Annotated in this window: 49 protein-coding genes and 1 riboswitch (2 of these 50 running past the window's edge); of the genes, 20 read left to right on the top strand and 29 right to left on the bottom strand. The window is 70.3% G+C overall.

Going from position 1 to position 57315, the window contains the following annotated elements; genetic code table 11:
- A protein-coding gene (locus IE278_RS31685) for a 2-oxoacid:ferredoxin oxidoreductase subunit beta (RefSeq protein WP_189777052.1) crosses the window boundary here: on the top strand, positions 1-924 show its 3' portion. Its footprint begins 171 nt before the window's first position; only the last 924 of its 1095 coding nucleotides appear in the window; its start codon lies off the left edge, out of view; its stop codon occupies positions 922-924.
- Between the two features lie 117 nt (positions 925-1041).
- On the opposite strand, the gene IE278_RS31680 is transcribed toward IE278_RS31685, so the two are convergent.
- Positions 1042-1437 (bottom strand): winged helix-turn-helix transcriptional regulator, encoded by a 396-nt coding sequence (locus IE278_RS31680; RefSeq protein ID WP_189777050.1) that lies wholly within the window; start codon positions 1435-1437, stop codon positions 1042-1044.
- 93 nt (positions 1438-1530) lie between these two features.
- Here IE278_RS31680 and IE278_RS31675 point away from each other — a divergent pair, with 93 nt between their 5' ends.
- Both IE278_RS31675 and rarD read left to right on the top strand, forming a co-directional pair.
- Positions 1531-2385, top strand: a complete 855-nt coding sequence (locus IE278_RS31675) for an SDR family oxidoreductase (protein WP_189777048.1) — start codon at positions 1531-1533, stop codon at positions 2383-2385.
- A 268-nt stretch (positions 2386-2653) separates the two neighbouring features.
- On the top strand, positions 2654-3658 hold the full coding sequence (gene rarD / locus IE278_RS31670) for an EamA family transporter RarD (protein ID WP_189777096.1): 1005 nt from the start codon (positions 2654-2656) through the stop codon (positions 3656-3658).
- Between the two features lie 6 nt (positions 3659-3664).
- On the opposite strand, the gene IE278_RS31665 is transcribed toward rarD, so the two are convergent.
- Entirely contained in the window at positions 3665-4912 is a 1248-nt protein-coding gene (locus IE278_RS31665; protein ID WP_189777046.1) for a 4-hydroxybenzoate 3-monooxygenase, read from the bottom strand.
- A 34-nt stretch (positions 4913-4946) separates the two neighbouring features.
- A complete protein-coding gene (locus tag IE278_RS42520) occupies positions 4947-6602 on the bottom strand; it encodes an MFS transporter (RefSeq protein ID WP_246570941.1) in 1656 nt (551 codons plus the stop codon).
- A 164-nt stretch (positions 6603-6766) separates the two neighbouring features.
- Here IE278_RS42520 and IE278_RS31650 point away from each other — a divergent pair, with 164 nt between their 5' ends.
- Entirely contained in the window at positions 6767-7243 is a 477-nt protein-coding gene (locus IE278_RS31650; protein WP_189777044.1) for a winged helix-turn-helix transcriptional regulator, read from the top strand.
- A gap of 201 nt (positions 7244-7444) precedes the next feature.
- Here the strand turns inward: IE278_RS31650 and IE278_RS31645 are convergent, their stop codons facing one another.
- Entirely contained in the window at positions 7445-8041 is a 597-nt protein-coding gene (locus IE278_RS31645) for a CGNR zinc finger domain-containing protein (RefSeq protein WP_189777094.1), read from the bottom strand.
- A gap of 37 nt (positions 8042-8078) precedes the next feature.
- Between IE278_RS31645 and IE278_RS31640 the strand changes: the two genes are divergently transcribed.
- The 3 genes from IE278_RS31640 to IE278_RS31630 all read left to right on the top strand — a co-directional run bounded on the left by IE278_RS31640 (position 8079) and on the right by IE278_RS31630 (position 10356).
- Positions 8079-8573 carry a VOC family protein gene (locus IE278_RS31640; RefSeq protein WP_189777042.1) on the top strand — a complete coding sequence of 165 codons (495 nt, stop codon included), beginning with the start codon at positions 8079-8081 and terminating at the stop codon, positions 8571-8573.
- A 121-nt stretch (positions 8574-8694) separates the two neighbouring features.
- Positions 8695-9636, top strand: a complete 942-nt coding sequence (locus tag IE278_RS31635) for a M28 family metallopeptidase (protein WP_189777040.1) — start codon at positions 8695-8697, stop codon at positions 9634-9636.
- A 114-nt stretch (positions 9637-9750) separates the two neighbouring features.
- Positions 9751-10356 carry a flavodoxin family protein gene (locus tag IE278_RS31630; RefSeq protein ID WP_189777038.1) on the top strand — a complete coding sequence of 202 codons (606 nt, stop codon included), beginning with the start codon at positions 9751-9753 and terminating at the stop codon, positions 10354-10356.
- 26 nt (positions 10357-10382) lie between these two features.
- Here the strand turns inward: IE278_RS31630 and IE278_RS31625 are convergent, their stop codons facing one another.
- The 5 genes from IE278_RS31625 to IE278_RS31605 form a co-directional block, all read right to left on the bottom strand.
- The gene (locus IE278_RS31625; RefSeq protein WP_189777036.1) at positions 10383-11297 is read right to left on the bottom strand and encodes an ABC transporter permease; all 915 of its coding nucleotides are present in this window, start codon (positions 11295-11297) and stop codon (positions 10383-10385) included.
- On the bottom strand, positions 11284-12306 hold the full coding sequence (locus IE278_RS31620) for an ABC transporter ATP-binding protein (protein WP_189777034.1): 1023 nt from the start codon (positions 12304-12306) through the stop codon (positions 11284-11286). The genes IE278_RS31625 and IE278_RS31620 overlap by 14 nt, the downstream gene beginning before the upstream one ends.
- A gap of 70 nt (positions 12307-12376) precedes the next feature.
- Entirely contained in the window at positions 12377-13654 is a 1278-nt protein-coding gene (locus IE278_RS31615) for a LolA family protein (protein WP_189777032.1), read from the bottom strand.
- Between the two features lie 321 nt (positions 13655-13975).
- On the bottom strand, positions 13976-15016 hold the full coding sequence (locus IE278_RS31610) for a CHRD domain-containing protein (protein ID WP_189777030.1): 1041 nt from the start codon (positions 15014-15016) through the stop codon (positions 13976-13978).
- A 173-nt stretch (positions 15017-15189) separates the two neighbouring features.
- On the bottom strand, positions 15190-16200 hold the full coding sequence (locus IE278_RS31605; RefSeq protein ID WP_189777027.1) for a polyprenyl synthetase family protein: 1011 nt from the start codon (positions 16198-16200) through the stop codon (positions 15190-15192).
- Between the two features lie 333 nt (positions 16201-16533).
- On the opposite strand from IE278_RS31605, the gene IE278_RS31600 reads away from it, so the two are divergent.
- From IE278_RS31600 to IE278_RS31590, 3 genes are all read left to right on the top strand, one after another.
- Positions 16534-18057, top strand: coding sequence for a peptide MFS transporter (locus IE278_RS31600; protein WP_373312130.1), 1524 nt, complete (start codon positions 16534-16536; stop codon positions 18055-18057).
- Between the two features lie 10 nt (positions 18058-18067).
- The gene (locus IE278_RS31595) at positions 18068-20182 is read left to right on the top strand and encodes a CocE/NonD family hydrolase (protein ID WP_189777025.1); all 2115 of its coding nucleotides are present in this window, start codon (positions 18068-18070) and stop codon (positions 20180-20182) included.
- Positions 20183-20507: 325 nt separating this feature from the next.
- Positions 20508-20672, top strand: a riboswitch (cyclic di-AMP (ydaO/yuaA leader).
- A gap of 2 nt (positions 20673-20674) precedes the next feature.
- Complete coding sequence (locus tag IE278_RS31590) at positions 20675-21397, top strand: transglycosylase SLT domain-containing protein (RefSeq protein ID WP_189777023.1); 723 nt, start codon at positions 20675-20677, stop codon at positions 21395-21397.
- On the opposite strand, the gene IE278_RS31585 is transcribed toward IE278_RS31590, so the two are convergent.
- The 3 genes from IE278_RS31585 to IE278_RS31575 all read right to left on the bottom strand — a co-directional run bounded on the left by IE278_RS31585 (position 21391) and on the right by IE278_RS31575 (position 25126).
- Entirely contained in the window at positions 21391-22281 is an 891-nt protein-coding gene (locus IE278_RS31585; protein WP_189777021.1) for an HAD family hydrolase, read from the bottom strand. The two genes, IE278_RS31590 and IE278_RS31585, sit on opposite strands and share 7 nt — an antisense overlap.
- Before the next feature lie 218 nt (positions 22282-22499).
- Positions 22500-23777, bottom strand: coding sequence for an FAD-dependent oxidoreductase (locus tag IE278_RS31580; RefSeq protein WP_189777019.1), 1278 nt, complete (start codon positions 23775-23777; stop codon positions 22500-22502).
- 77 nt (positions 23778-23854) lie between these two features.
- On the bottom strand, positions 23855-25126 hold the full coding sequence (locus tag IE278_RS31575) for a carboxylate--amine ligase (RefSeq protein WP_189777017.1): 1272 nt from the start codon (positions 25124-25126) through the stop codon (positions 23855-23857).
- 194 nt (positions 25127-25320) lie between these two features.
- On the opposite strand from IE278_RS31575, the gene fahA reads away from it, so the two are divergent.
- The 7 genes from fahA to IE278_RS31540 all read left to right on the top strand — a co-directional run bounded on the left by fahA (position 25321) and on the right by IE278_RS31540 (position 33854).
- Positions 25321-26583, top strand: a complete 1263-nt coding sequence (fahA, locus tag IE278_RS31570; RefSeq protein ID WP_189777016.1) for a fumarylacetoacetase — start codon at positions 25321-25323, stop codon at positions 26581-26583.
- 222 nt (positions 26584-26805) lie between these two features.
- Entirely contained in the window at positions 26806-27585 is a 780-nt protein-coding gene (locus IE278_RS31565) for a GntR family transcriptional regulator (protein WP_189777014.1), read from the top strand.
- Positions 27586-27633: 48 nt separating this feature from the next.
- Positions 27634-27861, top strand: a complete 228-nt coding sequence (locus IE278_RS31560; protein ID WP_010986276.1) for a 4Fe-4S dicluster domain-containing protein — start codon at positions 27634-27636, stop codon at positions 27859-27861.
- Positions 27862-27876: 15 nt separating this feature from the next.
- Complete coding sequence (locus tag IE278_RS31555; RefSeq protein WP_246570933.1) at positions 27877-29295, top strand: ABC transporter substrate-binding protein; 1419 nt, start codon at positions 27877-27879, stop codon at positions 29293-29295.
- Positions 29292-30179: an ABC transporter permease gene (locus IE278_RS31550; RefSeq protein WP_189777012.1), complete on the top strand. Its 888-nt coding sequence runs from the start codon at positions 29292-29294 to the stop codon at positions 30177-30179. The genes IE278_RS31555 and IE278_RS31550 overlap by 4 nt, the downstream gene beginning before the upstream one ends.
- A complete protein-coding gene (locus tag IE278_RS31545; protein WP_189777009.1) occupies positions 30163-30987 on the top strand; it encodes an ABC transporter ATP-binding protein in 825 nt (274 codons plus the stop codon). The genes IE278_RS31550 and IE278_RS31545 overlap by 17 nt, the downstream gene beginning before the upstream one ends.
- A gap of 77 nt (positions 30988-31064) precedes the next feature.
- Positions 31065-33854, top strand: a complete 2790-nt coding sequence (locus IE278_RS31540) for a fumarate reductase/succinate dehydrogenase flavoprotein subunit (protein ID WP_189777083.1) — start codon at positions 31065-31067, stop codon at positions 33852-33854.
- Between the two features lie 140 nt (positions 33855-33994).
- Here the strand turns inward: IE278_RS31540 and recQ are convergent, their stop codons facing one another.
- The 15 genes from recQ to IE278_RS31465 form a co-directional block, all read right to left on the bottom strand.
- Positions 33995-36028, bottom strand: coding sequence for a DNA helicase RecQ (recQ, locus tag IE278_RS31535; RefSeq protein WP_189777081.1), 2034 nt, complete (start codon positions 36026-36028; stop codon positions 33995-33997).
- 181 nt (positions 36029-36209) lie between these two features.
- Complete coding sequence (nuoN, locus tag IE278_RS31530) at positions 36210-37859, bottom strand: NADH-quinone oxidoreductase subunit NuoN (protein WP_189777007.1); 1650 nt, start codon at positions 37857-37859, stop codon at positions 36210-36212.
- Positions 37856-39427, bottom strand: a complete 1572-nt coding sequence (locus IE278_RS31525; RefSeq protein WP_189777005.1) for an NADH-quinone oxidoreductase subunit M — start codon at positions 39425-39427, stop codon at positions 37856-37858. The genes nuoN and IE278_RS31525 overlap by 4 nt, the downstream gene beginning before the upstream one ends.
- 5 nt (positions 39428-39432) lie before the next feature.
- Positions 39433-41328 carry an NADH-quinone oxidoreductase subunit L gene (nuoL, locus tag IE278_RS31520; protein WP_189777003.1) on the bottom strand — a complete coding sequence of 632 codons (1896 nt, stop codon included), beginning with the start codon at positions 41326-41328 and terminating at the stop codon, positions 39433-39435.
- A gap of 14 nt (positions 41329-41342) precedes the next feature.
- Entirely contained in the window at positions 41343-41642 is a 300-nt protein-coding gene (nuoK, locus tag IE278_RS31515) for an NADH-quinone oxidoreductase subunit NuoK (protein WP_069171239.1), read from the bottom strand.
- Positions 41639-42523 carry an NADH-quinone oxidoreductase subunit J gene (locus IE278_RS31510; protein ID WP_189777001.1) on the bottom strand — a complete coding sequence of 295 codons (885 nt, stop codon included), beginning with the start codon at positions 42521-42523 and terminating at the stop codon, positions 41639-41641. The genes nuoK and IE278_RS31510 overlap by 4 nt, the downstream gene beginning before the upstream one ends.
- Positions 42520-43161, bottom strand: a complete 642-nt coding sequence (gene nuoI / locus IE278_RS31505) for an NADH-quinone oxidoreductase subunit NuoI (protein WP_189777000.1) — start codon at positions 43159-43161, stop codon at positions 42520-42522. The genes IE278_RS31510 and nuoI overlap by 4 nt, the downstream gene beginning before the upstream one ends.
- Complete coding sequence (nuoH, locus tag IE278_RS31500; protein WP_189776997.1) at positions 43154-44551, bottom strand: NADH-quinone oxidoreductase subunit NuoH; 1398 nt, start codon at positions 44549-44551, stop codon at positions 43154-43156. The genes nuoI and nuoH overlap by 8 nt, the downstream gene beginning before the upstream one ends.
- Positions 44548-47052, bottom strand: a complete 2505-nt coding sequence (locus tag IE278_RS31495; RefSeq protein WP_189776995.1) for an NADH-quinone oxidoreductase subunit G — start codon at positions 47050-47052, stop codon at positions 44548-44550. Before IE278_RS31495 ends, nuoH begins: the two co-directional genes overlap by 4 nt.
- Positions 47049-48425, bottom strand: coding sequence for an NADH-quinone oxidoreductase subunit NuoF (nuoF, locus tag IE278_RS31490; protein ID WP_189776993.1), 1377 nt, complete (start codon positions 48423-48425; stop codon positions 47049-47051). Before nuoF ends, IE278_RS31495 begins: the two co-directional genes overlap by 4 nt.
- The gene (gene nuoE, locus IE278_RS31485) at positions 48425-49336 is read right to left on the bottom strand and encodes an NADH-quinone oxidoreductase subunit NuoE (protein ID WP_189777079.1); all 912 of its coding nucleotides are present in this window, start codon (positions 49334-49336) and stop codon (positions 48425-48427) included. The genes nuoF and nuoE overlap by 1 nt, the downstream gene beginning before the upstream one ends.
- A 29-nt stretch (positions 49337-49365) precedes the next feature.
- The gene (locus IE278_RS31480) at positions 49366-50718 is read right to left on the bottom strand and encodes an NADH-quinone oxidoreductase subunit D (protein WP_189776991.1); all 1353 of its coding nucleotides are present in this window, start codon (positions 50716-50718) and stop codon (positions 49366-49368) included.
- On the bottom strand, positions 50715-51536 hold the full coding sequence (locus IE278_RS31475) for an NADH-quinone oxidoreductase subunit C (protein WP_246570930.1): 822 nt from the start codon (positions 51534-51536) through the stop codon (positions 50715-50717). Before IE278_RS31475 ends, IE278_RS31480 begins: the two co-directional genes overlap by 4 nt.
- On the bottom strand, positions 51533-52087 hold the full coding sequence (locus IE278_RS31470; RefSeq protein ID WP_018528252.1) for a NuoB/complex I 20 kDa subunit family protein: 555 nt from the start codon (positions 52085-52087) through the stop codon (positions 51533-51535). Before IE278_RS31470 ends, IE278_RS31475 begins: the two co-directional genes overlap by 4 nt.
- 93 nt (positions 52088-52180) lie before the next feature.
- Positions 52181-52540, bottom strand: a complete 360-nt coding sequence (locus IE278_RS31465) for an NADH-quinone oxidoreductase subunit A (RefSeq protein ID WP_189776989.1) — start codon at positions 52538-52540, stop codon at positions 52181-52183.
- Positions 52541-53328: 788 nt separating this feature from the next.
- On the opposite strand from IE278_RS31465, the gene IE278_RS31460 reads away from it, so the two are divergent.
- A complete protein-coding gene (locus IE278_RS31460) occupies positions 53329-54165 on the top strand; it encodes a C40 family peptidase (RefSeq protein WP_189776987.1) in 837 nt (278 codons plus the stop codon).
- A 149-nt stretch (positions 54166-54314) separates the two neighbouring features.
- Here the strand turns inward: IE278_RS31460 and IE278_RS31455 are convergent, their stop codons facing one another.
- Entirely contained in the window at positions 54315-55646 is a 1332-nt protein-coding gene (locus tag IE278_RS31455) for a geranylgeranyl reductase family protein (protein ID WP_189776985.1), read from the bottom strand.
- Positions 55647-55776: 130 nt separating this feature from the next.
- Here IE278_RS31455 and IE278_RS31450 point away from each other — a divergent pair, with 130 nt between their 5' ends.
- Both IE278_RS31450 and IE278_RS31445 read left to right on the top strand, forming a co-directional pair.
- Complete coding sequence (locus tag IE278_RS31450) at positions 55777-56283, top strand: GNAT family N-acetyltransferase (protein WP_189776983.1); 507 nt, start codon at positions 55777-55779, stop codon at positions 56281-56283.
- A gap of 82 nt (positions 56284-56365) precedes the next feature.
- Complete coding sequence (locus IE278_RS31445; RefSeq protein WP_373312129.1) at positions 56366-56713, top strand: PASTA domain-containing protein; 348 nt, start codon at positions 56366-56368, stop codon at positions 56711-56713.
- Positions 56714-56749: 36 nt separating this feature from the next.
- Here the strand turns inward: IE278_RS31445 and IE278_RS31440 are convergent, their stop codons facing one another.
- Positions 56750-57315 carry the 3' portion of a demethylmenaquinone methyltransferase gene (locus IE278_RS31440; RefSeq protein ID WP_189776981.1) on the bottom strand. 130 nt of this gene lie beyond the right edge of the window, so only the last 566 of its 696 coding nucleotides appear in the window; its start codon lies beyond the right edge, outside the window; the stop codon is at positions 56750-56752.

The raw sequence follows: 57315 nt of genomic DNA, 5'->3' as shown, positions 1-57315 counted from the left end.
CTCGGCCTGGCGAAGGAGAACATCGTCTTCGTCTCGGGCATCGGGTGCTCCTCCCGCTTCCCGTACTACATGAACACGTACGGGATGCACTCCATCCACGGGCGCGCGCCCGCCATCGCGACCGGACTCGCCTCGTCCCGGCAGGATCTGTCGGTGTGGGTCGTCACCGGTGACGGCGACGCGCTGTCCATCGGCGGCAACCATCTGATCCACGCGCTGCGGCGGAACGTGAACCTGAAGATCCTGCTGTTCAACAACCGGATCTACGGGCTCACCAAGGGCCAGTACTCCCCGACCTCCGAGGTCGGGAAGATCACGAAGTCCACGCCGATGGGTTCGCTCGACGCGCCGTTCAACCCGGTGTCGCTCGCGATCGGCGCGGAGGCGTCCTTCGTGGCGCGGACCGTGGACTCCGACCGCAAGCACCTCACCGAGGTCCTGCGGCAGGCCGCCGCCCACCCGGGCACGGCCCTCGTCGAGATCTACCAGAACTGCAACATCTTCAACGACGGCGCCTTCGAGGTCCTCAAGGACAGGCAGCAGGCCGAGGAGGCGGTGATCCGCCTGGAGCACGGGCGGCCGATCCGCTTCGGCGCCCCGCTGGAGGACGGTCTCGGTTCGAAGGGCGTCGTGCGCGACGCGGTGACCGGCGATCTGAGGGTCGTCACCGTCACCCCGGAGAACGAGCCGCTGATCCTGGTCCACGACGCGCACTCCACGTCGCCGACCACGGCGTTCGCGCTGTCCCGGCTCGCCGATCCGGACACGCTGCACCACACGCCGATCGGTGTGCTGCGGGCCGTCGACCGGGCGGTCTACGACACGCAGATGGCCGACCAGCTGGACTCCGCCATCGAGCAGAACGGCAAGGGCGACTTGTCCGCGCTGCTCACGGGTGGGGACGCCTGGACCGTCGTCGGCTGACCGTCTGCGGGGTTGCGGGGCGCTCCGCTGCGGCGTGGCGTCTCGGCTGCGGGCGGGCTGTGGTTGGGTGCGCGGTTCCCCGCGCCCCTCTGGGCACAGCGAGGCTCGGTCGCGTAATTACGACCGGGCCTCGTCGTATGCCCGCCTCGCCTTCTCCACCGCGTCCATCCGCTGCTCGGTCCACAGCGCCAGGGCCAGGACCTGTTCGGCCGCCTCCCGGCCCAGGTCGGTGAGCGAGTAGTCGACGCGCGGCGGGATGACCGGTTTGGCGTCGCGGTGTACGAGGCCGTCGCGTTCCAGGGTCTGCAGGGTCTGGGTGAGCATCTTCTCGCTGACCCTGCCGATCGCCCGCCGCAGCTCGCTGAAGCGGTACGGGCGCTCCCTCAGCTCGATCAGGACGAGGACGCCCCATCGGCTGGTGACGTGCTCCAGGACGAGGCGGTACGGGCACATGCCCTCGCCGACGGAGTACTTGTCCACGACCGGATTCACTGCCGAGCCACTTACTGCCATGGAGGTACCTTACTTCAAAGTGGGTACTTTCCAGAAGTTAGTGCAGCTCTTATGGTGAGTGACGTACCCACCCCACAAGGAGTTGTTTCCACCATGAGCATCGTCGTCACCGGAGCCACCGGACACCTCGGCCGTCACGTCATCGAGGGTCTGCTGGAGAAGGTCCCGGCCGACCAGGTCGTCGCCGTCGTCCGCAGCGAGGAGAAGGCGGCGGACCTCGCCGCCCGCGGCGTGCGGATCGCGGTCGCCGACTACAACGCTCCCGAGACGTTCGACAGCGTCTTCTCCGCCGGCGACCGGGTGCTGCTCGTCTCCGGCAATGAGTTCGACAAGGGCCGGGTCGGCCAGCACAAGGTCGTCCTCGACGCAGCCAAGGCCGCCGGAGTCGCGCTCTTCGCGTACACCAGCGCCCCCGGCACCCTGACCGCCGCGCTGGCCGACGACCACCGGGGCACCGAGGCGGCGATCCTGGAGTCCGGTGTGACGTACACCCTGCTGCGCAACGGCTGGTACAACGAGAACTACACCGAGAACCTGGCCCCCGTCCTCGAACACGGCGCCGTCGTCCAGGCAGCCGGCGAGGGCCGTATCTCCACCGCCTCGCGCGCCGACTACGCGGCCGCCGCCGTGGCCGTGCTGACCGGCGAGGGGCACGAGAACACGACGTACGAGCTGGGCGGCGACACCGCTTTCGGCTTCGCCGAGTACGCCGCCGTCGTGGCGGAGGCGTCCGGCAAGGAGATCACGTACAACGCCGTCCCCGTCGAGACGTACAAGGGCATCCTGACCGGCGCCGGCCTGCCCGCGCCGTTCGCCGAGATCCTGGCCGGTGTGGACGAGTCCATCGAGAAGGGCGAGCTGATCGTCGGCACGGGTGACCTCTCCCGGCTGACCGGCCGTCCGACCACGCCGATCGCCGAGTCGGTCGCGGTGGCGCTCAAGGGCTGAGCCCCACCCCGGACCCGTACGGGACCCGCACCCCCGCCTGTCATGACCGTATGGCGATACGGGCATGACGTACGGGGGTGCTTGGCGCTACCTTCTTTGAGTTTGGAGCTACAGGGAAAGAAGGGCCGTGCCGGTGGAGTCCGAGGGCAGACAGCAGATAGGGCCGGGCGCCGGGCCGGACATCCGGCCGGGCATCGGGCCGGACGCGGGTCCGGAGTCCAAGGGCGAACAGCGGATCGGTCTGCTGAACGGTTTCGCCGCGTACGGCATGTGGGGGCTCGTCCCCCTCTTCTGGCCGTTCCTCGAACCCGCGAGCGCCGGAGAGATCCTCGCCCACCGCATGGTCTGGTCCCTCGGCGTCGTACTGATCGCCCTCCTGGTGATGCGCCGCTGGTCCTGGGCGCTCCCGCTGCTGCGCCAGCCGCGCAAGCTGGGCCTGATCACCGTCGCGGCGGCCGTGATCACCGTCAACTGGGGCGTCTACATCTGGGCCGTGAACAGCGGCCATGTGGTGGAGGCGTCACTCGGCTACTTCATCAATCCCCTCGTCACCATCGCGATCGGCGTCCTGCTCCTGAAGGAACGGCTGCGGCCGGCCCAGTGGGCGGCGGTCGGCACCGGCTTCGCCGCGGTACTCGTCCTGACCATCGGCTACGGCCAGCCGCCGTGGATCTCCCTCTGCCTCGCCTTCTCCTTCGCCACGTACGGGCTGGTGAAGAAGAAGCTCAACCTCGGCGGCCTGGAGTCGCTGGCCGCGGAGACCGCCGTCCAGTTCCTGCCCGCGCTCGGCTACCTGGTGTGGCTGTCGGCCCAGGGCGACGCGACCTTCGGCGGTGAGGGCGCCGGACACGCGGCGCTGCTGGCCGCGACCGGTGTGGTCACCGCCCTGCCGCTCGTGTGCTTCGGCGCGGCGGCGATCCGGGTGCCGCTGTCCACGCTGGGGCTGCTGCAGTACCTGGCACCGGTGCTGCAGTTCCTGCTCGGCGTCCTGTACTTCCACGAGGAGATGCCGCCGGAGCGGTGGGCCGGGTTCGCGCTGGTGTGGGCCGCGCTGTCGCTGCTGACCTGGGACGCTCTGCGCACGGCCCGCCGGTCGCGGACGGTCCTGCGGAACGCGGCGATCGCCGCGGCTTCGGCGACGGCGGCCTGTGCGACCGCGGAGGCGGTGGTTCCGGAGGAGGCCGTTCCGGAGACGGCGGTCTCGGAGGTGACGGCCGGAGCGGCCGAGGCGGGCGGGGCGGCCGAGCAGGACCAGGCGAGCCGGCGTCAGTAATCGTCGTCAGTAGTCGGTGTCCTTGCCGAGGAACAGTTCGGCGAATCCGGCCGCGGCGGCCGGCGAGCCGAGAGTCCGCCGCAGCCGCGCCCGCGCGACCCCCGCACGGAACGGATCGCCGGACGAGACACCGTGGTACATCTCGGACAGCCACTGCGAGAACTCCTGGTACTGCCACACCCGCCGCAGACACCTCCGCGAGTAGTCGCGCAGCCCGCTGTCGTCCCCCTTGCCGTAGTGGGCGACGAGCGCGTCGCCGAGCAGCAGGGAGTCGTGGATCGCCAGGTTCATGCCCTTCGCGCCGATCGGTGCGAGCAGATGGGCCGCGTCCCCCACCAGATACAGCCGCCCGTACGCCATCGGCTCCACCACGTAGTTGTGCATGGCCAGGACCCGCTTCTCGATCAGCTCGCCCTCGACGAGCGGCGGGGCCCCGTCCGCCGCGAGCCGTTCGTGCAGCTCGGACCAGACGCGCTCGTGCGACCAGTTCTCCGGGTCGTCGCCCGGTGGGCATTCCAGGTAGTACCGGGTGACCTGCGGACTGCGGGCCATGTGACCGGCGAACCCGCGCGGATGGATACCGAAGACCACGCAGTCGGAGGACGGGGGCGCCTCGGCGAGGAGGGCCAGCCAGCCGACGCCGAGGTCGTGCCGGGCGATCGTGACGTGCTCCGGCGGCATGTGGTCGCGGGTCACACCGCGCGCGCCGTCGCACCCCGCGACGAAGTCGCAGTCGAGCCGCACGCGTTCACCCGTCGCCGGATCCGTGTACGCCACCGAGGGCCGGTCGGTGTCCGTCCCGGCCGGCTCGACGTCACGGACGCCGAACCGGATGTCGCCGCCGCGGACGTCCGCGTACTCGCGCACCAGGTCGGTCACCAGGAGCGGCTGCGGATAGACGTAGTGCCGCTGGCCCGACACACCCGTGTACGGGAACCGGTGGCTCTCCCCCGCGAACCGGAACTCGCACTCGGTGTGCACCACCGTGTTCCGCAGCAGCCGGTCCGCGAGGCCCCGCCCGTCCAGCGCACGGACCGCCCACTCCTCCAGGAATCCCGCGCGCGGACGGCGCTCGATGAACTCCCTGCTCTCGTTCTCCAGCACCACGCAGTCCACGGAGGCGGCCCGCAGGATGTTGGCCAGGGTGAGGCCGGCGGGGCCTGCGCCCACGACGACGACACGGGTGCGCTGGACGGAGTCGGAGGAGGTGGAGGAACCGGGAGAGGCAGAGGCGTCGGGGGCGGCTGCGGTCATACGAACAGTATGGCGAAATCGGCCCGGGTCGTCGTCAACTCGGGTCCTGCGGGACGCGGTTGGCGGGGAGGCCGGAGAGGGCGGAGAGGCCGGGGGTGACCACGACGGCTGCCTCGGGGGCCTCCCCGGGGGCCGCTCCCGTAGCTGCTGCTGCGGGGGCCGCCGCCTGGGCCCTCGGCTCCGGGCGCCTTCCGAGGCCGAAGGACGACAGCAGTGCGCCCAGCGTCACCATCACCACCGGGACGACCAGGGCCGCGCGGAAGGCGGACAAGGTGGCCTCCGGATCCGGATCCGGACCCGCGGCGGCTCCCTGGGAGGCGAGGCCGTACACCGCCGTCACCGCCGAGATGCCGACCGCCGAGCCGAACTGTGTGAAGGTGTTCAACAGACCGCTCGCGAGCCCCTGTTCGGACTCCGCCACACCGTCCGTCGCCGCGATCGTGAGCGGACCGTAGGCCAGCGCGAAGGCGGTGCCCGCGATGATCAGGGTCGGGAACATCGCCGCGTACGACCAGTCCATGCCGACGGGCAGGAAGAGCCCGTACGCCACGATCGCGAGGACGAAACCGCCGAGGATCACCCTGCCGTGGCCGAAACGGGTGACCAGCCGGGGTGTCAGCGTGGGGGCGAGGATCGCGTCGCAGCCCAGGGCCACCAGGGCGATCGCCGTCTGGAGCGAGGACCAGCCGCGCAGTTCCTGGAGGTAGAGGGTGAGGACGAACTGGAAGCCGAAGAAGGCGCCCACGAAGAGGAGAGCGCCCAGGTCGGCGCGGACGACGGACCCTTCACGGAAGATGCCGAGGCGGACGAGGGGGGTGGCGGTACGGCGTTCGACCGCGACGAACACGACGAGCAGAGCGGTGGCCGCCGCCGCCGTCGTGGCCGTCAGCCACCAGCCGTCCAGGCCGTGTTCGAGCCGGATGACGGCGTAGGCGGCGAGCAGCATGGCACCTGCGGCGGTGACGGCCCCGAGAAGATCGAAGCCTTCGGTACGCCGATGGGGGCGGCCCTTGCCGGGATCGCGGGGCTCCCCGGTGCGGGCTTCCGTGGAGCGCGGCTCCCCGGAGCGGGACTCCACGGTGCGCGACTGCCCGGTGCGCGACTGCTCGGTGCGGGGCGCCCGGGTGTCGTTCGGCTGGGCCGGGATCAGGCGGACGGCGGCCAGCAGCAGCGCGCCGGCGAGCAGTACCGGGGCGAAGAAGACCCAGCGCCAGCCCAGTTGGGTGAGCAGGCCGCCGATGACCAGGCCGAGCGAGAAACCGCCGGCCGCCGTGCCCGCGAAGATCAGCAGAGCCTTGTTGCGCTGCGGACCCTCCGCGTACGACGTCGTGATGAGGGACAGCGCGGCCGGGGTCATGAAGGCCGCCGCCACACCGGTGACGAAGCGGGCGACGATCAGCGTCCAGCCCTCCGTGGCGAACCCGCCGAGACCCGAGAAGGCGAGGAAGACCGTCAGCCAGGTGAGGAACATCCGGCGGCGGCCCAGCAGGTCGGCCGCGCGACCGCCGAGCAGGGTGAAGCCCGCGTAACCGAGCACGTACGCGCTCATCACCCAGGCCGCGGTGTCCGTGGGCAGGCCGAGGTCGGATCTGATGGACGGGATGGCGACGGCCAGCATGGCGACGTCGATGCCCTCCAGGAAGATCGTTCCGCAGAGGACGAACAGCAGGGCCCAGGCGCGGGGGCCCATCGCGACTTCTCCGGATGCCGTGGCCGCTTCTCCGGGATTCGTCGCTGCTTCTCCGGGTTTCATCGTGACTTCTCCTCAGGAGGGCGTGCGGGAAGAGGTGGTTACCCGAGTGAGGGTCAGTTCCCTCTTGTAACCGGTGCCAGCCTGCGGCAGCATCGGCAGGCATGGAAGAAGGCACTTCAAAGTCACCGAGTAACTGCGCGAGCACCGTGGATTACGGCGACGCGGACCCCTTCCAGTGGGACACCCGGGAGGACTGCCAGGTGCGGCAGATCCTCGACCGGGTGGCGGACAAGTGGTCCCTCCTGGTGATCGCCCTGCTCGAATCCCGGCGGCTCCGGTTCACCGAGCTGCGGCGGGAGATCGACGGGATCAGCCAGCGGATGCTGACGGTCACGCTGCGGCAGTTGGAGCGGGACGGGCTCGTGAAGCGGACGGTTCATCCCGTGGTGCCGCCGAGGGTGGAGTACGAGCTCACTCCGCTCGGGGGGACGCTGCACGCGACCATCCGGTCCCTGGTGACCTGGACGGAGATGCACCAGGGCGAGATCGCGATGGCGCGGGCCGCTTATGACGAGCGGATCGAGGCGGAGGCGGAGGGGCGGGTGGAGGGGCAGGCGGAGGGCGTCGGGCGTGTCTGAGGGGCTGTTTTCGCCCCCGCCGGGCGAACCGATCCAGGCCGAGCCGGGCTGAGCCGGGCCGGGTCGGGCTGAGCCGGGTCTTGCCGGTCGAGCCGGGTCGGGTCTTGCCGGGCCGAGCCGGGCCAGGTCGAGCCGGGTCGGATCTTGCGGGCCGGGTCAGCCCGGGTCGAACCCGTGGACGAGACCCCTCAGTCGTCCCCCTCAGTCGTCCCCCTCGGCCCGCCGCGCCCGGTGCGCGCGCACCTTGTGCACGTTGCCGCAGTGTTCCATCGCGCACCACCGGCGCCGACCCGGCCGGGACGTGTCGACGAACAGCAGGCCGCAGTTGCCGGATCCGCACTCGCGGAAGCGGTCCGCGTACGGCCCGGTGAGCAGTTCGACCGCCTCACGGGCGACGGTGGCCAGCAACCGCGCCACCGTGGCCCCCGGCGCCCACCCGCGCGAACCGTCCGCCTCGATACGCGCGGCGAGCGGCGCCCCGGCCGCGGCGAGGTTGACGGCAGCCAGTTCACGGGCCGCCAGCGGCCGGCCGTGGGCGCGGTCGGCGACGACCTGGAACAGCGCGTTCCGCAGGGCTCGCGTTTCCGCCAACTCCCTTTCCATGACCGGCATTTCGAGGCCGCCCGGCAGCCGGCTCCGCTCCACCCAGCGCAGCAGGTCCGCGGGCTCGTGCAGCGACTCGTAGCGGGCGAACTCCCCCGGTCCGCCCGTCGTCAGCAGCTCGGTGCACAGCGCCCCGGCGTCGAAGCGGTACCGCTTCCCGCCGTACGACACGAGAGTCAGTCCGGGCGATTTCATTGCAGGCGCGCTCACGTAACCACTATAAGTGGTTACCATGACACACCCCTCCGCACCTCAGTCCGCGCCCACCCCCGAGCCCGCACCCCTGCACTGGAAACTCGTCGTCGACACCGCCGACCCGCACGCGCAGGCGGATTTCTGGGGCGCCGCGCTCAACTATGTGGTCGAGGACCACAGTTCGCTGATCGAGCGCCTGCTGAGTGTCGGCGCCGCACCTCCCGAGCTCGTCGTCGAGTCGCACGGCCGCCGCGCCTGGCGGGACGCGACCGGCGTACGGCATCCGCAGGACCCGTACGAGGAGGAGACCGGGGTGGGGCTCGGACGGCGGCTGCTGTTCCAGCGCGTACCGGAGCCGAAGACCGTGAAGAACCGCCTGCACATCGACCTGCACACCGAGGGCGGGAAGCGGGAGGCGGAGGTCGCGCGACTGACCGGGCTCGGGGCGACGGTCGTCCGCGAGGTGAAGGAACCCTCGGGCGAGTGGGTGGTGATGGCGGACCCGGAGGGCAACGAGTTCTGCCTCCACTGACCGCTATGCGAACGCGGCTGACCGGATTGCGCTCTTGACGGAACGTCAACCTCAGCTTCACCATCAGGCACCCATTTCCGCAAGGAATCCAAGGAATCCAAAGGAATTCGGAGCCCCCCACATGAAGCTCTCCGTTCCCGGACGCGCCACGGGTGCCGCCGCCATGGCGATCGCCGCGTTGCTCACGACGAGCGCGATAGCCGACGCCGCGCCCGCACGCGTGGCCGCCGCACCGGACATACCCGTGGCCAACGTCAAGGCCCATCTCACCCAGTTGCAGTCCATAGCCACCGCCAACGGCGGCAACCGCGCCCACGGCCGCGCCGGCTACAAGGCCTCCCTCGACTACGTGAAGGCCAAGCTGGACGCGGCCGGGTTCACCACGGTCATCCAGCAGTTCACCTCCTCCGGCAGCACCGGCTACAACCTGATCGCCGACTGGCCCGGCGGCGACACCAACCAGGTCGTCATGTCGGGCTCCCACCTCGACAGCGTCTCCTCGGGGCCCGGCATCAACGACAACGCCTCCGGTTCGGCAGCCGTCCTGGAGGCCGCGCTCGCCGTGTCCCGGGCGCAGTACCAGCCCACGAAGCATCTGCGGTTCGCCTGGTGGGGTGCCGAGGAGCTGGGCATGGTCGGCTCGCGCTACTACGTCAACAGCCTCACCACCGCCAACCGCGCGAAGATCAGCGGTTATCTGAACTTCGACATGATCGGGTCGCCGAACCCCGGCTACTTCGTCTACGACGACGACCCGGCCATCGAGAAGACCTTCAAGGACTACTTCACCGGTCTCGGCGTCGCGACCGAGATCGAGACCGAGGGTGACGGCCGCTCGGACCACGCGTACTTCAAGAGCGCGGGCATCCCCGTCGGCGGCCTCTTCACCGGCGCCAGCACCCGCAAGACCGCGGCGCAGGTGACCAAGTGGGGCGGCACGGCGGGCGTGGCGTTCGACCGCTGCTACCACTCCTCGTGCGACACGACGGCGAACATCAACGACACCGCCCTGAACCGCAACAGCGACGCCCTCGCGTACGCGGTGTGGGAGCTGTCGGAGTAACGGCGGACCGGCCCGTTTCGGGGTGGCCGACGACTGCATGCATGTGCATATACTGCATACGCGTGTTAGTGCATGTGCGTGTAGTCGTCGGACGCCCTACATGACGGAGCCCTCATGACCCGCCACTTCCTCTTCCTTCTGGGCAGCAGCCGCGACAACGGCAATACGGAGCTGCTGGCCCGCAAGGCCGCCGAGCAGCTGCCCGCCGATGTCACCCGGCGCTGGATCGATCTGGCCGAGCACCCCCTGCCCGACTTCGAGGACCTGCGCCACGACAGCGACCATGTCCGGCCGTCCGGTGACCACACGGCGACGCTTCTCGACGCGACGCTCGCGGCGACGGACCTCGTCATCGCCTCACCGCTGTACTGGTACTCCGTGTCCGCGTCCACCAAGCGCTACCTCGACCACTGGTCGGGCTGGCTGCGCACGCCGGGCCTCGATTTCAAGAGGACGATGGCCGGACGCACCATGTGGGGCGTCACCGCTCTCGCGCACGAGGAGCAAGAGGTCGCCGCTCCTCTCATCGGCACCCTCAACAACTCGGCCGCCTACCTGGGGATGCGCTTCGGCGGCGTCCTCCTCGGCAACGGCAGCAAGCCCGGAGACGTACTGAACGACTCAGGCGCGCTGGCCGCCGCCAAGACGTTCTTCGCCCAGGAGCCCCCGCTCGCCCGCTTCCCCTACGACGCCCCCTATGACGTCGCCTACGAGAGCTGAGCGGGTTCCGGGGGCCGTGGTCCTCGCTACGCCGTGATGTCCTTCGCCGTGAAGCGCGCCCAGGCCGCCGCGCCGAACACCGCCGCGTACAGCGCCTGCAGTTCGAGGTTGCGTATCAGGTCGTCCCAGTAGACGGGGTCGCGCATGAGGTCGGCGAAGGACAGCCAGTAGTGCGAGAAGATGTACGGCTGTATCGCGTGCAGTTGGGGGATCTGGTCGAGGATCTGCACGGTGATGAGCAGACCGACGGTCGTCGCCATCGCCGCGATCCCGCTGTTCGTGAGGGTCGAGACGAACAGCCCCAGCGCCGCGACCCCGATCAGTGACGCGGCCACGATCAGCGCGATCAGCAGCGCCCGGCCCAGCCCCTCGCCGAAACTGATGCGCGTGCCGGAGATCGTCGTCAGCTCGCCCAGCGGGAACAGGAGCGCGCCGACGACGAGCGCCGAGGTCGCCACGACGAGGGTGGCGATGACACAGAAGGCCAGCGTGGTCGCGTACTTGGTGATCAGCAGGCGCGTACGCCCCGCCGGCGCGACCAGCAGATAACGCAGCGTCCCGGCGTTGGCCTCGCCCGCTATCGCGTCACCCGCGATGACGCCGACCGCCATCGGCAGGAAGAACGGCAGGGTCGCGGCCAGCGCGGTGAACACCAGGAACAGTCCGTTGTTGGTGATCTGCGCGATGAACGCGGGCCCCTCTCCCCCGCCGCCTCCGGCGGACGACCCGTCGCTCGTCTCGATCTTGACCGCGATGCCGACCAGTACCGGCACCGCGGCGAGCACCCCGAGCAGGGCGATCGTCCGCCAGCGGCGGAGCGTGGTTCTCAGTTCGTTGCCCAGCAGCCCGAGAGTCCACAGGGGGCTCGGCGTCCGTCCGGCGGCGGCTCTTTCCGGGGCCGCCTGCGCCGCCGACGGCTCGGCGGCCTCAGCCCGCGACATCGAAACCCTCCCCCGTGAGCGCCACGAACGCGTCCTCCAGCGAGGCCCGCTCGATCCCGAAGCCTCGGACACGGACGCCCGCCGTGACCAGTGCCGCGTTCACCTCGGCGAGGTCGCGGTCCGGTGGATCGGCGCTCACCCGGTCCTCGGCGACCACGACGTCGCTCAGTCCCTGTTCCTTCAGCACCCGGGCGGCCTCGCCCGGGTCGGGTGTGGTCACGACGAGCCGGCTGCGCGCGCCCGCCGCCAGCTCGGCCACCGGCCCCTGGGTGATCAGCCGGCCCTGTGCCATCACGGCTGCGTGGGTACAGACCTGCTCGATCTCGTCGAGCAGATGCGAGGAGAGGAACACGGTCGTGCCGTCCGAGGCCAGCTCACGGACCAGGGCGCGGATCTCCCGCATGCCCTGCGGGTCGAGTCCGTTGGTGGGCTCGTCCAGCACGAGCAGCTTCCTGGGCTGCAGCAGCGCGGCCGCGAGCCCGAGCCGCTGCTTCATCCCCAGCGAGTACGCCTTCGCCTTCTTGCCCGCGGCCGCGGTCAGCCCGACCCGGTCGAGCGCCGTGGCCACGCGGGTGCGCCGGGTGCGCGGGTCGGCGGACGGGTCGGCGGAGTCGTACCGCAGGAGGTTGTCGCGGCCGGAGAGGAAGCCGTAGAGGGCGGGGCCCTCGATGAGCGCGCCCACGTGCGGCAGCACGGTGCGCGTGGCGCGCGGCATGGGCCGGCCCAGGACGCGGGCCGTGCCGGAGGTCGGCTCGATCAGGCCCATCAGCATTCTGATGGTGGTCGTCTTCCCGGAGCCGTTCGGTCCGAGGAAGCCGAAGACGCTGCCCGCCGGGACGGCCAGATCGAGGCCGTCGACGGCGAGCTGTCCACCGCGGTAGCGCTTGGTCAGCGCACGGGTGGCGATCACGGTGTCGCCCGTACCCGACGAGCCGTCCGTATCCGCCGGGCGGCCGGTCGTGTCGCCGTTGCCCGTCGTGTCCCCGTCCGCGGTGGACAGTTCCGCCATCGACTCCCTCACTTCGCCTTGCCCTCGGGGAACCCCGCCGTCAGGGGGCCGACCGGTACACGTACGGGACCTACTTCGCGGCGTTGGCCGCCTTCACCAGCGCGTCCTTGGTGACCGCGCCCGCGTAGACCTTGCCGTCGTCCGTGATCAGCGCGTTGACCAGGCGGGTCGAGAAGACCGTGCCCGAGCCGAACTTGCCGCTCACCTGGTCGCCCAGCGAGTCCAGGAACCGGCCCGCGTCGCCTCCGCCGGAGCTCTCCGACGGCAGGCCCTCGCCGCCGGTGTCGAACCGGGCGATGGAGCTCCAGCCCTCGCCTATCACGTTCAGGCCCTGGAACTCCTTGCCCAGGTCCTCGCCGCTCCCGGGACGTGCCTTGTCCCCCTTGCCCACGTGCCCCTTGCGCGCGTCACCCTTGCCCGCCGGGCCGTCGGACTCCAGCTCGTCGCCCTCGGTGACCTTCGCGCCCTTCGGCGGGCTGAAGTCGAAGGTGGACGCGGCCGGCCTGGAGAAGTCGACCTTGGTGAAGCCCGCGTCGATGACGGCCGCGCCGCCGCTCGCCGGGGTGAGCGTGAACTTCAGCGGCAGACCGGTCTTCGCGTCCACGGCGACGGAGATCGCGCCGACCGTCGAACCGGACTGCTTCGGCTTGATCAGCAGCTTGTAGGCGTCCCGCCCGGCGATGCGCGCCGTACCGTCGACGGTCACGGACGTCGTGTCGTCCGACGCCTTCAGCGCCTCCTCGGCCAGCTCCTTGGGCGTGGCCGGCACGTCCTGCGACCTGCCCTTCGTCCCCTTCTCCGCGGAGTCGGAAGAAGCGTCGGAGGCGTCCTTCATGTGGTACGCCTCGTTCGACGCGCTGTCGTACGCCCACACCTCGTCGCCGTTGTGGATCACGCTGTACTCGGCGGCCTTGTCGAGGAGCGACAGCTTCTGCTTGTCCTCGCCGTCGGACGCGACCCGCAGTGTGTGCGTACCGGACGCCAGTTCCATCAGCTTGGACGACGGGTCCGCGGACGAGCCCGAGCCGTCGCGCCCGCCGCTCGCGGCACCGCCGAGGCTGCTCTCCAGGCCGCCGAGGTTCGGCAGGCCGAGGTCCGTGCTGATCTTCACCGTGCCGGACAGCTGCTGTACGTCCGAAGCGGCGATCTTCTCGATGAGCTGCTGGGCGCTGACGTCCGGCAGGTCGGGGTCGCCGGAGCCCGCGAACGCCGGGACCAGCCCGATGGTCGCCGCCGCCACCCCCACCACCGCGACGGGAACGACATAGCGCGCGGCCTTCTGCCGTCGGCTGCCCCTGTCGTCCGCCTCGTCCTCGGTCGTGCTGTCGTCGGATCCGTACGGTGCCATGTGTGCCCTACCTCCGTTGTCGGCGGCGGCTAACCGTCCACGCACTCGTCCACCCTGGCCGCCATTGTCACCCGAACTGCTGTGAAGTGGTGTGTCCCATCTGACCAAATCGGTCGGCCGAAAGCGTCAGACCTCGGAGCCAACTCCGTGTACACCTGCGGTATGACATGGGTGGACGGCGCCTCCCCCGACCCGTAGGGGTCGCACGGGGAGGACGCCGTCCGTGTAACTCGCCGAAGGGCGATGAAACCCTTCACCTGACTTCGCCTGACTCCGTCCGCCGTCGCCTGGCGTCGCCGGCCGTGTGGCCCGGCTCCGCGCCTACCGGTTCACGAAGACGTAGTCCGCGCCGTACGGCACCCCCACGATCGCCCCCACCTTGCAGGAGCCGGCCGGAGCCACCCCGCCCACGGTGTTCAGGCGCAGGATCTCCGCGGTGCCCGCGAGCAGGCCCCGGTGCTTGCCGGACTGCGTGGCCCTGAGGTCCAGTTCGGGGATGTTCCGGTCGCCGTTCGGGGTCTTGGAGATCACCGCGCCGGTCACCGCGCTGCGGTCGGCCGCGATCCACTGCGGAGTACCCGAGTTGGGCTTCACGAACGAGTGGGCGATGGGACCGCCCAGCACGGCGCTCACATCACGCTGCGCGAAGGCCGTGGTGCCGTCGGCCGACTTCTTGCACTCGTAGATCTGCTTGCCCTTGATGACGGAGGCCTGGAAGTTGTTCAGCGCGTGCCGGAAGTCGAAGTCCGTGGTGACCTTGTGGAGCTGGCCGCGGACCGCGCCGCCCGGGAACTCGGCGGTGTGCAGGTTGGCGTAGAAACTGCCCGGGTCGGCCTTCAGCTTCCCGAGCAGGGCCGCGTCCTTCACCTTGACCGTGCCGGTGACCGTGCGCCCCCGGGCGTCGTCCAGCAGCCCGGTGAAGTCGACCTTCACGCCGCCGTTGACCCCCTTGGCGCCCTCGTGGATGTGGAGCATGGCGGGCTTGCCGGTGCCCCGCCACTTGACGGCGACGGACACCTTGTCGCCCTTGACCCTGACGAATTGCAGCGCCGCGCCGTCCTTGTCGCCTACCGCGGGGCCGCCCTGGACGGGTACCTCGTTCGCGCCGTTCAGGCTGGCGGCGAGGATGGTGCCGCCCTTGCCGCCGACGAGAGCGCCGCTCTGTACCCCGATGGATCCCTCGCCGTGCCCCGAGTGCCTTGAGTGCTCCGCGCCCGTGCTCGACCCCGAACCCTTTCCGGAGCCGCCGCTGTCGGCGACCGCGGGAATGACGGCGGCGGCGACCCCGGCCGCGGCGGCCACCGCGACACCGGTCATGACGAGGCTCTTACGGCGCTGTGCGAACGTAACGATCGTCCCCATGATTCTTTTTCTCCCCGTACTTCCGCTGACGCCCCCTGCGTCAGCTTCTGCACTGGATTACGGAACAGATCTCAGGCTGGACTCATTCCAAGTATGTGACCTGAGTCACACCGCCGGAAGGATCGCCCGGGTCGCCGCCGGGGAGGCCGTGCGGCAGGGGAAAGACGCGCAGGTCAGCCCGCGCGGTGCACCACGGCGTCGCACAGCTCCACCAGAGCCGCCTTCGCGTCGCACTCCGGGAGCGGCGCCAGCGTGGCGCGCGCGTCCTCCGCGTACCGCACGGTGTCGCGGCGGGCCTGGTCGAGCGCGGGGTGGACGCGCAGCCTGGCGAGCGCCTCCGCGTGCCGAGCGTCGTCCGTCAGGTCGGACGCGAGCAGTTCGGCGAGGGCGATGTCCTCCGCGAGTCCCAGCCGCTCGACGCGCTCGCGCAGCCGCAGGACAGGCATCGTCGGGATGCCCTCACGCAGATCGGTGCCCGGTGTCTTGCCGGACTCGCGCGAGTCGCTCGCGATGTCCAGCACGTCGTCGGCGAGCTGGAAGGCCACGCCGAGCCGCTCCCCGTACTGCGTCAGCACGTCGACGACCGTCTCGTCGGCGCCCGACATCATCGCGCCGAACCGGCCGGCCACGGCGATCAGGGAGCCGGTCTTGCCGCCGAGCACGTCCATGTAGTGGTCGACCGGGTCGCGTCCGTCGCGCGGTCCGGCCGTCTCCAGGATCTGGCCGGTGACCAGCCGTTCGAACGCCTCCGCCTGGACGCGTACGGCCTCGGGGCCCAGATCGGCCAGGATGTGCGAGGCGCGCGCGAAGAGGAAGTCGCCGGTGAGGACCGCGACCGAGTTGTCCCAGCGGCTGTTGGCGCTGGGCACCCCGCGGCGCACGTCCGCCTCGTCCATCACGTCGTCGTGGTACAGCGTGGCGAGGTGGGTCAGCTCGACGACGACCGCCGAGGGCACGATCCCCGGCGCGTACGGGTCACCGAACTGGGCGGCGAGCATCACGAGCAGCGGCCGGAACCGCTTGCCGCCCGCGCGCACGAGGTGCTGCGCGGCTTCCGTGATGAACGGGACCTCGCTCTTGGTCGCTTCGAGCAGTCCCTCCTCGACAGCCGCCAATCCGGCCTGGACATCGGCTTCGAGAGCCTGGTCCCGCACGCTCAGCCCGAACGGCCCGACGACGGTCACGAGGGTCTCCTGTCTGCTGACGCTCTCAACGGCGGTCTCTGGATGCTCTGGGTGTGCTCTGTGCTGTGGGTGTTTGTCGATGTGTCGCTGCTGGCACTCAAGTCAGCGTATCCGGTCGTCTTTCGATCACGATGAGCGCCCGCCCGTCACCCGCCACCACCCTGCCGGACACCCTCCGGCTGATCCCTTTTGCCCCTTCGGCCAGGCCGGGCGGTACGGGACCACGGAAGGTATGTTCGTGATCTGTCGATATGACCGATAACTGACTGATGCCTCCTGAAAACCTCTGAAAAAGGCCTGATTTTCAGGAAGTGGTGCGGGAAGTGGTGGATCTTGGCCCACAGCGCGATCGAAACCGGTTCCGCACCCGATCCGGAGCCCGGGGGCGAGGCCCCGCGCCCGGCTGACGACCACGCTTTCTTCGGCCAGCCCAGAGGCCTGCTCACCCTCTCCGGCCTCGAGGTCTGGGAACGCTTCTCGTTCCTGGGGATGCAGGCGATCCTCGTCCTGTACTTCGCGGACACGGTCGCCCACGGAGGCATGGGCATGTCCGCCGGAACGGCCGCCTCCGTCTCGGCCGCGTACGGAACGCTGGTCTATCTGGTCTCGGTGGCCGGCGGCTGGCTCGCCGACCGGGTCCTCGGCTCGTACCGGGCGGTACTGTGGGGCGGGATCCTGATCGCCTGCGGTCACTACGCGATGGCGGTGCCCACCGCGGCGGCCACCTGGGCCGGTCTCGGCCTGATCAGCGCGGGGACGGGCCTGCTGAAGCCGAACGTCGCCACCATGGTCGGCAAGCTCTACCGCACCGACGACGACCGCCGCGACGCCGGTTTCGCGCTCTACTACATGGCCATCAACACGGGCGCCTTCGCGGGCCCGCTGATCACCGGCTGGCTGGGCGACCACCGGGGCTGGCACTGGGGTTTCTCCGCGGCGGCCGTCGGCATGACCCTCGGCCTGATCCAGTACGTCGCGGGCCGCCGTCACCTGGCCGGGCGTAGACAGGCGGCCGAGTTCGCGCTGCCGCCCCGCGCCATGCGCCGCGCGGTCCGGCTGATCGTCGTGGGACTCCTGGCGGCGGCGGCCCTCGCGGTCCTGCTGGCCCTCTCCGGAGTGCTGACGATGGACCGCTTCGTGGACCTGCTCACCCTGATCTCGGTGATCGCGCCGGTCGTCTACTTCACGGTGATGTTCAGGAGTCCGCGGGTGACGCCCGAGGAACGGGGCCGGTTGCGCCCGTACATCGTCCTGTTCCTGGCGTCCACGGTCTTCAACTTCATCCTCTTCCAGGCGTACTCGACGATGATCTTGCTGGCCGCGTCGAACGCCGAGACCACCATCCTGGGCTTCGACTTCCCCGCCGGCTGGTACGCGTCCGCCCTGGGCGCCTTCGAGGTCGCGCTGGCCCCCGTGGTGGCCGCGCTGTGGGTGCGGATGGGGCACAGGCAGCCGCACGCCTCCAACAAGATCGCCTTCGGTGTGGTGCTCGGGGGCCTGTCGTTCCTGCTGATGGTGCTGCCGACCTCCGGCCACGACGGCGACGACCACCTGATGTCCGTCTGGTGGATCGTCGGCTCGTACTTCCTGCTGGGGCTCGGCGACATCCTCCTGGAGACCTCCGGCATGTCGGCCACCACGAAGCTCGCCCCTAAGGCCTTCGCCAGCCAGACGATGTCCCTCTGGTTCCTCTCCCTGGCCCTCGCCAACGGCATCCAGGCCCAGACCGTGAAGCTCTACGACGACGTCTCCAAGCCCGCCTACTTCGGGGTCAACGGCGCGATCGCCGTGGCCGCCGGTCTGCTCGTGATCGCCGCGGCGCCCTGGCTGCGCCGCACGATGCACCCCGTCCACTGAGGTGACACCCATGCGCATCCGTACGTCCTTCCCCTGCGAGACGTTTCACGAGGACATCCGCGTTCCCCTCGCGGACGGAACCAAGCTCTACGCGCGCGTGTGGCGTCCGCTCGGCGACGAACCCGTACCGGCCCTGCTCGAATACCTCCCGTACCGGCTGACCGACTGGACCGCCCCGCGCGACTGGCAGCGCCACCCCTGGTACGCGGGCCACGGCTACGCCTCCGTGCGCGTGGACGTGCGCGGGCACGGCAACTCCGAGGGGCTGCCGGGCGACGAGTACGCGGCGACGGAGCTGGCCGACGGGGTCGAGGTCGTCGACTGGCTCGCAGCCCAGCCCTGGTGCTCCGGCAAGGTCGGCATGTTCGGCATCTCCTGGGGCGGCTTCAACTCCCTCCAGATCGCGGCCCTCGCGCCCGAGCCGCTCAAGGCGGTCGTCACGGTCTGCTCGTCGGACGACCGCTACGACAACGACGTGCACTACATGGGTGGTTCCGTGCTCGCCGTCGACATGCACGCGTGGGCGGCGACCATGCTCGCGTTCGTCTCACGCCCGCCCGATCCCGCGTATGTGGGCGAGTCCTGGCGGGACCTGTGGGTGCAACGGCTGGAGTCCCTCGATCCGTTCCTGCACACCTGGCTCGCCCACCAGACGAGGGACGAGCAGTGGCGGCGCGGCAGCGTGTGCGAGGACTACTCGGCGATCCGGGCGGCCGTGCTCGCGGTCGGCGGCTGGCACGACCCGTACCGGGACACGGTCCTGCGGCTCGTGGAACACCTCCCGGCGGACCGCGTACGGGGTCTGATCGGGCCCTGGTCGCACCAGTACCCCGACCGGGGGCTGCCACCGGGACCGGCGATCGGCTTCCTCCAGGAGACGCTGCGCTGGTGGGACCACTGGCTGAAGGACACCGACTCCGAATCCGGAACCGGAACGGAAGGCGAGACCGACACCGGCTTCGGCCCGGGCTCCGGCTCGGGCCCCGGCCCTGGCTCGGGCCCCGGCCCTGGCTCGGGCCCCGGCTCCGGCTCCGGCTCCGGAGTGATGTCCGAGCCGCTTCTGCGCTCGTACGTCAGCGACTCGCACCCGCCCGCCACGGTCCAACCGGTACTGCCCGGGCGCTGGGTCGGTGACCCCGCCTGGCCCTCTCCGCTGGTCGCCCACGTCCCGTACGCGCTCCAGGGCGCTCCCGTGCTGGTGCGCTCCCCCCAGCACACCGGGCTGGACGCCGGCCGTTTCTTCCCCTTCGGCAACGACGCCGACCTGCCGCCGGACCAGCGGGAGGAGGACGGCCGGTCGGTGTGCTTCGACTTCGAGGTCCCGGAGGAGATCTGGGTCCTGGGCCGCCCGCGCGTGCGCCTGAGGCTCACCTCGCCGACGGAACGTGGACAAGTAGTGGCCCGTCTGTGCGACGTGGCGCCCGACGGCTCCTCGACCCTGGTCACCCGAGGCGTCCTGAACCTGACAGCCCGTCATGGCCGTGACCAGGTGGTTTTCTGGGAACCGGGCTCTACGGAGGATGTGCTCTTCGAGCTGAACGGCATCGGCCACGCCTTCCCTCCGGGCCATCGCGTCCGGCTCGCCGTCTCCTCCGCGTACTGGCCGTGGATCTGGCCCCAGCCGGGCTCGGAGGCGGGCTTCACCCTCACTCCGTCGGGGAGCGTCCTGGAACTCCCGCTGCGCGCCCAGGAGTCGGACCCCGCCGTCACGTTCGAGGAACCGGAACAGTCGGCTCCGCTGGGCGTGAACTTCCCCGCCACACTGGACGAACCGCGCCCCGAACGCCTCGTGGTCCGCGATGTCGCCAAAGGGGAATGGCGTCTCGAAGTGGATCCGCGGTACGGCGGCACCCGCGTCTATCCGGACGGTCTCGAATTCACCGAGGACGCGCTGGAGACGTACACGATCAATGAGTCCGACCCGTTGTCGGCACGCACCCGGTCCGACTGGTACATCCGGCTGCACCGGCCGGAAATGCCGTGGGACGCGAGCGTCGAGACCCACTCCGAAATGACCTGCGACGAGACGGACTTCATCACCTCGAACGAAGTGATCTGCAAGGACGGCGACGAAGTGGTCTTCCACCGCACCTGGGAGAAACGGATTCCACGCACGGCGGGTTGAGCCGGGACGCCTTTCCCGCGCACCCCGCCGCTCACCGCCCGGACGCGGCGTCCACAGAATATTGCGTATCACCTTTTTTATGGACATTATCGATCCGCGCCAGTGAATTGGGTCACGCCTGTCCGAAGTGATCGTTTTGTCGCGTCCGCCGACTTCCCTTCACGGAAAGCAAGTTGAACTTTGCCTTCCGTTTCGATCAAGGGAAATTCGCCCGACAAGGCAGGTCATGGCCGCCGCTGTGTGAATTCGGGGCTTGTTCACGGCATGTGCTCTCGCATACGTTCACGTCACTCCGGACGGATCGCCTAATCCTGCCGCCGCCCGGATATCCCAGTCACCCATTCACTCGCGTACGGCAGGAGCGGGGGACCCAGGTAAGCCGCCGGTCCGGATATCGGAACGGCTAGGGGTCAAGTCGCGCACCCCACGCGACCGGGCATCTCCCGCCCGAACCCGACAGCTCACCTCGTAGGCGCCGGAGAGGAATTCGCCATGCCCGCACGAGGCAAGCACCGCCGCCCCAGAAACAGCACCCTCACCCGTGGCATCGTCGCCGCCGGGACGGGCGGAGCCGCGCTCGCGCTCCCCCTCGTGGGGGCCACCGGCGCCCAGGCCGCCACCCCGAACGCGGTCCCGCAGGTCTCGCTGGTCACCTACAAGGTGGTCGAGGGCGACACCCTGTCCAAGATCGCCAAGAACCACACCACGGGCGACTGGAAGAAGCTGTACAAGGCCAACCGCGCGGTCATCGGCGACGACCCCGCGATCATCCGGCCGGGCCTCAAGCTCACGGTGGGCACGAAGAACGGCGGGACCTCGGCGAAGACCGCCAAGGCGACCACGGCCAAGGCGACCACGGCGTCCGCCGTCACCCCGGCCTCCGCGACGACCTACACGAACGACCTCGACGGCTGGATCAGGCAGTCGCTGGACGTCATGGCCCAGCAGGGCATCCCGGGCACCTACGACGGCATCTACCGCAACATCATCCGCGAGTCGTCGGGCAACCCGCAGGCCATGAACAACTGGGACTCCAACGCGGTCGCCGGCACGCCGTCCAAGGGGCTTCTGCAGGTCATCGACCCGACCTTCACCGCGTACCACGTGACCGGTACCTCGCTGGACCCGTTCGACCCCGTCGCCAACATCACGGCGGCGTGCAACTACGCCGCCGCGCGCTACGGCTCGATCGACAACGTCTTCGGCGCCTACTGAGTCCTCGGCGCCCCCTGAGCGGCGCCCGGACGGGTCCCCGGACCGGCCTGCCGGCCGATCAGGGGACCTGTCCGGCCACCGGAGAACATGCGCTCCAGGACCACGGCGATGCCGTCGTCCTCGTTCGAGAGAGTGATCTCGTCGGCGACGGACTTGAGTTCGGGATGCGCGTTGGCCATCGCGACCCCGCGCGCGGCCCAGTCGAACATGGGGATGTCGTTCGGCATGTCCCCGAAGGCGATGGTCTGCGTCGACGTCAGGCCCAGCCGGCCGGCGGCGAGCGCGAGGCCCGTGGCCTTCGTGATGCCACATGGCTGGAGTTCGACGGTCCCGGGCCCCGACATCGTCACGGTGGCGAGGGATCCGACCGCTCCGCGGGCGGCGGACGCCAACTCGTCGTCGGAGAGCAGGGGGTGGCGTAGCAGCACCTTGCTGATGGGCTGGGTCCAGAGGTCGTCGCGCCGCAGCACCCGTACCGCGGGGAGCGTCGGGTGGGGCATCTCGTACCCCGGTTCGATGAGCGTGAGACCGTCGACGCCGTCCTGGTCGACGGCCGCGTACACCTCGCCGACCTCCGCCTCGATCTTGCCGAGGGCCACTTCGGCCAGCTCACGTTCGAGCGTGACGGACCACACCATGCGGTCCGCGCCGGCGTCGTACAACTGCGCGCCCTGCCCGCACACCGCGAGTCCCTGGCTGCCCAGTTCGTCCAGGAGCGGGCGTACGCGGGGCGCGGGGCGCCCCGTCACCACGAGGTGCCGGGCGCCTGCCCCGACCGCCATCGCCAGCGCGGTACGCGACCGGTCCGAGAGGGTGTCGTCGCCTCGCAGCAGCGTCCCGTCCAGGTCAGTGGCGATGAGTGAATATGCAATCGGGGGGGCCATGATCAGAGAATACGGATCGAATCCCCCAGCGACTCGACGCGAACCGGACGTCGTCCGGCACCTCGACCACCCCACACGTCGTTCAGGGCCCCAGCAGACCCCTGGAGTTCAGGCCGATCCCATGACATATCGGCCACTTGGCCGACCCGATTCACGCCCCTTTTCCAACCGCCCGCGTGCGCCCGCGCGCTCCCACCGCGTGCGCTCGCGCCCCGGTTTCAGCGATGCCGTGCGGCCAGATGCCGGACCAGCCGCGGCGAGGCGAACTCCGTCCCGCACACGAACCGCATCACCGGCCCGTACGAGGCGGCCGCCGGCAGCCCCGTGAAGTACAGACCGGGCACGGAGGAGCTGAATCCGGCGCCCAGCCTCGGTGTTCCGCGGCTGACGGCCAGCCGTGTCCGCAGCTCATGGCCGAGGAAGTCCAGCGCGGCGAGGTCGACGCGGTAGCCGGTGGCGGCGACGATGTGGTCCGCGGACAGTTCCTCGACGCCACCGCCGAGGGTCCGGACGGTGAGGGCTGGCCGCCCGGCCGCCTCCCCGGTGGCGCGGATGATCCGCGACACCTCGCTCACCTGCACTTTTCCCTCGAACCTGGCGCGCAACCACCAGGCTCCGAGGGGGCCGAGGACACTCCGGACGAGGAAGTGCCGCACTCCCGGGGGCAGATGGCGGTACGGGTGCGGGTAGTAGGTGAGGGCCCACAGCGACCAGGCCCGGCCGAAGGGCGACTCGGGGCGCAGCGACGGCTGCTGCCATGGGGGCGCGCCGAAGTCGACAGACCCTTTTCCGCGCGCCACCACGCGCACCTGTGCGCCCTTCTCGGCGGCGAGCGCCGCCGTCTCCAGGGCGGACTGGCCCGCGCCGACGACGATCAGTTCCCGGCCGGAGAACCGGGACAGGTCGTGCAGTTGCGAGCTGTGCGAGACGGGGCCGGTGGGTGACGGCCCGTCGGGCACGGCCGCGGCCAGTTCACCGGGCAGGTGCGCGAGACCGGACAGACCGGTCGCCACGACGACCGCCCGCGCGGTGAACACCTCCCCCGAGTCCAGCTTGAGTTCGAAGCCCCCGGGCCCGCCCCCGGAGCCGCTTCCGGGCCCCCCTCCGCCGGCGCGCCGCCTCCTGCGGCGGCCCTCCGGGAGGTCGGCCCGGCGGTCGACCGAGACGACGCGCACCCGCTCCAGTTCCGGCACGAGCCGCTGGCGGAACCACTCCCCGTAGGCGACGAACGTCTCGACCGGGACGATGTCCTCGTCCGTGACCAGGCGGGGGATGCCCGCCGCGTCGCAGTAGTCGACGAGGCCGTACCCCGGCTGCGGGGCGTCGATGTTCGAGGCGGCCGGGGTCGATTTGAGGAGCATCCCCTCGGGCATGTTCGCCCGCCAGCTCACCATGGGTTCACCGAACACCCGTACCGGAATGCCGCGCGCCCTCAGATGCGCGGCGGTGGACAGGCCGAAAGGCCCGGCACCGATCACTGCCACCGGTTCACTCACGAAGTCCCCTCCCCAGGACGTCACTTCGCCACTTCGTCATGTCGCCACTTCGCCATGCCGTGATCTCGGGGTCACCTTCATCGGTGGGCCGGCGCCACGCGGGCCACGCGGCGGCCGTCCCGCCACAGCTGGTACAGATGCTTCGCGCCGGGCCGTACGAAGCGCGCGAGCATCGTGAAGAACGGCCGCAGGTCGTCCGCCGCCAGCCACGCCAGCTCCGTACCGCTCGGGCGGTCGGGAGCGTGCGGTGTCGTATAGCCGCTGCGGCGGTACGCGAGCAGGGCCGGCAGGTCGATGTTCTCCACGATGTAGCGCCGGCCGGCGAGCTGTTCCCCCTCCGGAACCGCGCGCCCGGTCAGATCCAGATGCATGGCACGGATGACGTCGATCCCCGACCCGTTCTCGAACAGCCGGAACTGGGCACCCATCCGCGGATTGAAGTCGAGCAGTTTGTACCGGCCGTCACGGCGGTCGAAGCGCAGGTCGAGGTCGATGACGCCGCTGAAGCCGATCTGTTTGATGAACCGCGCGGCCAGGTCCGCCAGTTCCGGGTTGTCGACGACGTACGCGTTCGCCGTCATCCCCGCGTGCGGGGGCCAGGAGCGGACCTTGACGCCGGTGAACATCGCGAGCGGCGCCGAGTCCGCGTCGAAGTAGGCGTGCACGATCCAGTCCTCGGCGTCCTCCCGGGGCAGATACTCCTGAAGGATCACGCCGGGCCGCTCACCCCAGTCGCGGGCGAGCCGTAACAGGCCCTCCTGGGTGGCGATGCGTGTCGTCCCGTGCACGGCCGGCCGCGCGCGGCGCACGAACGCCTCCCGGTTCTTGGCCACGAGCGGGAACCTCGCCTTCGCCGCGAAGTCCTCGATCTCCCCGTACGACTCCGGGAACGCCGCCCGAGGGCTGGGGACGCCGTGCTCCACGCAGAGCTCGTGCAGCCCCTGCTTGCTGGCCAGGCGCCGGGGCAGCCCGGCCCGCACCCTGGGGAACAGGAAGCTTCCCGTGAGTTCGGCCTGGTGCTCGGCGATCAGGACCGCGGCCTCCTCGTCGGTCGGGATGAGGACCGCGGGCCGGCCGATCCGGCGCCCGACACGCAGCAGGCCCTCGACGAGCCGCTCCGCCTGCTCCGTCCCCGTGGTCGGCCAGACGAACGCGCGCCGCAGATGGCGCGAGACCGCGGCAGGCGTGTATCTGTCCTCGGTGATCGCGTACATCGGCACGCCCAGCCGCCCCAGGCTGCGGATCGCGCCCACCCCGCCGTGGTGCAGCGGGTAGTCGCCGAACTTCACGATCAGGCCGGGTACTTCCCTATCCAGGTACAACGGCACGACGGCAGCGCTTTTGGCCACGGGTCCCCCCACGTGTCCCACACATCTCTGGACCCGGACCCACCCCGTCCGTGCCCCCCGGAAGGAAGCTAAGCCGGAATGAATCCCTCCGACCCCACCCTTAATCGGACATTGCGAACTCTTTAGACACTGCCCACGGGGGGCGCCTCCCCGTAACGTGTGCTCCACCCACACGGAAAGCGAGGCAGCACCCCATGCCCCCCTTCGATGTCCCCGAGGGCGATCCCTTCGGCCCGCACAATCTTCCGTACGGCGTCTTCTCCCTGAACGGCTCTCCGGACGGCTCTTCGGGCGGTACCTCGGGTGGCTCCGCTCGCCGGAGTGTGGGCGTCCGGCTGGGCGACCACGTCCTGGACGCGGGGGCCGCCGCGGTGGAACTGGGCTCCCCGTACGCCGCCCTGCTCGCCCGCCCCACGCTCAATCCGCTGCTCGCGGCCGGCCGCACGGCGTGGTCGGACGTCCGGCGGGCGCTGACCGCGTGGGTGACGGTGCCCGCCCACCGCGAGACCGTCGCGCCCCTGATCCACCCTCTCTCCGAGGTGACCCTCCACCTCCCCTTCGAGGTGGCCGACTACGTCGACTTCTACGCCTCCGAGAACCACGCCCGTAACGTCGGCCAGATCTTCCGGCCGGACGCCGAGGACTCCCTCACCCCCAACTGGAAGCACCTGCCCATCGGTTACCACGGCCGGTCGGGCACCGTCGTGGTCTCCGGGACCGACGTCGTACGCCCCGCGGGCCAGCGCAAGGCACCGGCGGACCCGGCGCCGGTCTTCGGCCCGTCCGTCCGGCTGGACATCGAGGCGGAGGTCGGCTTCGTCGTCGGCACGCCCTCCCCGATGGGCACGCCGGTGCCGCTGGGCGACTTCCGCGACCACGTCTTCGGGCTCTGCCTCCTCAACGACTGGTCCGCGCGCGACCTCCAGGCCTGGGAGTACGTCCCCCTCGGCCCCTTCCTCGGCAAGTCCTTCGCCACGTCGGTGTCGGCCTGGATCACCCCCCTCGACGCACTGGAGGACGCCCGGGTCGCGCCCCCGGCGCGCACGCACCCCCTGCTCCCCTACCTGGACGACACGTCCGAGGACGCGTCGGAGGACCCGGGCGGCTACGACCTGCGCATCTCCGTCGCCGTCAACGGGCATGTGGTGTCCGAGCCGCCGTTCTCCACGATGTACTGGACGGCCGCCCAGCAGCTGGCCCACATGACGGTGAACGGGGCCTCGCTGCGTACGGGTGATCTGTACGGGTCGGGCACCGTGAGCGGGGCCGCCGACGGCGAACGGGGCTCGCTCCTTGAGCTGACCTGGAACGGCCGGGACGCCATCGAACTCCCCACCGGCAAGCGGACGTTCCTGGAGGACGGCGACGTCGTCACCCTGACGGCCTGGGCCCCGGGCCCGCACGGCACACGCGTCGGCCTCGGCGAGGTGACGGGCCGCATCACGCCGAGCGCGTAGCCCTTCAGGGGCGCGGGGAACCGCGCCCCAAGCCCCCACCGGCCCGCACCCGGCGAACGGCCCCGCGTCAGCGGGATCCGGCGGCCCCGAGCGGCCGGCACAGTGGCAGATCTTGCCGCGCCCTCGGGAAAAGCCCAGGTCAGCCGCCCGCCCGGCGGAGCCCCCGGTGGCGCAACACTCCGGCAACACCACGTTCCGTACCCCCTGGGTAGGGTCCGTCGCATGCCCACCGAACGCATCCGAGACCACGCCGGCCAGGGCGCGACCACCGTCGCCGCCCACCGGCGCAGGCTGCGCGCGGACCAGGCCAGGCAGCTCGCCGACCTGCTGCGCCGACAGGTGCTGACGGGCGGCTACCCGGACGGCACCCTGCCGCACGAGGCGGCGATCGGCGCCGACTACCGCACCTCGCGCAACACCGTGCGCCAGGCTCTCGGCCTGCTGCGGGCCGAGGGCCTGGTGGAAAGGCTGCCCGGCGTCGGCACGGTCGTCGTCGCCGAGAAGTACCCGCACGGGCTCGACCGGCTGATGGGACTCGCGGAGACCCTGCGCGAACACGGCCGCGTCAGCAACGAGGTCCGCTCGGCCGGCCCCGTCGCGGCACCGGCCCCGGTCGCCGAACGGCTCCGGGTGCCCGTCGGCGCCGACGTCCTCTACATCGAGCGGCTCCGGCGGCTGAACGGTCTGCCGCTCTCTCTCGACCTCACCTACATCCCGCTCGACCTCGGCACCGCGCTGCTCGGAGCCGACCTGGAGAACACCGATGTCTTCCGCCTCCTGGAAGCCATCACCGGACAGCCGCTCGGCCAGGCCGAGATCACCCTGGAGGCCGTCAACGCCGACGCGCACTCCGCGACCGTGCTGCAGGCGCCACGCGGCTCGGCCGTCCTGATGCTGGAACGTCTCACGCACCTCGCCGACGGCCGCCCCGTCGACCTGGAGTTCATCCGGTTCCGCGGCGACCGCATCACGATGAGCGGTCTGCTGCGCCGCTCGCTCTGAGTCCTTCGCCCCCTCGCCCGCGTCAGCGGGACTTCCCTGGAGACAGCCATGCCCTTGGCGCCCCAGCGGGCCGACGTGCCCGTGACCATCGACGAGTCGAAGTGCATCGACGGCTGCACGCTCTGTGTGGACATGTGCCCGCTGGACTCCCTCGCCATCGACGAGAGCAACGGCAAGGCCTACATGCACGTCGACGAGTGCTGGTACTGCGGCCCGTGCGCGGCCCGCTGTCCCACCGGAGCCGTCACGGTCAACATGCCCTATCTGCTCCGGTGAGAGGCCCGAACCCCCATGACCTCCGAGAAACGCATGGCGCCGCACCACACAGCCCTGAAACACCTGGTCCCGAGGCGCCCCGCCGTCGCGGTCACCGCCGTCGCCCTGCTCCTCCCGCTGGCCGGCTGCGGCGGTGACGCCGAGGCCGGTGACGGCTCCACGGTCACCGTCACCGTCGGCTACCAGTCCAAGACCATCAACACGGTCACGGCGGGCACCCTCCTGCGCTCCCTCGGCTACTTCGAGAAGCAGCTGAACGCTCTGGGCGACGGCAGGACCTACAAGGTGAACTGGCAGGACTACGCGACCGGCGCCCCGATCACCGCGCAGATGACCGCAGGGAAGATCGACATCGGTTCGATGGGCGACTTCCCGCTGCTGATCAACGCGGCCCGCGGCAAGCAGCTCAACCGCCCCACCCGTCTCGTCTCCGTCACCGGCTACAACCTGCGCGGCGGCCTCAACACCATCGTCACCGCACCCGACTCGAAGCTCGCCTCGCTGAAGGACCTGCGCGGCAAGAAGGTGTCGACGAGCATCGGCTCGGCTGCCGACGGCACCCTCGTACGGGCCCTGCAGCGCGCCGGGATCGACCCGCAGGACGACATCGAGAAGCTCAACCAGCAGCCCGCGGTGGGTGCTTCGGCGCTCACGGCGGGCAGCGCGGACGCGCTCTCGCAGTTCGTCGCCTGGCCGGGCCTGCTCGCCTTCCAGGGCAAGGCCAAAGCCCTCTACGACGGCGCCGAACTGAACCTGCCGACCTTCCACGGTGTCACCGCCCGCCAGGACTTCGCGAAGAAGCGCCCCGCCGTGCTCGAAGCGTTCCTCACGGCGCAGTCGCAGGCGACGGACTACCTCCACGACCACCCGGTGGCCGCGTCGGAGAAGGTCGCGAAGGCGACCGGACTGCCCGCCGAGGTCGTCCACCTCTACAACGGCGGACATGGCATCGCCACCTTCGGGCTGGCCCTGAAACCCCGGCTGATCTCCGCCCTGAAGAAGGACGTCGCCGTCCTGAAGTCGGCGAAGCTCGTCGGGGCCATCGACGTGGACGCCTTCGTGGACGACCGGTACGTGAAACGCGCCCTGGGCACGAGCGCGTACGGCGAACAGTTCGCCGCGGTCCCGCCCGCCGCCGTGAGCGAGGTGTGGACCAAGGGCGCCGCCGAGACCCGTACCTTCAATTCGCCCTCCTCCCTCCTGCGTTACGTGGCCGGACACAAGGACTCCGTCCGTGCCGCGTACGTCCCCGACACCACCACCGGGACCCTCTGGTTCGCGGACAAGGCCGTGTGGGTGGCCGACGGCGACGCGCTGCGGCCCTTCGTCACGGCGTCCGGCGCGCGGGCGTACACCGCCGAGCACGAGGGCGCGCGCACACTCCCGTACGCCGAAGCGCTGGCGCGCGCCGCGGCCGCCCCGGAGTCGTCGTGAGCGGGCGCACCGGAGCGGCCCGTTACGCGCTGCGCGCCGCCTCCCTCACCACCGCCCTGGTCGCCTGGCAGCTGCTGACCAGCCTGGACGTGGACCTGTGGCTGCGCTTCTCGCAGTTCCCGACCGTCGCCGACGTGGCCCGCGCCTTCGGTGAACGGCTCGGCGGGGACGACTACTGGACGGACCTCACCGACAGCCTCACCCGGATCCTCACGGGCTTCCTCCTGGCGGCCGTCATGGGCATCGCCACCGGTGTGGCCGTGGCCCGCTCCCGTCTCGCCGAGGACCTGCTCGGCCCGCTCCTCGAAGTGGTCAGGCCGATCCCCGCGATCGCCCTCGTCCCCGTCGCGATCCTCCTGTTCCCCAGCAACGAACAGGGCATCGTCTTCATCACCTGCGCGGCCGCCTTCTTTCCCGTCATGGTCTCCACCCGGCACGCGGTACGCGCGCTGACACCCGTCTGGGAGGAGGCGGTGCGCACGATGGGCGGCGGACGCGGCCGGATCCTCGCCACGGTGGTCCTGCCGGGCGCCCTGCCCGGCATCTTCGGCGGCCTCTCGGTCGGCATCGGCGTCTCGTGGATCTGTGTGATCTCCGCCGAGATGATCTCCGGCCAGTACGGCGTCGGCTACCGCACCTGGCAGGACTACACCGTCGTCGACTACCCGGGCGTCTTCGTCGGCATGGTGACGATCGGCATCCTGGGCTGGCTCACCTCCACGGCCGTGGAACTCCTGGGCCGCCGCCTGACCCGCTGGCTCCCGCGCACGTCGTACGTCCCCGGGACCCGTGCCCGCCCCAGGACACCCGGGCGCGCCGCTCCGGCCGGGCCCGCACCCACCGCCGTCCGGCCAGAGGAGGCCCGCGATGAGCACCTCGTCTGACACCCGAGCCTCCACCGGACCGGCCACGGCGGCCACGGCGGCCACGGCGGCCACGGGGAACGAACCCGTGCCGGTACGCGGCACCCGGCTCACCCTCCGCTCGGCCACCCTCGGCCGCCCGGACTCCACCGCCCTCACCGACGTCGACCTGGACGTCGCTCCGGGCGAGATCCTCACCGTCGTCGGCTCCTCGGGCTGCGGCAAGTCGACGCTGCTGCGCACCCTGGCCGGACTGCTGCCCGCCCTCGCCGGAGCGGTGGAACAGGACGGGCAGCGGATCGAGGGGCCGGCGGCCACCCGCGCGCTGGTCTTCCAGGAGGACGCCCTGCTCCCCTGGCGCACCCTGCGCGCCAACGTCGAACTGCCGCTGGCCATCCAGGGCCTGGCGCGCGCCGAGCGCAGAAGGCAGGCCGAGTCCTGGCTGGAGCGGGTCGGACTCGCCGACCGGTCGGGGCAGTTGCCGCACCGCGTCTCCGGGGGCCAGCGCCAGCGCGCGCAACTGGCCCGGGCGCTCGCCCCGCGTCCGCGCGCCGTCCTGATGGACGAGCCGTTCGGCGCCCTCGACGCCCAGACCCGCGCCGGCATGCAGGACCTGCTGGTGGAGGTGCTGCACGGCACCGGCGCCACGGTCGTCTTCGTCACCCACGACGTGGACGAGGCCCTGTTCCTCGGGGACCGCGTGGCGCTCCTCGGCTCCGGCCGACTGACCGCCGTACGCGAGGTGCCGCGCCCACGCGACCGTACGGCGCACGACGACCCGGCGTGGGTGGCCCTGCGGCGCGAAGTCCTCACTTCTCTCAGCACGTGAAAGGCACCCTGGTGGACACCCCGGACGCCCTGGACACCCTGGGCCCCTCGAAGAACCGCGATCCGCGTGGCGCCCTCCTGGAGATTCCCGCCCTCGGCGACGCCGAGGAGCTCTCCTGCGACGTCCTCGTCATCGGCGGCGGCACGGCCGGCACGATGGCGGCCCTGACCGCCGCCGAGCACGGCGCAGATGTGCTGCTTCTTGAGAAGGCGCACGTCCGGCACTCGGGCGCGCTCGCCATGGGCATGGACGGCGTCAACAACGCGGTCATCCCCGGCCGCGCCGAGCCCGACGACTACGTCGCCGAGATCACCCGCGCCAACGACGGCATCGTCGACCAGTCCACCGTCCGCCAGACCGCCACCCGCGGCTTCGCGATGGTCCAGCGGCTGGAGTCGTACGGCGTGAAGTTCGAGAAGGACGAGTACGGCGAGTACGCGGTCCGCCAGGTCCACCGGTCCGGCTCGTACGTGCTGCCGATGCCCGAGGGCAAGGACGTGAAGAAGGTCCTCTACCGGCAGCTGCGGCGGCGCGAGATGCGCGAACGCATCCGGATCGAGAACCGGGTCATGCCGGTGCGCGTACTGACCGACGGGGGGCGGGCGGTGGGCGCGGCGGGCTTCAACACCCGCACGGGCCGGTTCGTCACCGTCCGCGCGGGCGCGGTGATCCTGGCGACCGGTGCCTGCGGCCGGCTCGGCCTGCCCGCCTCCGGCTACCTCTACGGGACGTACGAGAACCCGACGAACGCCGGTGACGGCTACGCCATGGCCTACCACGCCGGCGCCGAACTCACCGGTATCGAGTGCTTCCAGATCAACCCGCTGATCAAGGACTACAACGGCCCGGCCTGCGCGTACGTCGCCAACCCCTTCGGCGGTTACCAGGTCAACCGGCACGGCGAGCGCTTCGTCGACTCGGACTACTGGTCGGGCCAGATGATGGCGGAGTTCGCCGCGGAGGTCGCCTCGGACCGGGGCCCCGTCTACCTCAAGCTCAGCCACCTCCCCGAGGAGTCGATCGCCTCCCTGGAGTCGATCCTGCACTCCACCGAGCGGCCCACCCGCGGTACCTTCCACGCGGGGCGCGGCCACGACTACCGCACCCACGACGTCGAGATGCACATCTCCGAGATCGGCCTGTGCGGCGGCCACTCGGCCTCCGGCGTACGGGTCGACGACCAGGCACGTACGACCGTGCCACGCCTGTACGCCGCCGGGGACCTGGCCTGCGTCCCGCACAACTACATGATCGGCGCGTTCGTGTTCGGGGACCTCGCGGGGGCGGACGCGGCGCAGTACCGCGCCCATGAGGGCGAGTTGCCGCAGGACCAGCTGCGCGAGGCGCACGAGTTGATCTACCGTCCGCTGCGCAATCCGGACGGGCCGCCGCAGCCCCAGGTCGAGTACAAGCTGCGCCGTTTCGTGAACGACTACGTGGCTCCTCCCAAGTCCGGTGCCCGGCTTTCGCTCGCCCTGGAGTCCTTCGAGCGGATGCGCGCGGACATCTCCGAGATGGGCGGACGCACCCCGCACGAGCTGATGCGGTGCGCCGAGGTCACCTTCATCCGCGACTGCGCGGAGATGGCGGCCCGCGCCTCGCTGGCCCGCACGGAGTCCCGCTGGGGTCTCTACCACGACCGGACGGACCATCCCGCGCGCGACGACTCCTCCTGGTTCCACCACCTCGACCTGCACAAGTCCCCCTCCGGTTCGATGGAGTTCACTGCTCGTCCCGTCGCTCCCTACACCGTCCCCGTCGACGGCTTCACCCCCGTCGGCGGGTCCTCCCGCCACATCGGCGAGGTCCATCCGGAGGGCGTGGCCACAGCGGGCGCCCGGGACGCCGCCCCGGTCGCCGCCGGACCGGCCACCACCGGGCCGGGCACCACCGCGGCGCCCGACACCGACGTTCACGCCGGCATGCACGCCGGTACCGATGCCTCACCGCGGCTCCTCGAACTCCTCGCCGTCGCCGAGGAGGAACCCGAACTCGCCGCGGTCCGGCCCTACCTGGCCGACCCCGAGCCCGCCGTCCGACGGGCTGCCGTCGCCGTGCTCACCGAGACCGCCCCCGTCGGTACGGGACCGGCGTTGGCCGGCGCGCTCGCCGACACCGACCGTGCCGTGCGCGCCGCCGCCGCGGCCTCGTTGCGCGAACTCGTCGAGACACTCACGCCAGAACCGGCCCTGCGCGACCCGCTCACGCGGGCCCTCGCCCACTCCGACCCCGTCGTCCGCGCCGCCGCGCTCGACGTCCTGCGCGCCCTGCGGCTGGGCGACGCCGGCCTCTTCGCTCCCGCGCTGGACGACCCCGACGCCGCCGTCCGCATCGAGGCGGTCCGGGCGCTGGTGTCGGTCGACGCGGCCGACGCCCTGGCCCTCGCGGCGGCCGACCCCTCCCGCGAGGTGCGGGTGACCGTGGCCAAGGCGCTGGCGACGGTGAGCCCGGCCGGTGGGGCGGCCGGGGCCGATGTCGTCCTCGCCGCGCTCGACCGGCTCACCGGGGACGCGGACGCCCTGGTGCGGGGTGCGGCCTTCGCCTCGCTGGGCAGCACGGGGCACGCCGCGTCGATGGCCGCACGTGCGGTCCGTGCCTTTGCCGATCCGGCCTGGCAGGTCCGGGCCGGGGCCGCCACCGCGCTGTCCGCGGCGGACGCCGGGGTTGCCGTGCCGGCGCTCGCCGAGGCGTTGGGCGATCCGAACGCGGACGTCCGGAAGGCGGCGGTGCTGGCGCTCGTGCGACACGCGGCCGCGGCGTCCGCCGCGGTCTCCACCGCCGAGGCCGATGCCGCCCGTTCGGCGCTCGCCACCGCCTTGACGGACACCGACGCGGATGTCAGGGCCTACGCGTCACGGGCGCTGTGACGTGCGGGCGCGCGAGGGCTGGCCGCGCCGTTCCCCGCGCCCCTGGAGGGGGTGGGGGGTTGCGGTCGTGTGTCAGGTCCGGGTCCGTCGGGGCTGAGCGCGCCGTTCCCCGCACCCCCTAGGGGCGGGCGGGGCCTCCCCTACATCCAGTCCTCCGGTTCCGGTTCCGGTTCTGGTTCCATTTCTGGCCAGTAGAGGTCGGGGTCACCGGTGCTTCTGCGTGCGGGCTGTGGGGTCTGCGCCCGGCTCGGGGTGCTGCTCGGCGGAGCTTGTGCCGGCACCGTGGGGCGCTCCAAGGAGGCGAGGACCCCCACCACACCCTCCCCGTACGTCGCGAGCTTCTTCTCGCCGATTCCGCTGATGCCGCCCAGCTCCGTGACGGAGGTCGGCCACAGTGTGGCGATCTCCCGCAGTGTCGCGTCGTGGAAGATGACGTACGCCGGGACTCCCTGTTCCTTGGCCTGGCCCGCACGCCAGGTGCGCAGCGCCTCGAAGGCGGGGAGCAGTTCGGAGGGCATCTCGGCCGCGGCAGCCGCCGCCTTGGCCTTGCGCTCGGCCCGGCCGGAACCGGACGAGCCGGAGGAGCCCCGGGAGGACACCGGCTTCGGCTGCTCCTTGCGCAGCGGTACCTCCCGCTCGCGCCGCAGCACGGTCTCGCTCGCCTCGGTCAGGACCAGCGTCCCGTACGCGCCCTCGACCGCGAGGAGGCCCTGGGCCAGCAGCTGCCGGACGACACCGCGCCAGGCGCCCTCGTCCAGTTCCTCGCCGATGCCGAAGACGGACAGCTGGTCGTGGTCGAACTGGATGACCTTGGCCGTCTTGCGCCCGAGCAGGATGTCGACGATCTGGATCGCCCCGAACTTCTGCCCCCGCTCGCGCTGCAGCCGCACCACGGTGGAGAGCACCTTCTGGGCCGCGACCGTGCCGTCCCAGGTCTCGGGCGGGACCAGGCACGTGTCGCAGTTCCCGCACGCCTCGGCCACGTCGTCCTGGCCGAAGTAGGCGAGCAGCTGGGCGCGCCGGCACTGGGCGGTCTCGCACAGCGCGAGCATCGCTTCGAGATGCGCGCCCGCCCGGCGGCGGAACGCCTCGTCGCCCTCGCTGGACTGGATCATCTTGCGCTGTTGTATGACGTCGTTCAGGCCGTAGGCCATCCAGGCCGTGGACGGCAGTCCGTCGCGGCCCGCGCGGCCCGTCTCCTGGTAGTAGCCCTCGACGGACTTGGGCAGGTCGAGGTGGGCGACGAACCGGACGTCCGGCTTGTCGATGCCCATGCCGAAGGCGATGGTCGCGCACACCACCAGGCCGTCCTCGCGCAGGAACCGCGACTGGTGGGCGGCGCGGGTGCCCGCGTCGAGGCCCGCGTGGTACGGCACCGCCGCGATGCCGTTGCGGGCGAGGAACTCGGCCGTCTTCTCCACCGAGTTGCGCGAGAGGCAGTACACGATGCCCGCGTCGCCCGCGTGCTCCTCCTTGAGGAAGGCCAGCAGCTGCTTCTTGGGGTCGGCCTTCGGCACGATCCGGTACTGGATGTTGGGCCGGTCGAAGCTGGCGACGAAGTGGCGGGCGTCCTGCATGCCCAGGCGCTCGGTGATCTCTCTGTGCGTCGCGTGCGTGGCCGTCGCGGTCAGCGCGATGCGCGGTACGTCCGGCCAGCGCTCGCCCAGCAGGGAGAGCGAGAGGTAGTCGGGGCGGAAGTCGTGGCCCCACGAGGAGACGCAGTGCGCCTCGTCGATGGCGAAGACGGAGATCTTGCCGCGCTTGAGAAGGTCGAGCGTGGACTCCAGACGCAGCCGCTCCGGCGCGAGGTAGATCAGGTCGAGCTCGCCCGCGAGGAACTCGGCCTCGACCGCGCGCCGCTCGCCGAAGTCCTGCGTGGAGTTCATGAACCCGGCGCGCACGCCGAGCGCCCGCAGCGCGTCCACCTGGTCCTGCATCAGCGCGATGAGCGGCGAGATCACCACTCCCGTACCGGGTCTGACCAGGGCCGGAATCTGGTAGCAGAGTGACTTTCCGCCGCCTGTGGGCATGAGGACGACCGCGTCCCCGCCGCTCACCACATGCTCGATGACGGCTTCCTGTGCACCCCGGAAGGCCTCGTAACCGAAGACCCGGTGGAGCGTTGCGAGCGCTTCGCTCTCCGCCACCTCTGTCATCACACCCGTCCCGCCCATCGTCCCGTCCCCCGTACGTCGTGCCTCGACCACTGCGTCCACGATAGGGGTCCGCACCGACAGCATCAGAGTTATCCACAGGCTGCGACGGAGTATCCGCGGAACGCGTATGCCGGACCGTACCGGTAAACGGCGTGGGCCCCGGTTCCGTACGGAACCGGGGCCCACGACTCACCGGGTGTCAGCGGACGAAGACGCCCGCCTGACCGGCCAGGTCGAGGAAGTACTGCGGCGCCACACCGAGCACCAGCGTGACCGCCACGCCCACCGCGATGGCCGTCATCGTCAGGGGCGAGGGCACGGCGACCGTCGGTCCTTCCGGACGCGGCTCGCTGAAGAACATCAGCACGATCACGCGGATGTAGAAGAACGCCGCGATGGCCGACGAGATCACACCGACCACGACCAGCGCGCTCGCGCCGCCCTCGGCCGCCGCCTTGAACACGGCGAACTTGCCCGCGAAGCCGGAGGTCAGCGGGATGCCCGCGAAGGCCAGCAGATAGACCGCGAACACGGCCGCGACCAGGGGTGACCTGCGTCCGAGGCCGGCCCACTTGGACAGGTGCGTGGCCTCGCCGCCCGCGTCCCTCACGAGGGTGACCACCGCGAACGCGCCGATCGTCACGAACGAGTAGGCGGCCAGGTAGAAGAGCACCGACGACACGCCGTCCGGTGTCATCGCGATGACGCCCGCGAGGATGAAGCCCGCGTGCGCGATGGACGAGTACGCGAGGAGCCGCTTGATGTCGGTCTGGGTGATCGCGACGATCGCGCCGCCCAGCATGGTGACGACGGCGACGCCCATCATCACCGGCCGCCAGTCCCAGCGCAGGCCCGGCAGGACGACGTACAGCAGGCGCAGCAGCGCGCCGAAGGCGGCCACCTTGGTCGCGGCGGCCATGAAGCCGGTCACCGGGGTCGGCGCGCCCTGGTAGACGTCCGGGGTCCACATGTGGAACGGCACCGCGCCGACCTTGAACAGCAGTCCCATGACGATCATCGCGGCGCCGATGAGCAGCAGCGCGTCGTTGCCCATGGTGTCGGCGAGCGCCGGGTTCACCGTCTCGACCGTGCCGTCGACGACCTGGGCGATCGTCGCGTACGACACGGAGCCGGCGTAGCCGTAGAGCAGGGCGATGCCGAAGAGGGTGAACGCGGAGGCGAAGGCGCCGAGCAGGAAATACTTGACCGCGGCCTCCTGCGACATGATCCGCTTGCGGCGGGCCACGGCGCACAGCAGGTAGAGCGGCAGTGAGAAGACTTCCAGCGCGATGAAGAGGGTCAGCAGGTCGTTCGCCGCCGGGAAGACGAGCATGCCGCCGATGGCGAAGAGCAGCAGCGGGAACACCTCGGTGGTGGTGAAGCCCGCCTTGACGGCGGCCTTCTCGCTGTCGCTGCCCGGTACGGAGGCGGCCTGCGCGGCGAACGAGTCGACGCGGTTTCCGTGCGCCACGGGGTCGAGGCGCCGTTCGGCGAATGTGAACACGCCCAGGACACCGGCGAGCAGGATGACGCCCTGGAGGAAGAGCGCGGGCCCGTCGACCGCGACGGCGCCCATCGCTGCGATGCCGGCCTTCGTGGTGCCGTAGCCGCTCGCCGCGAGGGCGACCACCGCGGCGAACGCGGCGGCGAGAGCGACGACGGAGACGAAGATCTGCACGTAGTAGCGGGACCTGCGGGGCACGAAGGCCTCGACCAGGATCCCGACGACCGCCGCTCCGATGACGATCAGGGTGGGCGCCAGCTGCCCGTACTCGATGTTCGGCGCGTCGATCTTCTGGATCGGATCGGCCGCCGTTGTCCACAGGCTGTGGACGGCTGTTGCGCTCACTTGGCGGCCTCCACCTCAGGCTTGGGGTCCTTCTTGTGTACGTCGGACATGGTCTGCTTGACCGCCGGGTTGACGATGTCGGTGAGGGGCTTCGGATAGACGCCGAGGAAGATCAGCAGGGCGATCAGCGGGGCGACCACCGCGAGCTCGCGCACCTTGAGGTCGGGCATGGCCGACACCTCGGGCTTCACCGGGCCCGTCATCGTCCGCTGGTAGAGGACGAGGGTGTAGAGCGCGGCGAGGACGATGCCGAAGGTGGCGATGATCCCGATCACCGGGTAGCGCGCGAACGTGCCGATCAGGACCAGGAACTCACTGACGAACGGTGCGAGTCCCGGCAGCGACAGCGTCGCGAGGCTGCCGATCAGGAAGGTGCCCGCGAGCACCGGGGCGACTTTCTGCACCCCTCCGTAGTCGGCGATCAGACGCGAGCCGCGCCGTGTGATCAGGAAGCCGGCCACCAGCATCAGCGCGGCGGTCGAGATCCCGTGGTTGACCATGTAGAGCGTGGCGCCCGACTGGCCCTGGCTGGTCATCGCGAAGATGCCCATGATGATGAACCCGAAGTGGGAGATCGACGCGTACGCCACCAGGCGCTTGATGTCCCGCTGGCCGACCGCGAGCAGCGCCCCGTAGATGATGCTGATCAGGGCGAGGACAAGGATGGCGGGCGTCGCCCACTTCGAGGCCTCCGGGAAGAGCTGGAGGCAGAAGCGGAGCATCGCGAAGGTGCCGACCTTGTCGACGACCGCCGTGATCAGTACGGCGACCGGGGCGGTGGCCTCCCCCATGGCGTTGGGCAGCCAGGTGTGGAGCGGCCACAGGGGCGCCTTCACCGCGAAGGCGAAGAAGAAGCCCAGGAACAGCCACCGTTCGGTGTTGGTCGCCATGTCCAGCGAGCCGTTGGCCCGGGCCTCGGCGATCTCCTGGAGCGAGAAGTTCCCCGCCACCACGTAGAGGCCGATCACGGCGGCCAGCATGATCAGGCCGCCGGCCAGGTTGTAGAGGAGGAACTTCACGGCGGCGTACGAACGCTGTGCCGCCGCGTGTTCGTCCGAGCCCGCGTGGGCACGGTCGCCGAAGCCGCCGATGAGGAAGTACATCGGGATGAGCATGGCTTCGAAGAAGATGTAGAAGAGGAAGACGTCGGTGGCCTCGAAGGAGATGATCACCATCGCCTCGACGCCGAGGATCAGGGCGAAGAAGCCCTGGGTCGGCCGCCAGCGGCTGCTGTGGGTCTCCAGCGGGTCGGCGTCGTGCCAGCCCGCGAGGATCACGAACGGGATGAGCAGGGCGGTCAGCGCGATCAGCGCCACCGCGATGCCGTCCACGCCCAGCTCGTACCGCACCCCGAAGTCCTTGATCCAGGCGTGCGATTCGGTGAGCTGGTAGCGGTCGCCGTCGGGGTCGAAGCGGACCAGGACGACGACGGCGAGGGCCAGGGTGGCGAGCGAGACGAGCAGCGCCAGCCATTTGGCGGCGGTGCGGCGGGCGGCCGGCACGGCGGCCGTGGCGATCGCCCCGATCGCCGGGAGGGCCGCCGTCGCTGTCAGCAGAGGAAAGGACATCGGTATCAGACCGCCCTCATCAGCAGGGTCGCGGCGATGAGGATCGCCGCACCGCCGAACATCGAGACGGCGTACGAGCGCGCGTAGCCGTTCTGCAGCTTGCGGAGCCGTCCGGAGAGACCGCCCATCGAGGCCGCCGTGCCGTTGACGACCCCGTCGACCAGGGTGTGGTCGACGTACACCAGGGAGCGTGTGAGGTGCTCGCCGCCGCGCACCAGGACGACGTGGTTGAAGTCGTCCTGGAGGAGGTCGCGCCGGGCGGCCCGGGTGAGCAGGGAGCCGCGCGGGGCGACGACCGGGACGGGACGGCGCCCGTACTGGAGGTAGGCGAGGCCGACGCCGATGACGAGCACGACCATCGTGGAGAGGGTGACGGTGGTCGCGCCGATCGGCGGGTGTCCGTGCGTGTGCTCGGTGACGGGCTCCAGCCAGTGCAGGAAGCGGTCGCCGATGCCGAAGAAGCCGCCCGCGAAGACCGATCCGAAGGCCAGCACGATCATGGGGATCGTCATGGACTTCGGCGACTCGTGCGGGTGGGGCTCGTGGCCGTGCTCGTCCGGCTGCCAGCGCTTCTCACCGAAGAACGTCATCAGCATCACGCGCGTCATGTAGAAGGCGGTGATGGCCGCGCCCAGCAGGGCCACGCCTCCGAGGATCCAGCCCTCGGTGCCGCCCTTGGCGAAGGCGGCCTCGATGATCTTGTCCTTGGAGAAGAAGCCGGACAGGCCCGGGAAGCCGATGATGGCGAGGTAGCCGAGGCCGAACGTCACGAAGGTGACCGGCATGTGCTTGCGCAGGCCGCCGTACTTGCGCATGTCGACCTCGTCGTTCATGCCGTGCATGACCGACCCGGCGCCGAGGAAGAGCCCGGCCTTGAAGAAGCCGTGCGTCACCAGGTGCATGATCGCGAAGACGTACCCGATCGGGCCGAGGCCCGCCGCGAGGATCATGTAGCCGATCTGCGACATGGTCGAACCGGCGAGCGCCTTCTTGATGTCGTCCTTGGCGCAACCGACGATCGCACCGAAGAGCAGCGTGACCGCTCCGACGACGGTGGTGACGAGCTGGGCGTCCGGCGCGGCATTGAAGATCTCCCCGGAGCGGACGATCAGGTAGACGCCCGCGGTCACCATGGTCGCGGCGTGGATGAGGGCCGAGACCGGGGTCGGGCCCTCCATCGCGTCGCCGAGCCAGGACTGCAGCGGCACCTGGGCGGACTTGCCGCAGGCGGCGAGCAGCAGCATCAGCCCGATGGCGGTGAGCTTGCCCTCGCCCGTCTCACCGGTGGCCTCCAGGACCGGCCCGAAGGCGAAGGTCCCGAAGGTGGTGAACATCAGCATGATGGCGATCGACAGGCCCATGTCGCCGACGCGGTTGACCAGGAACGCCTTCTTCGCGGCGGTCGCGGCACTGGGCTTGTGCTGCCAGAAGCCGATGAGCAGGTACGAGGCGAGGCCCACGCCCTCCCAGCCGACGTACAGCAGCAGGTAGTTGTCGGCGAGGACGAGCAGCAGCATCGCCGCGAGGAACAGGTTCAGATAGCCGAAGAAGCGGCGGCGGCGCTCGTCGTGCTCCATGTACCCGATCGAGTACACGTGGATGAGCGAGCCGACGCCGGTGATCAGCAGCACGAACGTCATCGACAGCTGGTCGAGCTGGAAGGCGATGTCCGCCTGGAAGCCCTCGACGGGGATCCAGCTGAACAGATGCTGGGCGAGGGCCCGGTGCTCCTCGTCCTTGCCCAGCATGTCGGCGAAGAGGATCGCGCCGATCACGAAGGAGGCGGACGCGAGGACCGTGCCGATCCAGTGGCCGACGGGATCGAGCCGTCTGCCGCCGCACAGCAGTACGGCCGCTCCGAGCAGAGGCGCTGCCACCAGCAGCGCAATCAGATTCTCCACGATTCAGCGACCCCTTACAGCTTCATCAGGCTGGCGTCGTCGACCGAGGCCGAGTGGCGGGAACGGAACAGCGACACGATGATCGCGAGCCCGACCACGACCTCCGCGGCGGCGACGACCATCGTGAAGAAGGCGATGATCTGGCCGTCGAGATTGCCGTGCATCCGGGAGAAGGCGACGAACGCGAGGTTGCAGGCGTTGAGCATCAGCTCGATGCACATGAACACCACGATCGCGTTCCGCCTGATCAGGACACCTGAGGCGCCGATCGTGAACAACAGGGCGGCGAGGTAGAGGTAGTTGACGGGGTTCACTTCGCGGCCTCCTCTGCGCGGCCTTTACGCTCTTCGTGGCCTTCGCGGCCGAGCCGCTCCTCGGAACGCTGCTCGATCGCCTTCAGGTCCTTGATGGCCTGGTCCGACACGTCGCGGATCTGGCCGCGCTCGCGCAGCGTGCTGATGACGGTCAGTTCGGACGGGGTGCCGTCCGGGAGGAGACCTGCGATGTCCACCGCGTTGTGCCGGGCGTACACGCCGGGTGCGGGCAGCGGCGGAAGCTGCTTGTTCGCCCGTACGCGCTCCTCGGCCATCTCGCGCTGGGTCTTGGCCCGCTCGGTGCGCTCGCGGTGGGTGAGCACCATGGCGCCGACGGCGGCCGTGATGAGCAGGGCGCCGGTGATCTCGAAGGCGAAGACGTACTTCGTGAAGATGAGGGCCGCCAGACCCTCCACGTTCCCGCCTGCGTTGGCCTGGGCCAGGCCCTCGAACTCGTTCAGCGACGCGTTGCCGATGCCCGCGCACAGCAGGATGCCGAAGCCGAGGCCGCACAGGAGGGCCAGCCAGCGCTGGCCCTTGATGGTCTCCTTCAGGGAGTCCGCCGCGGTGACACCGACGAGCATGACCACGAAGAGGAACAGCATCATGATCGCGCCGGTGTAGACGACGACCTGGACGATGCCCAGGAAGTAGGCGCCGTTGGCGAGGTAGAACACCGCCAGGATGATCATGGTTCCGGCGAGGCAGAGCGCACTGTGCACGGACTTCTTCATGAAGACGGTGCACAGCGCGCCGATCACGGCGACCGTACCGAGGATCCAGAACTGGAAGGCCTCGCCGGTGGAGGTCGAGTAGGCCGCCAGCGAGGTGGTGGCATCGACCGCGAAGGAGCCGGAGTGGGCGGCGAGTTGCGCGGTCATCGGCCGATCACCCGCTCCGACGCCGGCTCGTCCTCACCGAAGGTCGACGCGCCCTCCTGCGGCACCTCGCCCTTGGAGACGGCGACCTGCGGCTCCGTACCCGGTGCGGCCTCGGTGACCAGGCCCCGGTAGTAGTCCTGCTCGTCCATGCCCGGGAAGATCGAGTGCGGTGACTCGACCATGCCCTCCTCCAGACCGGCGAGCAGCTGCTCCTTGGTGTAGATGAGGTTGGCGCGGCTGCTGTCGGCCAGCTCGAACTCGTTGGTCATCGTCAGCGCGCGTGTGGGGCACGCCTCGATGCACAGGCCGCACAGGATGCAGCGGGCGTAGTTGATCTGGTAGACGCGTCCGTACCGCTCGCCCGGGGAGTAGCGCTCCTCCTCGGTGTTGTCCGCGCCCTCCACATAGATGGCGTCGGCGGGACACGCCCAGGCGCACAGCTCGCAGCCGACGCACTTCTCCAGGCCGTCCGGATGGCGGTTGAGCTGGTGCCGGCCGTGGAAGCGCGGTGCGGTGGTCTTCTGCTGCTCCGGATACTGCTCGGTCAGCCGCTTCTTGAACATGGCCTTGAAGGTCACGCCGAAGCCTGCGACGGGATTCTGGAAACCGGGTTTGGTCTCCTTCTGCTCATCAGCCATCGGACGCCTCCTTTCCGTCACGAGGTCCATCGGATCCGTCACTGTCAGTATTCACGCCACCACTGACAATCAACTCGCGCTCCCGGCGCGGGCGGCGCCTGGGCACCGGCGGCAACTCCTGTCCGGGCAGCGGCGGCACGGGGTATCCGCCCGCCATCGGGTCGAAGGCGGCGGCTTCGTCCGGCGCCTGGCGGGCGCCTTCGGCGTCCTTGCGTTCGCGGAACATGTCGACGACGAACGAGAGCAGCAGCAGGACGAGCACGCCGCCGCCCACGTACAGGGCGATGTCGGCGAAGTCGTAGTTCTCGTTGCGCAGGGTCCGTACGGTCGCGACGAGCATCAGCCAGACCACGGAGACCGGGATCAGGACCTTCCAGCCGAGCTTCATCAGCTGGTCGTAGCGCACGCGGGGCAGGGTGCCGCGCAGCCAGATGAAGAAGAACAGCAGCAGCTGCACCTTGATGACGAACCACAGCATCGGCCACCAGCCGTGGTTGGCGCCCTCCCAGAAGGTGCTGATCGGCCAGGGGGCCCGCCAGCCGCCCAGGAAGAGCGTCACGGAGACCGCCGAGACGGTCACCATGTTCACGTACTCGGCGAGCATGAACAGCGCGAACTTGATGGACGAGTACTCAGTGTTGAAGCCGCCGACCAGGTCGCCCTCGGACTCCGGCATGTCGAAGGGGGCGCGGTTGGTCTCGCCGACCATCGTCACGATGTAGATCAGGAACGACACCGGCAGCAGGATGATGTACCAGCGGTCCTCCTGCTGGGCCACGATCTCCGAGGTCGACATCGAACCGGAGTACAGGAACACCGACGCGAACGCGGCGCCCATGGCGATCTCGTACGAGATCATCTGCGCGCACGAGCGCAGGCCGCCGAGCAGCGGATACGTGGACCCGGAGGACCAGCCCGCGAGGACGATGCCGTAGATGCCGACCGAGGCGACCGCGAGGATGTATAGCATCGCGATCGGCAGGTCGGTGAGCTGCATCGTGGTGCGCTGGCCGAAGATCGAGATCTCGTTGCCGGCCGGTCCGAAGGGGATCACGGCGATCGCCATGAAGGCCGGGATGGCCGCCACGATCGGCGCGAGGACGTAGACGACCTTGTCCGCGCGCTTGACGATCAGGTCTTCCTTGAGCATCAGCTTCACGCCGTCGGCGAGCGACTGGAGCATGCCCCAGGGGCCGTGCCGGTTGGGGCCGATGCGCAGCTGCATCCAGGCGACGACCTTGCGTTCCCACACGATGGAGAACAGCACGGTGATCATCAGGAAGGCGAAGCAGAAGACCGCCTTGATGACGACCAGCCACCACACGTCCCGGCCGAACACGGAGAGGTCCTCCGCGGCCAGGTACACCGGCGCGGTGAGGTTCGGGGTCATGCCTCCACCTCCTTGGGGGCCTCGGCGGCGAGCGTCGCCGGTCCGATGCGGACGAGTGCGCCGGGAGCCGCGCCCGTGTCCGAGGCGACGCCTCCCCCGGCGGAGTTCAGCGGGAGCCAGACCACGCGGTCGGGCATCTGCGTGATCCGCAGCGGGAGTTCGACCGCTCCCGAGGGCCCGGTCACGGCCAGCGTGTCGCCGTCCTTGACGCCCGCCTCGGCGGCCGTGGCGGCCGACACGCGCGCGTGGGCGGCGTGCCGGGTCCCGGCGAGCGCCTCGTCGCCCTCCTGGAGACGCCCCTGGTCGAGCAGCAGCCGGTGTCCGGCGAGCACGGCCTCCCCGGCGGCGGGCCGCGGCAACTGCGCCGCGGTCTCCAGCGGTTCGGTGGCCCGCGGCCCGTCCCAGGCGCCGAGCCGGTCCAGCTCCCCGCGCACGGTCCGCAGATCGGGCAGTCCCAGGTGTACGTCCATGGCGTCGGCCAGCATCTGCAGGACGCGCGCGTCGGTGGGCGCCACCTGGCGGGTCATCTGGTCGGGCTTGAGCGCGGCCTCGAAGAGGCGTGCCCGGCCCTCCCAGTTGAGGAAGGTGCCCGCCTTCTCGGCGACCGCGGCGACCGGGAAGACGACGTCCGCCTGCGCGGTGATCTCGCTGGGCCGCAGTTCGAGCGAGACCAGGAAGCCCACTTCGGACAGGGCCGCACGCGCGCGCGTGGGGTCGGGGAGGTCGGCGACCTCGACGCCCGCCACGACGAGCGCGGAGAGTTCGCCGGTGGCGGCGGCCTCGACGATCTGTCCGGTGTCGCGGCCGTGCCGGTGCGGCAGCGCGCCGATCTTCCAGGCCTGGGTGACCTCGTCCCGCGCGCGCGGGTCGGTGGCCGGGCGTCCGCCGGGCAGCAGCGAGGGCATCGCCCCCGCCTCGATGGCGCCGCGTTCCCCTGCCCTGCGCGGGATCCACACCAGCTGGGCGCCGGTGGCGGCGGCGGCCCGTACGGCGGCGGTGAGCCCGCCCGGCACGGAGGCCAGCCGTTCGCCGATGACGATCACGGCGCCCGCCAGGCGCAGTGCCTCCGCGGCCTTCGCCCCGTCGTCCTCAAGACCGGTGCCGGAGGCCAGCGCGTCCAGCCACGCGGTCTCGGTGCCGGGCGCGGCCGACAGCAGCGTGCCGCCCGCCTTCTCCAGACCGCGCGTCGCGTGCGTGGCCAGCGAGAAGGTCTTCTGACCGTGCCCGCGCCAGGCCTTGCGGAGCCTCAGGAAGACACCGGGGGCCTCCTCCTCGGACTCGAATCCAGCGAGCAGGACCGCGGGCGCCTTCTCCAGGGTGGTGTACGTGACGCCCGTACCGTCGAGGTCCCGGCCGCGGCCCGCGACGCGGGCGGCCAGGAACTCGGCCTCCTCGGCGCTGTGCACGCGCGCGCGGAAGTCGATGTCGTTCGTGTCGAGGGCCACGCGCGCGAACTTGCTGTACGCGTACGCGTCCTCGACGGTCAGCCGGCCGCCGGTGAGGACACCGGCCCGGGAGCGGGCCGCCAGGAGTCCCTGGGCCGCCGCCTCCAGTGCCTCGGGCCACGAGGCGGGCTCCAGCTCACCGGACGCGCCGCGCACCAGGGGCGTCGTCAGCCGGTCGCGCTGCTGCGCGTACCGGAAGCCGAAGCGCCCCTTGTCGCAGATCCACTCCTCGTTGACCTCGGGGTCGTTCGCCGCGATGCGCCGCATGACCTTGCCGCGCCGGTGGTCGGTGCGGGTCGCGCAGCCGCCGGAGCAGTGCTCGCACACCGAGGGCGAGGAGACGAGGTCGAAGGGCCGCGAGCGGAATCGGTACGCCGCCGAGGTGAGCGCCCCGACCGGGCAGATCTGGATGGTGTTCCCGGAGAAGTACGACTCGAAGGGGTCGCCCTCGCCGGTGCCGACCTGCTGGAGCGCGCCCCGCTCGATCAGTTCGATCATCGGGTCGCCCGCGACCTGGTTGGAGAACCGGGTGCAGCGGGCGCACAGCACGCACCGCTCACGGTCGAGCAGTACCTGGGTGGAGATCGGGACGGGCTTCTCGTACGTCCGCTTCTTGCCCTCGAAGCGGGACTCGGAGTCGCCGTGCGACATGGCCTGGTTCTGCAGCGGGCACTCGCCGCCCTTGTCGCAGACGGGGCAGTCCAGCGGGTGGTTGATGAGCAGCAGCTCCATCACACCCTTCTGGGCCTTCTCGGCGACAGGAGAGGTGAGATGGGTCTTGACGACCATCCCGTCCGTGCAGGTGATCGTGCAGGACGCCATGGGCTTGCGCTGGCCCTCGACCTCGACGATGCACTGGCGGCAGGCGCCGGCCGGGTCGAGAAGGGGATGGTCGCAGAAGCGGGGGATCTCGATGCCGAGCTGTTCGGCGGCGCGGATGACCAGGGTGCCCTTGGGCACGCTGATGCCGACGCCGTCGATGGTCAGCGAGACGAGATCCTCCGGCGGGACCGCCGCTTCCCCGCCTCCGGAGGGAGCGCTGGTGGTCACGGTCATGCGTTCACCTCCGTGTGCTTGTCCTTGTCGGCCCAGAGCGTCGACTTGGCGGGGTCGAAGGGGCAGCCGCGGCCCGTGATGTGCTCCTCGTACTCCGCGCGGAAGTACTTGAGGGAGGAGAAGATCGGTGAGGCGGCGCCGTCGCCGAGCGCGCAGAAGGACTTGCCGTTGATGTTGTCGGCGATGTCGTTCAGCTTGTCGAGGTCGGACATCACGCCCTTGCCCGCCTCGATGTCACGCAGCAACTGCACGAGCCAGTACGTGCCTTCGCGGCAGGGGGTGCACTTGCCGCAGGACTCGTGGGCGTAGAACTCGGTCCACCGCGTGACGGCCCGCACGACACAGGTCGTCTCGTCGAAGCACTGGAGTGCCTTCGTGCCGAGCATGGAACCCGCGGCGCCCACTCCCTCGTAGTCGAGGGGGACGTCGAGGTGCTCGTCGGTGAACATCGGGGTCGAGGAGCCGCCCGGCGTCCAGAACTTGAGGCGGTGTCCGGCCCGGATGCCGCCGCTCATGTCGAGGAGCTGGCGGAGCGTGATGCCGAGCGGGGCCTCGTACTGTCCTGGGCTGGTGACATGGCCGCTGAGCGAGTAGAGCGTGAAGCCCGGGGACTTCTCGCTGCCCATCGAGCGGAACCATTCTTTGCCCTTGTGGAGAATCGCGGGAACCGACGCGATCGACTCGACGTTGTTCACCACAGTGGGACAGGCATAAAGACCCGCGACCGCAGGGAAAGGGGGACGAAGTCGCGGCTGCCCACGGCGGCCTTCGAGCGAGTCGAGGAGTGCGGTCTCCTCACCACAGATGTACGCGCCCGCGCCCGCGTGCACGGTGAGCTGGAGATCGAGTCCGCTGCCCAGGATGTTCTCTCCCAGGTAGCCCGCCTCGTGGGCCTCGCGTACGGCCTCGTGCAACCGCCGCAGCACGGGGACGACTTCACCCCGCAGATAGATGAACGCATGCGAAGACCGGATCGCGTAACAGGCGATCACAATGCCCTCGATGAGGCTGTGCGGGTTCGCGAAGAGGAGCGGGATGTCCTTGCAGGTGCCCGGCTCCGATTCGTCGGCGTTGACAACTAGATAGTGAGGCTTTCCGTCCCCCTGGGGAATGAACTGCCACTTCATTCCGGTCGGGAATCCCGCGCCGCCACGACCGCGCAGACCGGATTCCTTCACATAGGCGATGAGGTCGTCCGGTGACATGGCGAGTGCCTTGCGCAGGCCCTCGTACCCGTCGTGCCGCCGGTACGTGTCCAGCGTCCAGGACTTGTCCTCGTCCCAGAAGGCCGACAGCACCGGTGCGAGCACCTTCTCGGGGTCCGCGCCGGTCTCCGGCCGGGAGGTGCCCCCGTACTGAGTGGACAAGGTCATCACTCCCCCTCCTCGGCGGCGGGCCCGGCCGGGTGGTCCGGGTCGGACGCCGACGTGTCCTGCGGTGCGTCGTGCGAACTGAGGTGCTTGGACGAGGGCTGGCCGGACGGCGCCGGGTCGTGCGACGCCCCGTCCCGGGAGGACCCGGAAGGACCGGAGGACCCGGAAGGACCGGAGGACCCGGAAGGACCGCTGGAGCCGGCGGATCCGGGGGCTTCGGACCCGCGCGGATGCACCACGCGCGCGGGACCCGTCTCCCCCTTGGCCAGCCGCAGGCCGACCAGCGAGGCGGGGCCCGCGCCGCCGCTCGCCTCGACCGCGCCGGGGCGCTCGTCGGGGAAGCCCGCCAGGATGCGGGCGGTGTCCTTGAACGTGCACAGGGGGGCGCCGCGGGTCGGCTCGACCCGGGCGCCCGCACGCAGGTCGTCGACCAGGCCCTTCGCGCTCTCCACGGTCTGGTTGTCGAAGAACTCCCAGTTGACCATCACGACCGGTGCGAAGTCGCAGGCCGCGTTGCACTCGATGTGCTCCAGGGTGACCTTGCCGTCGCCGGTGGTCTCTCCGTTGCCGACGCCCAGGTGCTCCTGGAGCGCTTCGAAGATCGCGTCGCCGCCCATGACCGCGCACAGCGTGTTGGTGCAGACGCCCACCTGGTAGTCGCCGCTCGGCTTGCGGCGGTACATGGAGTAGAAGGTCGCGACCGCGGTCACCTCGGCCGTGGTGAGGCCGAGCATCTCCGCGCAGAACCGCTGCCCCGTGCGCGTGACATGGCCCTCCTCCGACTGCACGAGGTGCAGCAGCGGAAGGAGGGCGGACCGGGAGTCCGGGTAGCGGGCGATGACCTGGCGCGCGTCCGCTTCGAGCCGGGCCCGTACGTCGTCCGGGTAGTCGGGCGGGGGCAGTTGGGGCATGCCCAGGCTGACGCCCTCGGGAGTGGTGGTCACCGGTCGACGCCTCCCATCACGGGGTCGATGGACGCGACGGCGACGATGACGTCGGCGACCTGGCCGCCCTCGCACATCGCCGCCATGGCCTGCAGGTTGGTGAAGGACGGGTCCCGGTAGTGGACCCGGTAGGGGCGGGTGCCTCCGTCGGACACGGCGTGCACCCCGAGTTCCCCCTTGGGTGACTCGACGGCCGCGTACGCCTGTCCCGGCGGGACGCGGAAGCCCTCGGTCACCAGCTTGAAGTGGTGGATCAGGGCCTCCATGGAGGTGCCCATGATCTTCTTGATGTGGTCGAGCGAGTTGCCGAGGCCGTCGGGGCCGAGCGCGAGCTGGGCGGGCCAGGCGATCTTCTTGTCGGTGACCATGACCGGGCCGGGCTGCAGCCGGTCCAGGCACTGCTCGACGATCGCGAGCGACTGGCGCATCTCTTCGAGCCGGATGAGGAAGCGCCCGTACGCGTCGGCGGTGTCCGTGGTCGGGACGTCGAAGTCGTACGTCTCGTAGCCGCAGTACGGCTGGGCCTTGCGCAGGTCGTGCGGCAGACCGGCGGACCGCAGGATCGGCCCGGTGGCGCCGAGGGCCATGCACCCGGTCAGGTCCAGGTGGCCGACGTCCTGCATACGGGCCTTGAAGATGGGGTTCCCGGTGGCGAGCTTGTCGTACTCGGGAAGGTTCTTCTGCATCTTCTTCACGAACTCGCGGATGTGGTCCACCGCGCCCGGGGGCAGGTCCTGGGCGAGGCCGCCGGGCCGGATGAACGCGTGGTTCATCCGCAGGCCGGTGATGAGTTCGTAGATGTCGAGAATCAGTTCACGATCACGGAAGCCGTAGATCATGATCGTGGTGGCGCCGAGTTCCATGCCGCCGGTGGCAATGCACACCAGGTGCGAGGAGAGCCGGTTCAGCTCCATCAGGAGCACCCGGATGATCGTCGCGCGGTCCGGGATCTGGTCCTCGATGCCGAGGAGCTTCTCGACGGCGAGACAGTAGGCGGTCTCGTTGAAGAAGGACGTCAGATAGTCCATGCGCGTCACGAAGGTGGTGCCCTGGGTCCACGTCCGGTATTCGAGGTTCTTCTCGATGCCGGTGTGCAGGTAGCCGATGCCGCAGCGGGCCTCGGTGACCGTCTCGCCCTCGATCTCCAGGATGAGCCGGAGCACTCCGTGGGTGGAGGGGTGCTGGGGGCCCATGTTGACGACGATGCGCTCGTCGTCGGCCCTGACCGCGGTCTGGACGACCTCGTCCCAGTCGCCACCGGTGACCGTGTAGACGGGGCCCTCGGTGGTCTCCCGCGCCGACGCCGACTGCGCGCCCGCTGACTGTGCACTCGTTGACTGCGTGCTCATGAGTACGACCTCCGCTGGTCCGGAGCCGGGATCTGGGCGCCCTTGTACTCGACGGCGATACCGCCGAGGGGATAGTCCTTGCGCTGCGGGAAGCCCTGCCAGTCGTCCGGCATCATGATCCGCGTCAGCGCCGGGTGACCTTCGAAGACGATGCCGAAGAAGTCGTACGTCTCGCGCTCGTGCCAGTCGTTGGTCGGATAGACCGAGACCAGGGACGGGATGCGCGGGTCGCTGTCGGGGGCACTGACTTCGAGGCGGATCAGCCGGTTGTGGGTGAGCGAGCGCAGGTGGTAGACGGCGTGCAGCTCGCGGCCCTTGTCGGCCGGGTAGTGCACCCCGCTCACACCGGTGCAGAGCTCGAAGCGCAGGGCCGGGTCGTCGCGCAGGGTCCGGGCGACCTGGAGCAGATGCTCGCGCTCGATGTGGAAGGTGAGCTCGTCGCGGTCGACGATCGTCTTGTCGATCGCGTTCTCCGGGACGAGGCCCTGTTCCTCCAGGGCGCCTTCGAGTTCGTCGGCGACCTCGTCGAACCAGCCGCCGTACGGCCGGCCGGCCGGGCCGGGGAGGCGGATCGAGCGGATCAGGCCGCCGTATCCGGAGGTGTCCCCGCCGTTGTTGGCGCCGAACATGCCGCGCTGGACGCGGATCTCCTCGCCACCGTCGCCTCGCTGGCCCGGGAGGTTGGAGGCGCCGAGGTCCTTCTCGGGGTTGACGCCGTTCGTGCCGTCGCCGGTCGGGCCCGTGCCCTTGCCGTCTCCTGGGCTCCTGCCCTGGCCGTCTCCGGTCGGGCTCTTGGCGTTGCCGTTCGCGTCGCTCACCGCAGCAGCCCCTTCATCTCGATGGTGGGGAGCGCCTTCAGCGCCGCTTCCTCCGCCTCACGGGCCGCCTCCTCGGCGTTCACGCCGAGCTTCGAGGACTGGATCTTCTGGTGGAGCTTGAGGATCGCGTCCATCAGCATCTCGGGCCGCGGCGGGCAGCCCGGGAGGTAGATGTCGACGGGGACGATGTGATCGACGCCCTGCACGATCGCGTAGTTGTTGAACATGCCGCCCGAAGAGGCGCAGACCCCCATGGAGATCACCCACTTGGGGTTCGGCATCTGGTCGTAGACCTGCCTCAGAACCGGTGCCATCTTCTGGCTGACACGCCCGGCGACGATCATCAGGTCGGCCTGCCGCGGTGAGCCGCGGAAGACCTCCATGCCGAAGCGCGCCAGGTCGTAGCGGCCCGCCCCTGTCGTCATCATCTCGATGGCGCAGCAGGCGAGGCCGAAGGTGGCGGGAAAGACGGACGACTTGCGCACCCACCCCGCGGCCTGCTCGACGGTGGTCAGCAGGAAGCCGCTCGGCAGCTTTTCTTCGAGTCCCATGCTCAATGGCTCCTCTGTCCCCTATACGGGGCTCAGTCCCTTGCGGGGGTCAGTCCCATGCGGGGCCCCTACGGGGTTCGGTCCCATACGGGTTCAGTCCCATTCCAGGCCGCCGCGCCGCCACACGTACGCGTAGGCGACGAAGACGGTGAGCACGAAGAGCAGCATCTCCACGAGCCCGAAGACCCCGAGCGCGTCGAAGGTGACGGCCCAGGGATAGAGGAAGACGATCTCGATATCGAAAATGATGAAGAGCATCGCCGTCAGGTAGTACTTGATGGGGAACCGCCCGCCGCCCGCCGGCGTGGGGGTCGGCTCGATCCCGCACTCGTAGGCATCGAGCTTGGCCCGGTTGTATCGCTTTGGACCGATAAGCGTGGCCATGACCACGGAGAAGATCGCAAAGCCTGCCCCGAGGGCTCCCAGTACGAGGATGGGCGCATACGCGTTCACCGCTCCTCGCTCCTCTCAGTCGGCATTGACTGCTGGCGGTTGCATCAGGCGTCGCCCCCGCTCCACGAACCCCACGACCCTCGTGCGGCGTACGGAACCCCGTGCGGCTCACACGAAGATCGCGCACATGTGAAGCAGGTCACAAGCCCAACTGCCCCGCATCCTATGCCTGCCGGTCTGTGATCTGCGACACGGGGTACGCCAACGTCTTTGTGATCTCCACCACCCGGCGAAGGATCATGAAGTCGGATGAGTGCCGATCTTCGTACGAGAAGCGTCCGAGTGATCACCAGAGGTGACATTCCCGCTCGTCGTCGCTGGTCCGGGCCTTGGCGCACTATCAAGCCAGTCGGATCCAAGGCAAATTGGCGTTGGACGGGGTCGCTTGATAGAGGAACTCGTTCACACCTCGGGGGGAGTTGGGATGTCCGTTGTGGACGGCGCGGGCGCGTGCATCCGTTCACGAGCGGCCGGCGACGCCGACCGCTCCCGGAGCACCCTCCGGGTCGGCGCCGAGTCTCCCCGCGATCCGCACGCGCAACGCAGCCAACGGGGCCACCGTTCCGTGACGTGCGTCACATCGGTAACAGGCCGGAAACAACCGGGCTTGGCCAACCGCCCCAACGAGTGGTAGGCCGGGGGCAATTCGGACGTAACTCGAAAAGGCCGTGATCACAGGCACGCCGGACTGTGTCCGCAATGCCCGTTACGGCGTCAATAAAGGGCGTCACGACCCCGATTCACGCGCCCATTGAACAATTGTGGCGCACCACACGTTTCTTGAAGGTATGGAGGAGCCCCTGATACCGGTTGTCCCTATGTCCCACACCGCTCACATACGAAGCCACCGGAAACCCCGGCCTCGCAGCAGTTCGGCGCTCGCGATGCGCGCCGGAGTTGCCGGTGGCGTCCTCGGCACCCTGGCAGTGGCCGGTGCCGCCGGAACGGCCAACGCGGCCGAGCCGGTGACCCAGACCATCGAGCTGCCCACCCTCACGGCAGACATGACCGCCCAGGTCGCCGAGTCCGCGGAGGTGACCCAGCAGGCCGCGGCCGACTACCAGCTGCGCGCCGAGCGTGACGCGGCCGCCGCGAAGGCCGCGAAGCAGGCCAAGTCGGACCTCGCGGACGCGAAGAAGAAGGCCGAGGCCAAGGAGAAGGCCGAGGCGGCCCGCAAGGAGGCCGCCGAGCGCGCCACACGCACCGCGAGCCGGACCACCCTCACGACGGCCTCCACGGCCGCCAGCAGCGACGCCGTGGCTCCCGCCAGCGGCAGCGTCGGCACCGTCATCAGCTTCCTGCGGGCGCAGGTCGGCGACGCCTACGTCATGGGCGCCTCCGGTCCCGACGCGTGGGACTGCTCCAGCCTGGTCCAGGCGGCGTTCAAGCAGGTCGGCGTCGACCTGCCGCGCGTCTCCCAGGACCAGTCCGTGGCCGGCACCCCGGTCTCGCTGTCCAACATCCAGGTCGGCGACATCCTGTACTGGGGTGGCGCGGGCTCGGCGTACCACGTGGGTGTCTACATCGGCGGCGGCCAGTACCTGGACGCGGCGAACCCCTCGAAGGGCGTCGTCATCCAGGATCTGTCGGGCTACCCGGCGGACGGTGCGGTCCGGGTGCTCTGACCTTCGGTCACACGCCTTCCGGTGGCGCCTTTCAGCCACACCTTTTGAACGCTTTTGTGGGCCGTTTCCCCGGCGGGGGAAACGGCCCACAAGCGTGCGCGCGGGCCGGGGCGGGGCGGGGCCGGCCCGGGCCCTCGCCCCCGGCCCTGTCAGGCCCTGGGGGCCACCTTCGTCAGGCCGTTGATGATGCGGTCCATCGCGTCGCCGCCCGTCGGGTCCGTCAGGTTGGCGAGCATCTTCAGCGTGAACTTCATCAGCACGGGATGCGTCAGACCGCGCTCGGCGGCGATCTTCATGACCTTCGGGTTGCCGATGAGCTTCACGAAGGCGCGGCCGAGCGTGTAGTACCCGCCGTAGGTGTCCTTGAGGACCTTCGGGTAGCGCTGGAGGGCGAGTTCGCGCTGGGCGGGGGTCGCGCGGGCCTGCGCCTGGACGATGACGTCCGCGGCGATCTGCCCGGACTCCATGGCGTACGCGATGCCCTCGCCGTTGAACGGGTTCACCATGCCGCCCGCGTCGCCGACGAGCAGCAGGCCCTTCGTGTAGTGGGGCTGGCGGTTGAAGGCCATCGGCAGGGCGGCCCCGCGGATCGGGATCGTCATGTTCTCCGGGGTGTAGCCCCAGTCCGCCGGCATCGAGGCGCACCACGCCTTGAGGACCTCGCGCCAGTCCAGTTCCTTGAACGAGGACGAGGTGTTGAGGACGCCCAGGCCGACGTTGGACGTGCCGTCGCCCATGCCGAAGATCCAGCCGTACCCCGGCAGCAGCCGGTCCTCGCCGGGTCCGCGGCGGTCCCACAGCTCCAGCCACGACTCCAGGTAGTCGTCCTCGTGGCGCGGGGACGTGAAGTACGTACGGACCGCGACGCCCATCGGGCGGTCCTCGCGGCGGTGCAGGCCCATCGCCAGGGACAGCCGGGTCGAGTTGCCGTCGGCGGCGACGACCAAGGGCGCGTGGAAGGTGACGTCGCGCTTCTCCTTGGAGTCGGCGTCGCCGAGCTTCGCGTGGACGCCCGTGATGTGGCCCGTGCGGTCGTCGACGATCGGGGCGCCCACGTTGCAGCGCTCGTACAGGCGGGCGCCGGCCTTCTGCGCCTGCCGGGCCAGTTGCTCGTCGAAGTCGTCGCGCTTGCGGACGAGTCCGTAGTCCGGGTAGGAGGCGAGTTCCGGCCAGTCCAGCTGGAGGCGGACGCCTCCGCCGATGATGCGGAGCCCCTTGTTCCGGAGCCAGCCCGCCTCTTCCGAGATGTCGATCCCCATGGAGACGAGCTGTTTGGTGGCGCGGGGGGTGAGTCCGTCGCCGCACACCTTCTCCCGCGGGAACGCGGTCTTCTCCAGGAGCAGGACATCAAGCCCGGCCTTGGCCAGGTAGTACGCCGTGGTGGAACCGGCCGGCCCCGCCCCGACGACGATCACGTCGGCGGAATGCTCGGAGAGGGGCGCGGCGTGTTCGGAGAGGGGCTGGGACTGGGACTCGGTCACGGCGGGGTCTCCCCAAGTCTCGAAGGCTCGAAAGTCTCAAAGCGCGAAGTCTCGAAATCCGCGTGCTGACGGGCACGGGACATGGGCAGTCTATGCAGCGGTACCGATCACCTGCCTGAAGGGCTGCCCCGTGAACCGAGCTCTCCCCGTGGTACACCTGCGCGTCCCCACCGACGAGGACGCCTTCGCCTGGCACCGGGTCTTCGCCCACCCGGACGTGATGGAGTTCCACGGCGGGAAATCCGCCGAACTGTCCGTCTACGAGGAGTTGACCGCCCGCCAGCGCCGGCACGACGCCGAGCACGGTTTCTGCTTCTGGACCATGCTCGACGAGGAGGGCCGGGTCATCGGCTTCACCGGCGCCCAGCCCTGGCCGTACGAGTGGGGCCCGAAGGGCGAGATCGAGATCGGCTGGCGGCTCGGCCGGGAGTACTGGGGCAAGGGGTACGTGACCGCGGCGGCGCGGGCCACGCTGGAACGGGTGCGCGCGACGGGCGTCACCCGCGTGGTGGCCATGGTGAACTCCCGCAACGAACGCTCGATCGCCGTGACCAGACGCCTGGGCATGGAGCTGGCGGAGACGTTCACCTCGCCGAAGACGGATCAGTTCGGGCACTGCTACCGACTGGCTCTCTGACGGGGCCGGGCCCCCGGAGGCCCGCCCTCCGACGCCTTCCGGCGGGGCCCGGCATGGGCTTACCCTGCGGGTACCGCTGGGGGTGACGTCTGTGCGCATACCACGCAAGACACCCGAAGTGCGCGTACCGCGGCTCGTCGGTCTGATGGCCGTGGACGCGCGCGAGACGGCCGAGGCACGTGGGGTGCTCCTCGCCGCGCCCGACCGGCCCGACTTCGACCTGACGGTCGTGGACTACGTCGTACGCCAGTACCCGCCGCCCGGTGCCGAAGTGCCGCGCGGGGCGGTCGTGACGGTGTGGTTCGACCTCGGCGAGGGTGAGGGCGGCGGGGGCGCCGGGGTGCGCGAACCGCGCCTGCCCCAGCCGCCGTCGGGCGGCCTGCAGCGCGAACTCGACCCGCCGCACGACCCCTTCGCGCTTCTCAGGTGAGCGCCGGGCCGCCTGTTGTGCGTGCCGGGCCGCCGGTCAGGACTGCTTGAAGCCGCGGTGCAGCGCGACGATGCCGCCCGAGAGGTTGCGCCAGGCCACCTTCGACCAGCCGGCCTTGATCAGGCGTTCGGCGAGGGCGGGCTGGTCGGGCCACTCGCGGATCGACTCGGCGAGATAGACGTACGCCTCGGGGTTCGAGGAGACCGCGCGGGCCACCGGCGGCAGCGCGCGCATCAGGTACTCGGTGTAGACCGTGCGGAACGGCGCCCAGGTCGGGTGGGAGAACTCGCAGATCACCACGCGTCCGCCGGGCTTCGTCACCCGGTACAGCTCCCGCAGCGCGGTGTCCGTGTCCTGGACGTTGCGCAGGCCGAAGGAGATCGTCACCGCGTCGAAGGTGTCGTCCTTGAACGGCAGCTTCGTCGCGTCGCCCGCCGTGAGCGGCAGCCAGGGGTGGTTCTTCTTGCCGACCCGGAGCATCCCGAGGGAGAAGTCGCAGGGGACGACGTACGCGCCCGTGCGCGCGAAGGGCAGCGAGGAGGTGGCGGTGCCCGCCGCGAGGTCCAGGATCTTCTGCCCGGGCCGCGCGTCGACCGCCTTCG

It is taken from the genome of Streptomyces tauricus, assembly GCF_014650955.1.
GTDB lineage: Bacteria > Actinomycetota > Actinomycetes > Streptomycetales > Streptomycetaceae > Streptomyces > Streptomyces tauricus.
Note: the sequence above shows the minus strand (reverse complement) of the source record. Positions and strands in the feature narration are given on the sequence as shown.

What these genes read in the sequence shown, in the direction of transcription:
- IE278_RS31680 (WP_189777050.1), bottom strand. Translation starts at nt 1,437, where the DNA reads ATGGCAGTAAGTGGCTCGGCAGTGAATCCGGTCGTGGACAAGTACTCC.
- IE278_RS31675 (WP_189777048.1), top strand. Translation starts at nt 1,531, where the DNA reads ATGAGCATCGTCGTCACCGGAGCCACCGGACACCTCGGCCGTCACGTC.
- rarD (WP_189777096.1), top strand. Translation starts at nt 2,654, where the DNA reads ATGTGGGGGCTCGTCCCCCTCTTCTGGCCGTTCCTCGAACCCGCGAGC.
- IE278_RS31665 (WP_189777046.1), bottom strand. Translation starts at nt 4,912, where the DNA reads ATGACCGCAGCCGCCCCCGACGCCTCTGCCTCTCCCGGTTCCTCCACC.
- IE278_RS42520 (WP_246570941.1), bottom strand. Translation starts at nt 6,602, where the DNA reads ATGGGCCCCCGCGCCTGGGCCCTGCTGTTCGTCCTCTGCGGAACGATC.
- IE278_RS31650 (WP_189777044.1), top strand. Translation starts at nt 6,767, where the DNA reads ATGGAAGAAGGCACTTCAAAGTCACCGAGTAACTGCGCGAGCACCGTG.
- IE278_RS31645 (WP_189777094.1), bottom strand. Translation starts at nt 8,041, where the DNA reads ATGAAATCGCCCGGACTGACTCTCGTGTCGTACGGCGGGAAGCGGTAC.
- IE278_RS31640 (WP_189777042.1), top strand. Translation starts at nt 8,079, where the DNA reads ATGACACACCCCTCCGCACCTCAGTCCGCGCCCACCCCCGAGCCCGCA.
- IE278_RS31635 (WP_189777040.1), top strand. Translation starts at nt 8,695, where the DNA reads ATGAAGCTCTCCGTTCCCGGACGCGCCACGGGTGCCGCCGCCATGGCG.
- IE278_RS31630 (WP_189777038.1), top strand. Translation starts at nt 9,751, where the DNA reads ATGACCCGCCACTTCCTCTTCCTTCTGGGCAGCAGCCGCGACAACGGC.
- IE278_RS31625 (WP_189777036.1), bottom strand. Translation starts at nt 11,297, where the DNA reads ATGTCGCGGGCTGAGGCCGCCGAGCCGTCGGCGGCGCAGGCGGCCCCG.
- IE278_RS31620 (WP_189777034.1), bottom strand. Translation starts at nt 12,306, where the DNA reads ATGGCGGAACTGTCCACCGCGGACGGGGACACGACGGGCAACGGCGAC.
- IE278_RS31615 (WP_189777032.1), bottom strand. Translation starts at nt 13,654, where the DNA reads ATGGCACCGTACGGATCCGACGACAGCACGACCGAGGACGAGGCGGAC.
- IE278_RS31610 (WP_189777030.1), bottom strand. Translation starts at nt 15,016, where the DNA reads ATGGGGACGATCGTTACGTTCGCACAGCGCCGTAAGAGCCTCGTCATG.
- IE278_RS31595 (WP_189777025.1), top strand. Translation starts at nt 18,068, where the DNA reads ATGCGCATCCGTACGTCCTTCCCCTGCGAGACGTTTCACGAGGACATC.
- IE278_RS31590 (WP_189777023.1), top strand. Translation starts at nt 20,675, where the DNA reads ATGCCCGCACGAGGCAAGCACCGCCGCCCCAGAAACAGCACCCTCACC.
- IE278_RS31585 (WP_189777021.1), bottom strand. Translation starts at nt 22,281, where the DNA reads ATGGCCCCCCCGATTGCATATTCACTCATCGCCACTGACCTGGACGGG.
- fahA (WP_189777016.1), top strand. Translation starts at nt 25,321, where the DNA reads ATGCCCCCCTTCGATGTCCCCGAGGGCGATCCCTTCGGCCCGCACAAT.
- IE278_RS31565 (WP_189777014.1), top strand. Translation starts at nt 26,806, where the DNA reads ATGCCCACCGAACGCATCCGAGACCACGCCGGCCAGGGCGCGACCACC.
- IE278_RS31560 (WP_010986276.1), top strand. Translation starts at nt 27,634, where the DNA reads ATGCCCTTGGCGCCCCAGCGGGCCGACGTGCCCGTGACCATCGACGAG.
- IE278_RS31555 (WP_246570933.1), top strand. Translation starts at nt 27,877, where the DNA reads ATGACCTCCGAGAAACGCATGGCGCCGCACCACACAGCCCTGAAACAC.
- IE278_RS31545 (WP_189777009.1), top strand. Translation starts at nt 30,163, where the DNA reads ATGAGCACCTCGTCTGACACCCGAGCCTCCACCGGACCGGCCACGGCG.
- recQ (WP_189777081.1), bottom strand. Translation starts at nt 36,028, where the DNA reads ATGGGCGGGACGGGTGTGATGACAGAGGTGGCGGAGAGCGAAGCGCTC.
- IE278_RS31525 (WP_189777005.1), bottom strand. Translation starts at nt 39,427, where the DNA reads ATGTCCTTTCCTCTGCTGACAGCGACGGCGGCCCTCCCGGCGATCGGG.
- IE278_RS31510 (WP_189777001.1), bottom strand. Translation starts at nt 42,523, where the DNA reads ATGACCGCGCAACTCGCCGCCCACTCCGGCTCCTTCGCGGTCGATGCC.
- nuoI (WP_189777000.1), bottom strand. Translation starts at nt 43,161, where the DNA reads ATGGCTGATGAGCAGAAGGAGACCAAACCCGGTTTCCAGAATCCCGTC.
- nuoH (WP_189776997.1), bottom strand. Translation starts at nt 44,551, where the DNA reads ATGACCCCGAACCTCACCGCGCCGGTGTACCTGGCCGCGGAGGACCTC.
- IE278_RS31495 (WP_189776995.1), bottom strand. Translation starts at nt 47,052, where the DNA reads ATGACCGTGACCACCAGCGCTCCCTCCGGAGGCGGGGAAGCGGCGGTC.
- nuoF (WP_189776993.1), bottom strand. Translation starts at nt 48,425, where the DNA reads ATGACCTTGTCCACTCAGTACGGGGGCACCTCCCGGCCGGAGACCGGC.
- nuoE (WP_189777079.1), bottom strand. Translation starts at nt 49,336, where the DNA reads ATGCCCCAACTGCCCCCGCCCGACTACCCGGACGACGTACGGGCCCGG.
- IE278_RS31480 (WP_189776991.1), bottom strand. Translation starts at nt 50,718, where the DNA reads ATGAGCACGCAGTCAACGAGTGCACAGTCAGCGGGCGCGCAGTCGGCG.
- IE278_RS31470 (WP_018528252.1), bottom strand. Translation starts at nt 52,087, where the DNA reads ATGGGACTCGAAGAAAAGCTGCCGAGCGGCTTCCTGCTGACCACCGTC.
- IE278_RS31460 (WP_189776987.1), top strand. Translation starts at nt 53,329, where the DNA reads ATGGAGGAGCCCCTGATACCGGTTGTCCCTATGTCCCACACCGCTCAC.